Consider the following 57,671-nt stretch of genomic DNA (forward strand, 5'->3'; position numbering starts at 1 on the left):
GTAGGAGCGCACCCGGGCGCGACGGGCGTTACCGGTGAGGCCCATCGCGCCCGGGTGCGCTCCTACGAGACATGACTGCAGCGCAGCCAAAAAAAAGCCCCGGCACTGCCGGGGCTTTTCGTTCTGCGCCATGTCCGGGATCAGCGATCCGGACGATGCGGGCCCGAGTCGTTCTGCGCGAGCAGGTATTCCTTGGACTGTTCGTCCAGCTTGTCGCCCAGCATGCGGCGCACCACCACGAAGAACAGCGGAATGAAGATCACGCCGAGCACGGTGGCGAACACCATGCCGCCGATCACGCCGGTACCGATGGAGTGACGCGAGTTGGCGCCGGCACCGGTGGAGATGGCCAGCGGCAGCACGCCCAGGATGAACGCGAACGAGGTCATCAGGATCGGGCGGAAGCGCAGATGCGCCGCTTCCAGCGTCGCCTCGCGCAGCGTCTTGCCTGCCGCACGCTGCTCCACTGCGAACTCCACGATCAGGATCGCGTTCTTCGCCGCCAGGCCGATCACGGTGATCATGCCGATCTTGAAGTACAGATCGTTCGGCAGACCGCGCAGCATCGAGAAGGTGATCGCACCCAGCACGCCGATCGGCACCACCATCAGCACCGCCACCGGAATCGACCAGCTCTCGTAGAGCGCGGCCAGGCACAGGAACACCACCACCACCGACAACGCCAGCAACAGCGTGGCCGCATTACCGGCAATGATTTCCTGGTACGACATGCCGCTCCAGTCGAAACCGAAGCCCGGCGGCAGGTCGTTGTTGACGATCTCCTCCATCGCGGTCATCGCCTGGCCGGAGCTGCCGCCCGGCGCCGGGTTGCCGACGATGTTCACCGCCGAATAGCCGTTGTAGCGGTTCAGTGCCGGCGAGGCGTAGGTCCAGTCGGCCTTGACCACATTGCTCAGCGGAATCATTCCCGGCTGACCATCGGCACCGGTGGCCGTGGCGCTGGGGCTGAAGAAGCTGCGCAGCGACTCCGGGCCGGTACGGAACTGGTCGTCGGCACGGATGTTGACGCGCTTGATGCGGCCTTCGGAAAAGTAGTCGTTGATGTAGACAGGCGCCAGCATCAGCTGGATCGAGCTGTAGACGTCGCTGACGTCCAGGCCCATCGACTGCGCCTGCACACGGTCCACGTGCAACTGCAGCTGCGGCGCGTCTTCCAGGCCGTTCGGGCGTACGCCCACCATGGTGTCCTGCTTTTCCGCCGCCTTGCCCAGCACGATGTTGCGCGCCTGGGTCAAAGCTTGCTGGCCTGCGCCGGAGCGGTCCTGCAGCCACATGTCGAAGCCGCCGAACTGGCCCAGGCCCTGCACGGTGGGCAGGTTGACCACGAAGATCTGCGCGCCCTTGATGCCGTAGAAGGCGCCGTTGAGCTGCTGGATCAACTGCTCGGCAGTGACGTCACGCTCTTCCCACGGCTTGAGCCGGATGAAGCCCATGCCGACGTTTTCGCCCGAACCCAGGAAGCTGAAGCCGGCGATCTGCAGCATGCCTTCCACGGCCGGCTGCTTCTCCAGCACCGCACGCATCTGCGCGAAGGCCTCGTTGGTGCGGATCTTGGTCGCGCCCGGCGGCAGCTGCACGATGGCCACCGCAAAGCCCTGGTCTTCTTCCGGCAGGAAGCTGCCCGGCATGCGGGTGAACAGGAAGCCGCACAGCACCACCAGCACCACGAACACGATCATCCACGGCGGCGAGCGCTTGAGGGTGTGGCCGACCACGCCGACATAGCGATGCGCCAGCTTGTCGTAGTACTTGTCGAAGGTGCGGTAGATCCAGTTCTTCTTGGTCGAATGGGTCGACTTGAGGAACGCGCCGCACAGCGCCGGGGTGAAGCTCAGCGCCAGGAACGCCGAGAACCCCATCGACATGGCGATGGTCAGTGCGAACTGCTTGTAGATCGCGCCCGAAGCGCCGGGTTGCAGCGAGGAGGGGATGAACACCGCCGCCAGCACCACGGTGATGGCCACCACCGCGCCGGTGATCTGGGTCATCGCCTTCTGCGTGGCCGCCTTCGGCTCCAGGTGTTCCTCGCTCATGATGCGTTCGACGTTCTCGATCACCACGATCGCGTCGTCGACCACGATGCCGATCGCCAGCACCATCGCAAACAGCGTCAGCTGGTTGATGGTGAAGCCGATCATGTACATGCCGAAGAACGTGCCCAGCAGCGCGACCGGAATCACCAGCGTGGGAATCACGGTGGCGCGGAAGTTCTGCAGGAACAGCAGCATCACCAGGAACACCAGCACGATGGCTTCCACCAGCGTGTGGATCACTTCCTCGATGGAGATGCGCACGAAGGTGGTCGATTCGTACGGCGCAAACCAGGTCACGCCCTGCGGGAAGGTCGGCTGCAGTTCGTCGAGCTTGGCACCGACCGCCTCGGAGACGTTCAGGGCATTGGCGCCCGGCAACAGCTGGATACCGAAGGCACCGGTGGGCTTGCCGTTGTACTGGGTGTCGAAGCCGTAGTTGCTCGGCCCCACGGTGACCCGTGCGACATCCTTCAACCGCACCGTGGCGCCGTTGTTGTCGGTGCGCAGGATGATGTTCTCGAACTGGTCCGGCGAGCTGAAGCGGCCTTCGGCCGAGACCGTGGCGGTGAAGCTGATGCCTTCCGGGGTCGGGTCGGCGCCCACCGAACCGGCAGCGAACTGCACGTTCTGGTTGCGCACCGCGGTCAGCACCTGGGTGGCCGACAGGTTGTAGCCCTGCAGCTTCTCCGGGTTCAACCAGATGTTCATCGCGTACTCGGCGCCGAACTGGTTGGTGCTGCCCACGCCGGGCACGCGCGAGATCTGCTCGAGCACGCGCGAGCCGACGATGTCGTTGAGCGCGTCGCGGTTGATCGACGGATTGTCCGAGCGCAACGCGGCCACCATCAGGAAGCCGGCGTTGGCCTTGGCCACCACCACACCCTGCTGGGTGACTTCCGAGGGCAGGCGCGGCGTGGCCAGCGACACCTTGTTCTGCACCTGCACCTGCGCGATATCCGCGTCGGTGCCGGTTTCGAAGGTCAGCGTGATGGTCACGCGGCCGTTGGCGGCCGAGGACGAGTTGAAGTACAGCAGGTGGTCGATACCGGTGAGCTGCTGCTCGATGACCTGGGTCACCGCTTTTTCGGCGGTATCGGCGCTGGCGCCGGGGAAGTTGGCGGTAACGGTGACCTGCGGCGGGGCGATCGTGGGGTACGACTCGATACCCAGATTCAGGATCGAGATCACGCCCGCAAGCGAGATCAGGATCGCCACCACCCAGGCAAAGACAGGGTGTTCGATGAAAAACTTAGGCATGTCCGGGTTCCGTTACTGCTGCTTGGACTGGGAGTCGGCCGGCTGCGCCGCAGCGTCCGGCTTGGACTGTTCCTGCGCGGCCGGTGCCGCTGCATCGGCCTTGTCGGCCGCCGGTGCGGCCTGCGCGCCGCCGCCCTGGGCAGCGGCGGGAGCCGCGCCCGGTGCGCCGGGCTGGCCGCCCTGCGCCGGCTTGTTCGGATCCCACGGCACGCCCTTGGCCGGCTGGCCTTCCTTCGCCTTCTGCACGCCATCGACGATCACCTGGTCGCCCGGGGTCATGCCCGCGGTGACGATCCACTGGCCCTTCTGCTGGCCATCGACGGTGAGATTCTTGCGTGCCACCTTGCCGTCCTTGCCCAGCACCAGCGCATAGGCGCCGGTGGCATCGCGCTGCACGGCCTGCTGCGGCAGCAGATAGGCATTGTTGCGCTGGCCAAGGCTGGCCTTGAAGGTCACGAACGCGCCCGGCAGCAGCGCCTGCTCTGGATTGGGCAGGGTCGCGCGCAGCGACACCGCACCGGTGCTCGGGTCCACCGTCACCGCCGACACATCCAGCGTACCCGGGTGCGGGTACTGCGTGCCGTTGCCCAGTTCCACGTTGATGGTGGACTTGCCGTCGCCGCTGAGCTGCACGTTGCCGCTGCTCTGGGCCTGGCGCAGGGCGGCGAGCTCTTCGCTGCTCATCGCAAAGTTCACATACAGCGGGTCGATCTGGTCGACCGTGGTCAGCAGGGTCGCCTCACCCGAGCCCACCAGCGCACCTTCGGTCACGCGCTGGATGCCGGCGCGGCCGGTGATCGGCGAGGTGACGCTGGCAAAGCCGAGCTGGATGCGGGCGGACTGGACCTGGCCGCGTGCCTGCTGCACGTTGGCGCTGGAGGAGCGCTCGGTGGCTTCGGCATTGTCGATGTCAGCACGCGACACATACTGCTGCGGGGCCAGGCTGCGCGCGCGCTTGGCGGCGACCTGGGCATTGGCGTAGGTCGCCTCGGCGGCGGCCAGCTGGCCTTGCGCCTGCAGCAGCGTGGCCTTCAGCGGCGCCGGGTCGATCTCGAACAGCGGCTGGCCTTCCTTGACGTCGGTGCCTTCGGTGTACAGGCGCTTGAGCAGCACGCCGTCCACGCGCGCGCGCACGTCGGCCGAGCGGAATGCCGACAGCCGGCCGACCAGGTCGCGTTCCAGCGGCAGGGTCTGCGGCTTCATTTCCAGCACCGACACTTCCGGCGGCGGCGGCGCCTGCTGTTGTTCGGGCTTGCTGCAGGCAGCCAGCGCCAGGGTGATGGCACAGGCCAGGCCGAATGTGCGGAGCGGGGCGATCATCAGGAGGAACTCCGTTAGGGTCTTGAAGTGAGAAAGGAAAGCGGGGACAGCGAAGGCGTGGCAGCGACCGCGGCAAATGCGCGCAGGAAGGTGTCGACAGCGAATTGCGCCCACTGCTGCCTGGCGGGAAGGCCGGCGCGGTGGGGAACCTGAAAGCGTTGCCGGTCGAAATCCAGACCGACGATCATGCTCAACAGCAGTTCGGCCATACAGTGCGGATCGTCATGGCGCAGCTGGCCGGCCTGCATCGCCTGCTCGAAGCGCTGCGCCAGGCGCTGCTGCATGCCGACGACCCCGTCCTGGAAGATCTGCTGCGACTGATCGGGGAACCGGTGCGATTCGGCTTCCACCAACCGGCAGGTCTGTAACACATCCGGGCGGTTCAGGCGGTCAAGGTGGGCCAGCGCGAAGGCCAGCAGATCCTCGCGCAACTCGCCCGAGGCGGTGCCCAGCGGCACCGTGGCCAGGTGCACATGGTCCTGGAGCACATCGCGCAGCAGGTTTTCTTTACAACCGTAATAACTATAGAGCGTCTGCTTGGAGCAGCCGGCGCGCTCGGCCACCGCGTCCATGCTCAGCCGCATGCCGCGCTCGGCAAGCAGCGTATGCACAGCCGCATGGATGCGGCGATCGCAGTCCGAGCGCCGGGCAGCACGGTGGGAACGGGGGGTCATGGCGGTAGACTATACCGTCCAGTTTAGTTTTTAAACAGGCTTGACGGTCGCAGTTCTGTCTGCGCAACGCCTTGTGGCCCAAGCGCCCGGCCGGACTTTGCCGGTTGTGGCGGTCTGGCGGCTGGCCATGCAGGCGCCAATCCGGCGCCGCTGCAGGAATTACAGTCGGGTAGTGCTTTTGCGCCTCACCGAGGGAGAGCGCCCGACCAGGATTTTGCGCTATGCAGCAAGGCGTCTTCATCCGGCGCCGGTACAATTCAGGTTTTCCACCGAGCATCCCAGCGCTCTCATGACAGCCAAGAAAGCTGCTTCGAAATCGTCCACGACGTCGGTCAAACCGGTCGCCGACCATGCCGTCCCCGTGCTTGCCACCGCGCCGCAGGCGGTCACCCTGGAGCCGGTGTTTGCCGCGTTGCGCAAGCGCTACCCGGCCGCCCGCCAGTCCGAGGTGCAGCTGTTCGCCGCCGACTTCTACCGGCGCATGGAAGAGGACGAGTTCCCCAACCACCCGGCCGAACAGTGGGCGGCCCTGGCGGCGGACATGCTGGAATTTGCGCGCACGCGCAAGCCCGGCACGGTCAACGTGCGGGTGTTCAACCCGACCCTGAAGAGCCACGGTTACGAATCGCCGCACACGCTGCTGCAGATCGTCAACGACGACATGCCGTTCCTGGTGGACTCGGTGAGCATGACGCTGTCGGACCTTGGCATCGGCGTGCACGTGCTCGGCCACCCGGTGCTGCGCATCGCGCGCGACAAGGCTGGCAAGCTGAGCGCGGTGGGCGAGGGCAAGAGCGAGTCGCTGATGGTGCTGGAGATCGACCGCCAGCCCGCCGAGGACATGCTCAAGGTGGAAGCGGCGGTGCGCAAGGTGCTGGGCGAGGTGCGCGCGATCGTGCACGACTGGGCGTCGATGCGCGAAAAGATGGTGATGCTGGCTGACGACCTGGCCACCCGCCGCCTGCCGATGGACGACATCAGCCGCCACGAGGCGCAGGAGTTCCTGCGCTGGGCGGCGGCCGACCACTTCACCTTCTTCGGCTATCGCGAGTACCGCGTGGAGAAGCAGGACGGCCAGGACGTGCTGGCGCCGGTGGAAGAAACCGGCCTGGGCCTGATGCGCGGCCGCGACACCTCGCCGGCGCGCCCGGTGACCACGCTGGCGGCGCACGGCCTGAACACTTCGGCCAAGCTAAAGGACGCACTGATCCTGACCAAGACCAATGCGCGCTCGCGCGTGCATCGGGTCGGCTACATGGATTACATCGGCATCCTGGAATTCGATGCCAAGGGCCGCATCGTCGGCGAGCAGCGTTTCCTGGGCCTGTTCACCTCCAGCGCCTACAACCGCCGCCCGTGGGAAATCCCGCTGGTGCGCCAGCGCCACGAATACGTGATGAGCAAGTCCGGGCTGACCCCGAGCAGCCACAGCGGCAAGGCGTTGCGGCACATTCTCGAGACGCTGCCGCGCGAGGAGCTGTTCCAGTCCAACGAGGAAGAGCTGTATCGCACCGCGATCGGCATCCTCGGCCTGCAGGAGCGCGTGCGCAGCCGCATGTTCCTGCGCCGCGACAAGTACAGCCGCTTCATCTCCGCGCTGGTGTACATCCCGCGCGAGCGCTTCAACACCGATGTGCGGCTGCGCATCGAGGCCTTGCTCAAGGACGCGCTGCACGGCGAATACATCGATTCCAGCGTGGTGCTGGGCGAGTCGCCGCTGGCGCAGCTGCACCTGATCGTGCGGCCCAAGAGTGGCGAGGCGCTGGAATTCAACACCACCGAACTCGAGGCCCGGCTTGCGCATCTGCTGCGCAACTGGCGCGATGCCCTGCGCGAGGCGCTGGTGGCGCGGCATGGCGAGGTCAATGGCCTGCGCATGGCCGCCAACTTCGGGCGTGCGCTGCCGGCCGGCTACATCGAGGACTCGTCGATCGAATCGGCGGTGTCCGACGTCGAGCATCTGGCCGCACTGGACGGCCCGGACGATCTGCACCTGAGCCTGCAGGAGATCCGTCGCGACGACGGCGTGCGGCTGGACGCCGGCGAAGGCCTGCGCCTGAAGCTGTATCGCCAGCTCGACGACATCCCGTTGTCCGACGCGATGCCGATGATGGAGAACATGGGCCTGCGGGTGATCTCCGAGCGGCCGTACCGGCTGCAGGTCGGCGAGACGCCGGTCTACATTCAGGATTTCGAGGTCGAATCGACCTCCGGCAAGATCAACGCTGCCAATGCCGACGCCGGTTTCGGCGAAGCCTTCGAGCGGATCTGGAGCGGCGATGCCGAAAACGACGGCTTCAACCGCCTGATTCTGGCCGCCGGCCTGCACTGGCGCCAGGTCGCGCTGCTGCGTGGCTACTGCAAGTATCTGCTGCAGACCGCGGTGCCGTTCTCGCAGGCCTATGTCGAGGCGACGTTCACCCGTTACCCGCTGCTGGCGCGCCTGCTGGTGGAACTGTTCGAAGCGCGCTTCGATCCGGCCACCGGCAGCGAGACCAAGGCGCAGATCTTCGCCGGGCAGGAACGCCTGCGCGAGGAACTGTCGGTGCTGGCCGGTGACGACGAGGCCACGCTCAAGGCACTGGAGCCGGTATTGCAGGCGCGCGGAAGCGACCGCGATGCGCAGCAGGAAGCCACGCGCGCCACGCTGCTGAAGCTGATGGATCGCGTCTCCAGCCTGGACGAGGACCGCATCCTGCGCAGCTTCATCGGTGTGATCGACGCCACGCTGCGCACCAACTATTACCAGACCGACAAGAGCGGCAAGCACGGCCACTGCATCAGCTTCAAGCTGGATTCTTCGATCGTGCCGGACCTGCCCAAGCCGCGCCCGTACCGCGAGATCTTCGTCTACAGCCCGCGGGTGGAAGGCGTGCACCTGCGCTTTGGCGCGGTGGCGCGTGGCGGCCTGCGCTGGTCGGATCGGCGCGAGGATTTCCGCACCGAGGTGCTGGGCCTGGTCAAGGCGCAGATGGTCAAGAACACCGTCATCGTGCCGGTCGGGGCCAAGGGCGGTTTCTACGTCAAGCGCTCGCCGGTCGGCGGCGACCGCGATGCGATCCAGGCCGAAGGCATCGCCTGCTACAAGCTGTTCATCCAGAGCCTGCTCGACATCACCGACAACATCGTCGGCGGCAAGATCGTGCCGCCGCCGCAGGTGGTGCGTCACGACCAGGATGATCCGTACCTGGTGGTCGCGGCCGACAAGGGCACCGCCACGTTCTCCGACATCGCCAACGGGCTGGCGCTGGACCACGGCTTCTGGCTGGGCGATGCGTTCGCTTCCGGCGGTTCGGTCGGTTACGACCACAAGGGCATGGGCATCACTGCGCGCGGTGCGTGGGAGTCGGTCAAGCGCCATTTCCGCGCGATGGGGCGCGACTGCCAGAGCCAGGATTTCAGCGTGGTCGGCATCGGCGACATGTCCGGCGACGTGTTCGGCAACGGCATGCTGTTGTCGCGGCATATCCGCCTGCTGGCCGCATTCGATCACCGGCATATCTTCCTGGATCCCAATCCGGATGCCGCTGCCTCGTTCGCCGAGCGCGAGCGCCTGTTCAAGCTGCCGCGTTCCAGCTGGGCCGACTACGAGGCCAAGCTGATCAGCGCCGGCGGCGGCATCTATCCGCGCACGCTCAAATCCATCGACATCAGCGCGCCGGTGCGCGAGGTCCTGGGCTTGGAATCCAGCGTCAAGCAGCTCTCGCCCAACGAGCTGATGAACGCCATCCTCAAGGCGCCGGTGGACCTGTTCTGGAATGGCGGCATCGGCACCTACGTCAAGGCGTCCAGCGAGTCGCACGCCGATGTGGGCGACCGCGCCAACAACGGCCTGCGCGTCAACGGCGGCGAGTTGCGCTGCAAGGTGGTGGGCGAGGGCGGCAACCTGGGCCTGACCCAGCTCGGCCGCATCGAGGCCGCGCAGGCCGGGGTGCTGCTCAACACCGACTTCATCGACAACTCGGCCGGCGTGGACACCTCCGATCACGAGGTGAACATCAAGATCCTGCTCAACGACATGGTGCAGGCCAAGAAGCTCACCTACGACGCGCGCAACACATTGCTCGCGTCGATGACCGACGAGGTGGCCGACCTGGTGTTGTGGGACAACTACCGCCAGAACCAGGCGATCAGCCTGATGGAGCGGATGAGCGTCAAGCGTCTCGGCTCCAAGCAGCACTTCATCCGCACGCTGGAATTGCAGGGCCTGCTCGATCGCCAGATCGAGTTCCTGCCGTCCGATGCCGAACTGTCCGCACGCAAGGCGCGCGGACAGGGCCTGTCGCGCCCGGAGCTGTCGGTGCTGTTGTCGTACTCCAAGCTGGTGGCGTTCCAGCAGCTGCTGGAATCGGATATTCCCGAAGACCCGTATCTGTCCAAGGAATTGCAGCGCTACTTCCCGCAGCCGCTGCAGAAAAAGTACGCCGATGCGATGGAGCGTCACCGCCTCAAGCGCGAGATCATCGCCACCGCGGTGACCAACACCACCATCAACCGCATGGGCGCCACCTTCCTGATGCGCATGCAGGAAGACACCGGCCGCAGCATCGCCGAGGTCGCCAAGGCCTACACCATCAGCCGCGAGACGCTGGATGCACGCGCGCTGTGGACGCAGATCGACGCGTTGGACGGCAAGGTGCCCGAGTCGGTGCAGATCGACGCGCTGGAAGTGATCTGGCGCCTGCAGCGTTCGTTCGTGCGTTGGCTGCTGTTGCGTCCGGGCCAGATGCCGGGCATCACTGCGGCGGTGGAGCGTTACCACGGCCCGTTCAACGACATCCGTGTCGCCTCCGGTGTGCTCTCCGATACGCAGCGCCCGCAGTACGAAGGCAGCGTGCAGGAATGGCAGGAAAAGGGCCTACCGCCGCAGCTGGCGCAGCAGTTATCCGAGCTACGCTATCTGGAACCGGCCTTCGACATCATCGAAACCGCACGCACCCGCAAGCTCAAGCCGGTGGACGTGTCCAAGGTGCATTTCCGCCTGGGCGAAGCGCTGCGCCTGCCGTGGTTGTTCGAGCAGATCGACGCGCTGGAGGTCAACGGCCGCTGGCACGCGGTGGCACGTGGCGTGCTGCGCGACGAGCTGGCTGCACATCAGCGCGCGCTGGTGGCGCAGGTGCTGACCCTGCCCGGCAGCAGTGCCGAGGACAAGGTGGCCAACTGGCTGGCACGCGACGATTCCAGCCTACGCTTCACCCTGGCCATGCTCGCCGATGTGGCCGAGCAGAAGACCTTGGATTACCCGACCGTATCGGTGGCAGTGCAGCGACTCGGGCAGCTGGCGGCGCACGGGATGTAAGTGTGTGCAGCGAGGTGATGGCGGAGCGAGTGCTTCGTCATCATCCTCGCGGTAGTCAGACGGCAACCTCGTTGGCTTGCATCAAAGAGCCGTCTTTGGGCTTGATGCTGTGCACCTCAAACGACGCTTGCTGGTGAGTCGAGCGTGCGGTGCCCTCACCGCACGTGGGACACGCCGTGAATTCGTCTGTGGACGCTCCGTGGCGGCATCCATGCCGCCACGGATCACGCAATCAGCGATGACACCGCAGCAAAGATTCTGCTGGTTGCTTTATGAAAGGCATGGACACCAACCATCTCGACGGGTCCTTGTCCGCCCACCGTGGCGGGACCTTACGCGACATGGATGCCGCATAAGAGCCTAACGGGAATGTACTTGCGGCGTGTCCCGCGACGGTGGGCGGGCAAGGACCTCCAAACAAGCCGCAGATTGGGTGCCCTGCAACCGGATTGCAAATTTCCAGTTCGCATCTACAACCATGTACATGTGTTGCGCACTGTCGTTGAAACAGTACGACGGCATGGTTCGCGCTGTTCGATCTTCTTATATCGCAGCCTGGCCCACGGATATGTATCCGGCTTCTTACTTGATCTTGACGACCACCTTGCCCTTGGCGCGGCCTTGCGCCAGATACTCCAGCGCCTGCTTTGCCTGGTCGAACGCAAACACCTTGTCGATGACCGGGCGGAGACGTTCGGCTTCGAGCAGTTCGCCGATTTTGGCCAGTTGCGTGCCATTGGGGCGTACGAACAGGAACGAATAGGCGACGTTGTGCTTGTTCGCTAGACGGATGATCTTGCGGCTCATCATGGCGAAGACGAATTGCAGCACGACATTCAACCGGCGTGCGCGGGCAAAGGCGGCATCCAGCGGCCCGACCAGCGACACGATCCTGCCGCCGGGCTTGAGGATGGCGAGCGATTTTTCGATCGTATCGCCCCGCATCGTGCCAAGCGCGATGTCGTAGCCGCGCAGCACGGTCTCGAAGTCCTGTTGCTTGTAGTCGACTACCTCATCTGCGCCAAGGCTGTTCACCAGCGCGACATTGCCGGTGCTGGTGGTGGTTCCGACGGTGGCGCCGAGGTGTTTTGCCAGCTGGATTGCGATGGTGCCGATACCGCCGGAACCGGCAGGAATGAACACTTTCTGGCCGGGCTGCAGGTCGGCACGTTCCTTCAGGGCCTGCCAGGACGTGAGCGCGACCATCGGCAGCGATGCCGCCTGCACAAAATCCAGATTGGCCGGCTTCAGCGCTGCGGCGCTTTCCGGTACCGCGACATACTCGGCGATGGTGCCGCGGCCAAGATCGAACACGCTGGCAAAAATCGCATCGCCCCGCTTGAAGCGGGTGACGCGGCTGCCGACGTCGATGACGATCCCGGCCACGTCGCTGCCCAGCGTGGCGGGCAGCTCGAACTTCACCACAGGTTTGAAGATGCCGGTGGGAATCATGTTGTCGATCGGGTTCACGCCAGCGGCGTGCACCTCGACCAGCAGTTCGTCGGGCTGCAGCGTCGGGCGGGCGCGCTCGCTGAAGCCGATATCGGGAGATTTGCCATAGCGTTTGAAGGTGAGTGCTTTCATCTGGTTCGGGTCCACTGCTGTCGTTGTCTGGATGCGTGGCCGGGCACGATGCGATCCCCGGCCGCCTTCACCTTTGCGCTGGCAATTCCGTGCCTGCAGCCTGATCGCCATGAGGGCGGTTTGCATCGACGCATCCGTGCAGCAGGGTGAATGCGCGACGCCTCAGCGCAGGCCCGCAGCGCTCACCGTGGCAAGCGCTGCGGGCGGGTGCGCCGCCGGGCCGGTCAGACCGCCGGCTGATAGCGCTCGGCTGCGGTGGCCTGGCGGATGTCAGACAGCAGCCCCTGGCGCGCGCCATCCAGTGCGTCCCAACGTTCGGCCACGTGCAGCGGCGGGATGGTGACCAGTTCGCGGCGATCAAAACCAACCAGCGCGGCATCGACCAGTTCGCCCACGTCCATCAGATCGCTGAGCGTGTTGACGTCGATACCGGCACGCCCCCAGATCTCGGTGCGCGTACCGGCCGGCAGCACGGCCTGCACATACACGCCCTTAGCTCCCAGCTCCAGGTGCAGCCCCTGCGACAGGAACAGCACGAAGGCCTTGGTGGCGCCATAGACGCTCATGCCGAATTCGGGAGCGAAGCCCACCACCGAACCAAGATTGACGATCGCGCCGCTGCCAGACTGCGCAAAGCGCGGCGCAACCGCGGCAGACAGGCGCGTCAACGCGGTGACATTGAGCGCCAACAGGCGGTCGATTGCCTCGGCGTTCTGCTGCAGGATGCCGCCGGACTGCGCCATGCCGGCGTTGTTGATCAGGATGCCGATCTGCGCGTCATCGCGCAGGCGGGCTTCCACTGCGGTCAGGTCGGCGGGCTGGGTCAGGTCGGCCTGCAGCACGTCGACGTTGACGCCATGTGCAGCGTGCAGACGCGCCGCCAGCGCATCCAGACGGGCCTTGTCGCGTGCGACCAGCACCAGGTTGTGGCCGCGTTGCGCAAAGCGCTCGGCGTAGACGGCGCCGATACCGGTGGAGGCGCCAGTGATGAGGACAGCGGGAAGTGTGGACATACAGAATTCCTTGATGACAGTGGATGAAAGACGCCAGGCGAGACAGCCTCAGCCGGCGAGGGACGGGTAGTCGATATAACCTTCGGCGCCACCGCCGTAGAGCGTGGCCGGATTCAACGGCGCCAGCGCTGCGCCGGTGTGCAGACGTTCGACAAGATCGGCGTTGCTGATGAACGGGCGGCCGAAGGCCACCAGGTCGACGTTGCCTGCGCGCAACTGGGCGTTGGCCAGTTCCAGGTCGTAGCCGTTGTTGGCCAGATAGGTACGGGTGAACTTGCTGCGCAGCGCGGCATAGTCGAACGGGGCCGCGTCGCGCGGGCCGCCGGTCGCACCTTCGACCACGTGCAGGTACACGATGCCCAGCGCATCGAGTTGTTCGGCGATGTAGTCGTATTGCGGCTGCGGATCGCTGCCGGAAATGCCGCTTGCCGGCGACACCGGCGAAATGCGCACGCCGGTGCGATCGGCGCCGATCTGCTTGCTCACTGCCGCGACCACCTCCAGCAACAGGCGCGCGCGGTTTTCGATCGAGCCGCCGTAGGCATCGGTGCGCTGGTTGGCGCCGTCCTTGATGAACTGCTCCAGCAGGTAGCCGTTGGCGCCGTGGATTTCGACGCCATCGAAGCCGGCGGCAATCGCATTGGCCGCTGCCTGGCGGAAGTCGTCGACGATGCCCGGCAGTTCGTGCAGCTCAAGCGCGCGTGGTTCGGAGACATCGGCAAAGCCGTTGTTGACGAACACCTTGGTCGCCGCGCGGATCGCCGACGGCGCGACCGGTGCGGCGCCGCCCGGCTGCAGGTCGACATGCGACACCCGGCCCACATGCCACAGCTGCACGAAGATGCGCCCGCCCTGGGCATGCACGGCGTCGGTGACTGCTCGCCAGCCGGCGATCTGCTCGGGCGTGTACAGGCCAGGGGTGTCCTGATAGCCCTGGGCCTGGGGCGAGATCTGGGTGGCCTCGGTGATCAGCAGGCCGGCCGAGGCGCGCTGGGCGTAATAGGTGGCCGCCAGTGCGCTCGGCACCAGGCCGGCGCCCGCACGGTTGCGGGTCAGCGGAGCCATCACGATGCGGTTGGCCAGGGTCAGCGCGCCCAGTGCATAGGGTTCGAACAGCGAAGGGTGGGTCATTGGCGGTACTCGGAATCAGTGGTTGACAAAGATTACGATCAAAATCTAAAGTGTCAACACTTTGATGACGAATGACATCAAAGTAAGCTGCCGCTCTCCCCAGTCCCGCACAAGCACGGAGTGTCCCAACGATGAAAGTGACCAAGGCACAGGCGCAGGCAAACCGGGCGCACGTCGTCGAGACCGCCTCGGTGCTGTTTCGCGAGCGCGGTTACGAAGGGATCGGCATCGCCGATCTGATGGCCGCTGCAGGGTTCACCCACGGCGGCTTCTACAAGCAGTTCCGCTCCAAGGCGGATCTAATGGCCGAATCGGCGGCCTGTGGCCTGGCCAACATCGCCGCGCAGACCGAGCACGTGGACAAGGCAGATTTCGTGAACTTCTATCTGTCGCGCGGACATCGCGACAGCCTTGCCACCGGCTGCACGATGGCTGCGCTGGGCGCCGATGCCGCGCGCCAGCCGGAGGAAGTGCGCGAGGCGTTCGCCGCCGGGGTCGAAAACCTGTTGGCCTCGCTCGACCGCAGCGGCGCTGCGCCCGGCACCGCCGAGGCAGCAGCGGAGCGCGCCAGCAACCTGGACATGATGGCGCACGCCATCGGCGCCATCGTGCTGTCGCGGTCGTGCCCGAACGATTCGCCACTGGCCGACGAAATCATCGCGGTGTGTCGCGACCAGATCCTGTCGTCGTTGCAGGCATCCAACTAACCGACAGGCGTGCATCCGCCACACACGTGGCCGAGGTTTCACCGGTAGAACTGCGTTTTTAGCCAAGCCATCGCATCCCAGTCGCGGCGTGATCGTCAACCGACTGCCGCCCTGTCACTCACTGCACTCAAGGAATTCCAATGACAAGCAAACCCCCTGTTGCGCTGGTGACCGGCGCCTCCTCCGGTATCGGCGAAGCAACTGCCAACGCGTTGGCTGCCGCCGGTTATACGGTGTACGGCACCAGCCGTCGCGGCGCGCAGTCCGGGCAGCGCGCCTTTACGCTGCTGGCGCTGGATGTGACCAGCGATGAATCGGTCGACGCCGCGATCCAGGAGCTGCTGCGACGGGAAGGGCGCATCGACCTGCTGGTCAATAACGCCGGTTTCGGTGTGTCTCCCGCCGCTGCGGAGGAAAGCTCGATCGAGCAGGCCAAGGCCATCCTCGACACCAACTTCCTCGGTGTCGTGCGCATGACGCGCGCAGTGGTGCCGCACATGCGGCGCCAGGGTAGTGGCCGCATCATCAACATCGGCTCGATCATCGGGCTGGTGCCCACGCCGTATGCGGCGCTGTACGCGGCCAGCAAGCACGCGGTGGAGGGTTACTCCGAAGCGGTGGACCACGAGCTGCGCAGCTACGGAATCCGGGTCACGGTAATCGAGCCGGCCTACACCAAAACCCAGTTCGAGGCGAACACTCTCGCCCCGGATGCGCCGCTGGAAAACTACCGTCAGGTGCGTACCCAGGTCGGCCAAGTGGTGGCGCAGGCAATGGCAAGCGCGGACGAGCCCTCCGTCGTGGCCGACGTGGTGGTGAAGGCGGCGCGCGCGCAGCAGCCCAAGGTGCGCTACACCGCGGGCAAGATCGCCGGACAGCTGCAGTTCCTGCGGCGGTTTGCGCCGGCTGGCGTGTTCCAGGCGCTGATTCGCAAGAACCTGCAGCTCGATGCGAAGACGCCACCCGAGACGACGACGCCATCCCACGCCGGATAAGCCCGGCCGACAAACCACTGCAAGTGCCGGTCCTGGCGGTGAGCGCAACAGGTTTCAGCTGCGCCGCGCCGGGTTGCACCGCTGCACAAACGAGCTGCAGCGACTGCAGTGTGCATGCCGTTATCGATGCGTCGGTGGTGACGCGGTCGCGCGCGGCCTTGACCCCAACAGGAGAAGGCAATGACCTTCGATGCAGTGCTTGCCGCTCAGACCAGCGAGCCGGTGGTTACCAGGCTGGCCCGGTTCAACGAAGACGCGTTGATGCCGGGCGAGGTGAGGGTTGCTGTCGAGAATTCGACCGGCAACTGCCACCACGCGATGGCGGTGGCGGTGGCGGTGAGCAGAGCCGGCCCGATCATTCGCAATCTTCCGCTGATTCCTGGCGTCGATCTTGCCGGTGTGGTCCAAGCGTCCCGCGATGCCGGCATTGCAGTTGCAGACCGGTTGCTGGTCGATGGCCGGGGATTGCATCAGCCCCACTCTGGCCGCGACGCGCGGAAGGTGCAGGGGCGGATGGTCGTGGAGATGAACGCATGAGCGCGCTGACTGCATCGCGCGCATTTCGCTACCTGGCCACGCTGTCGGCGTTGTCGTTCTTGGCGTTGGGCGCTGCCTGGCTGCTGGCGCCTGCGGCCATGCTGGCCAATTTGGGCGTGGCCTTCGACAGCGACGCGCTGGGCGTGCTCGGCCGACGCGCCGCACCGCTGTATGCGGCCATCGGCGTCATGCTGCTGCTGGTGCGAACGGCGCCACCGTCGCCAGGGCGCCGTGCCGTGGTTGCGGGCTTCGTCACCGCGTGCCTGTTGCTGGCAGTGCTGGGCGTGGCGGAGTGGGTGGCCGGGCATGTCAACGCCGGCATCTTCGCGGCAGTCGCGATCGAGATCGGCTTTTCGCTGGCGTTCCTGCTGGTGGCGCGTGCCGAGGCCGCGTCGCGGCAAAACGACAAGGCGCGATGATGGCAGGCATGGCGGCGCCTGTGAGGTGCTGTCATGCGAGTTGGCGGACATGACACGTTGCAAGACTGGTCAACCAAGCGGTGCGAGCAATTGGCAATTGATGTGGGTGTCGCATGGAAACCGCAGTCGCCGGGGCGGTGCACGCCGATTCCAGTCACGGCTATGTAGCTGCGCCGGCTACGCAGCCCTGCGGTCAGCCGCTCGAAGCCCGGTGCCCGCTCATTTCCTGCCCGGCATCCTTGTCGAAACGCACATGCCACCAGGTGGCGCTGAGCGAAATCAGGCTGACCACGCAGAACGCCAGCGAAAAATCGCGTTGCGCAGGCTGGGTGTGATCGCCGGCCAGCATCGCCAGCTTGAGGATCATTGCGCCGGCGCATACGCCGACCGAGAGCATCAGTTGCTGCAAGGTGGTGTACAGGCTGCTGGCGCGGCTCATGCGCGATGCGGGCACATTTTCGTAGGCGATAGTGTTGTAGGCGGCGAACTGGAACGACATGAAGGCGCCGCAGCACAGCAGCAGGCCGAACATCAGCGCCGGCGGCCAGTCGGGCCGGAACAACGCACACACCATGTAGCCCAGGCTGGCGAGCACACCGTTGCCGATCAGGCTGTTGCGATAGCCGAAGCGGCGCAGCAACTGCGGGGTGATGCTGCGCATCAGCAGTGCACCGAGCGCGGTGGCCAGGATCAGGCGCCCGCTGTGTGCAGCACTCATGCCGAAGCCGATCTGGAACAGCAGCGGCAGCAGGAATGGATGCGCGCCCTGGGTAATGCGCATCAGCGCACCGCCGATCACCGACAAGCGGAACGAATCGATCCGCAGCAGGCTCAGGTCCAGCAGCGGAGCGGGGTGGTGGCGTGCATGCCACAGATATCCCAGCGCAGCGCTGCCGCCGATGGCCAGCAGCCAGCTCGCGGTACCGATGCCGTCCTGCTGGCTGACCATTTCCAGGCCGAACAGCAGGCAGCCCAACGCGGTGCCGCACAGCACGAAACCGCGCAGGTCGAAACGTGCCAGCGCCGATTCGGTGGGAATTTCCGGAATGAAACGGCGCACCAGCAAAAAGCCGGCAATGCCGATCGGCACGTTGATGTAGAAGATCCAGCGCCAGTCCAGATACGAGACGAAAAATCCACCCAGCGGCGGGCCCAGCATCGGGCCGATGAAGGCCGGCACCAGCGTCCAGGCCATGGCCGACACCAGGTGACGGCGCTCCACCGTGCGCAGCAGGATCAGCCGGCCGAGCGGGGCCATCATCGCGCCGCCGGCGCCTTGCAGTACGCGCGCGGCGACCATGGTGGGCAGGCTGTCAGCCAGCGAACACAGGATCGAGCCGCCGACGAACACCCAGATCGATGCGCCGAACACGCGGCGCAGGCCGAAGCGGTCGGCGATCGCGCCGCTGGCCGGGATCAGCACCGCCAGCGCCAGCAGGTAGCTGGTCATGGCGATGCTCATCGCCGGCGCGGCAACGCCGAAATCGCGCGCCAGGGTCGGCAGCGCGGTCGCCAGCACGGTGGCGTCCATCTGCTCCATGAAGATGGCGCAGGCCAGGATCAGCGAGATGATGCGGTAATCGGGATAACGCGGCGGCGTGACGCCGGCCTCGGACACGCTGGAGGACATCGGACTCTCGGTTGCGGGGCCGCATCGGTGGCGCGCAGATGGCGATCGGACCGGCCCGCGTCGCACGGTGTTGTGCGGCGCAACATGGCTATTGTCCGCCCGTGCGAAGCGGTGTTCAAGCACGCGCCAGGCAACACTGCGTACGCATCACAGGGCCGATAACACCACCAGCCCACCTGAGAGAGCCGTACGCCCCGAAAGACGGGCGCGAATGCCTTGTGCCAACTCACCCGATCGGCCCAGAAACTGATCAGCCCGTCCCGCCCTCGCGCTCCCCGCTCCCCGATTCCCCAATCCCGATTCCCCAATCCCCGCTCTTCAGGTCCCCGGCGCCGCGCTATCCCAGGCATCCATGATCTGCAGGACCTGCGGCAACGCCTCGCGAAATTGCTGCACCAGGCGCGGTTCCAGCTGCTTGCCTGCCATGCTGTCGAGCTTGCGCATCGCATCGTCCACCGTCCACGGCGCCTTGTAGGCGCGCCGCCCGCACAGCGCGTCGAACACGTCGGCCACCGCCACGATGCGCGCCGATTCGGGAATGGCCTCGCCGGCCAGGCCGTTGGGATAGCCGCTGCCGTCCCAGCATTCGTGGTGATGCAGCGCGATTTCCGCAGCCAGCTGAAACACCGGCCCGCGGCCGTGCCGCAGCAGGTCGTGGCCGACCTGCGGGTGCTGGCGCACCACGGTGCGTTCGTGTTCGTCCAATGCACCGGGCTTGTGCAGGATGTTGCCGGGCACCGCGATCTTGCCGGCGTCGTGCAGGGGCGCGGCATCTTGCAGCAGCTGCGCCCGTTGCGCCGGCCAGCCGACCTGCTCGGCCAGCACCTGCGCATAGGCGGCCATGCGCCAGATATGCGCGCCGGTGTCGGCATCCTGGCCTTGCCCGGCGGTCCCGAGCAAATGGATCGCATCGCGATAGTGCTGCGCCAGGCGCGCGCTTTCGGCCAGCTTCAACTGGGTGGCGATGCGCGCCTTGAGCAGGGCGGGCGAGTAGGGCTTGCTGACGTAATCGGCCGCGCCCGCTTCCAGTCCGGTACGTTCGTCGTGCTCGCTGCTGCGCGAGGTCACGAACAGGATCGGGATGGCCGTGCTGGCGGGCTGCTGCTTGAGCGTGCGCGCCACCGCATAGCCGTCTATGTCGGGCAGCTCGACATCCAGCAGGATCAACGCCGGCGTGTGGCGGAGCACCGCCTCCAGCGCTTCGCCGCCGGACTTGGCGAACACCAGCGGAAAATCGTCGCGCAACAGCTGGCGCAGGGTGGCCAGGTTGCTGGATTCATCGTCGACACACAGCAGGGGACGATGCGACATGGGGGCTCCTTGCCAGCCGGCGTGGTGAGCGGTCAGCGCAGGTGAGTGGCTTGCCAGTCGCGCAAGGTGGCCTCGGCGCGACGGAAGTCGAAATCTTCCACCGCACGCTGCAGTGCTTCCTGCAGGTTGCGCGGCAGATGCGGCGCGCAGATCAGCAGCGCGTGGTCGATCATGTCGGCATCGTCGCTGCCCAGGGCCGCTTCCAGGATCTGCACGCTGTCCGCGTCCAGCGCGGCATCGTCATCGCCTGCTTCCGCGTCGCTGTCGCCGTGTTGCAGGAAGGTATGGATCGCCGCGGCGGTACGCTGCATGGTGTCCTTGAGTGCGAGCAGTGCCGAGGTGATGTCGTGGCCCTGCTCGACGCGGGTTTCCAGGTCGCTGGCGGCACCGGCCAGGGCCGGCAACGCCAGCGACCCGGCGGCGCCGCGCAGCTTGTGCGCCAGCGCACCGATCGCCGGCAGCTCGTTGCGGCGCAGATGCTCGGCTGCGGCCTCGGCCGGGTCGGGGTTGTCGCGCAGCAGTTTGAGCAGATAGCGCTCGTACGGTTCGCGCTCGCGCCACAGGCTGCGTGCACGCGCCGCATCCAGCACCTCCGGGTCGGCGTGTTCCCACTCGGGGCCGCCCTGCACAGCGGCCTCGTGCGGCAGCGACGGGATGCGCCGTACACCCGGCTGCAGGAAGTGGCGGATGGCGGTGACCAGTTCCTCCACATTGAACGGCTTGGCGATGAAACCGTTCATGCCCGCTTCCAGCGCTTTCTCCTGTTGTGGGCGAAAGGCGCCGGCAGTCAGCGCGATCACCGGCAGGCTGGCCAGCGCGGGGATCTGCCGCAGCCGCCGCGTGGCTTCATAGCCATCGACCACCGGCATCTGCACGTCCATCAACACCAGCTGGAACAGCTCCGGCGCACGCCGCAGCGTGTTGATGGCCTGTTCGCCGTCGTGGGCGACCGTGACCATGGCGCCTTCGCCTTCGAGAATGCGCTGCGCCACTTCGCAGTTGATTTCGCTGTCGTCCACCAGCAGCAGATGCGCGCCTTCCAGCCGACGCGCCACGAAGGTGGGCGCCACCGGCCGCGCGCCGGGGCGTTCGTGGACCAGTTGCTCCACCAGCCGGTGCAGCGCCGCGCTGGTCACCGGCTTGGTCATCACCGCATCCAGGTCCTGTTGCTCGGGATGCTGCTCCAGCAGCCGGCGCTCGTAGGCGGTGACCATGACGATCACCGGATGCGGGCCGGGCACGGCGCGTGCGCGGATCTGCCGCGCGATCGCCACACCGTCGATATCGGGCATGCGCCAGTCGAGCAGGAAGATGTCGTAGGGCTCGCTGGCCTGCTCGATCGCCTGCAGGGCGGCCTGGCCGCTGGCGACCGCATCCACGCGCCAGCCGAGTTCGCTGGCGATGCGCACCAGGTTGTTGAGCGCCGCATCGTGGTCGTCGGCGATCAACACCCGCGGCATCGCTTCCGGCGGCAGCGCCGGCAGGTCGCGCTGCGCCAGCGGCGGGGCGGATTTTTCCAGCGTCACCACGAAATAGAACTCGCTGCCGCGGCCGGGCACGCTTTCCACCTCCAGCTCGCCGCCCATCAATTCGATCAGGCGCCGGCTGATGGTCAGGCCCAGGCCGCTGCCGCCGTAGCGCCGGCTGGTGGAGGTGTCGGCCTGCAGGAACGGCGAGAAGATCAGGCTCTGCTTTTCCTTGGAAATGCCGATGCCGGTGTCGCGCACCGAGAACAGCAGCTTGAGCTTGTTCGGATCGCCGCTGGGGAAGCGCCGCACCGACAGCACCACTTCGCCCTGCTCGGTGAACTTGATCGCGTTGCCGACCAGGTTGACCAGCACCTGGTTGATGCGCAGCGCATCGCCGAGCAACCAGCGGCAGTCGCGCGGCAGTGGCTCGACGATCATCTCCACCGGTTTGGTGCTGAGCGAGGAACGCATCAGGTCGGCGATGTTGTCGAACAGTTGATTGAGGTCGAACGGTGCGCGTTCCAGATCGATGCGCCCGGCCTCGATCTTGGAGAAGTCCAGGATGTCGTTGATGATCTCCAGCAGCGAGCGCGCGGAGCGGTCGATCTTGGTCACCATGTCCTGTGCCGCACTGGGCAGTTCGCTGCGCTGGAGCAGGTACAGCATGCCCAGGATCGCGTTCATCGGGGTGCGGATCTCGTGGCTCATGTTGGCCAGGAAATCGGACTTGGACTGGTTGGCGCTCTTGGCCGCATCCATCGCCAGGCGCAGTTGTTTCTCGTGCAGTTTCTGCTCGGTCAGGTCCACCGCCATGCCCAGGTAACCGATCACCTGGTCGTTATCGTCGCGCAGGGTGCTCAGGGTCAGCAGCACCGGCAGGCGGCGGCCTTCGTGGCTGACGTAGGTCCATTCGCTGGTGTCGCTGCGGCCCAGGCTGGTCAGCGCGGCGATTGCCTCCAGCGTATGCGCCACCGGGGCGCCGGTCTGCTCGGACAGCAGGTGCGCGCGCTCCTGCAGTTCCTCCTGCTCGATGAACTGGCCGGCCTTGCGGCGGCCGATCACCTCGTCGGCGTTGTAGCCCAGCAGTTTTTCCGCGGCGCGATTAAACAGCGTGACAAAGCCGCCGGAGTCGGTGGCGATGATGGCAAAGCCGGCGTGTGCCAGGATCGCCCGGTGCAGCGCGGAGAACTTCATCAATTCGCTGGTGCGTTCGGCGACCTGGTGTTCGAGCGATGCATTCAGGTCGACGATGCGCTGATGCGAACGCACCCGCTCGGAGATGTCGCGGAAGAAGTGCGAGTGCCCGCTCAGGGTGGCATCGCGTTCGATAATCGGGGCCTTGCTGGCCAGCACATGGACCAGATGCCCATCGCGATGGCGCATGCTCAGCGCGGCCGAGGTATCGACCGAATGGTGCTCGTCGGCGTGCTCGATGTCGGGGATCGCATATGGCTGCGGCGACAGCAGCATCGTCAGGTTCTGGCCGATCGCCTCGTCCGCGCTGTAGCCGAACATCGCTTCGGCAGCGGGATTCCAGTGGGTGATGTGTCCGTCCGGGGTTTCGGCAACGATGGCCTCGCTGGAATGGCTGACCAGTGCCGCCAGCTCCATCTGTTTGCGCAGCACTTCCTCGCGCCGCAGGCCGTTGCTGAAATACAGCACCAGCAATGCCGCCAGCAGCACCGACACGCCCAGCACCAGGCCGCCGGTCAGCCATGGCGAGGTCTGGTTGAGCGAGGCCAGGAAGCTGGCGGTGGGGTGGGCGGTGATGATCCAGGTGCGGCCGTAGATCTGCAGCTGCTGGATCACCGGCGGGCGACGCGCGCTGTCGCTGGACGGCGTGCCGCTGCGAAAGAAGTTGTGGGTGGGCTCGCTGCGGTCGGACAGATCCAGCGCCACGTCGTCACGCTCGCCCAGGGTGCTTTCCACCATCTGTTCGACGCTGAAGGGCGCGTAGACCCAGCCGCTGGTCGCGGCCATGCGCTGTTGCGGCGTCTGCAGCGGCATGCCCTCGCGATAGACCGCCAGCAGCACCAGGAATCCGCTCTCGCTGGGAATGCGATAACCGGACAGCGAGATCGGCGAGGTCATGATCGGCACGCCGCTGCGTGCGGCCTGCAGTGCCGCCGCGCGGCGACGCGGATCGGAGGCGATGTCCAGACCGATCGGACGGTTGCCCGAGGACTCCGGTTCGAAATACAGCACGATGTAACGCTCGCCGTCCCAGGGCGCCAGCGGCCGGCGCTTGATGTCCGGTGCACCGTCCGCGCGCGCGGCCTGCAGGAAGGCCTCTTCGTCGGCGGGCGCGACGCGATGGATGTAGCCGTAACCCAGTACGCCGGGGAACTCGCGCGTGTAATCGCGCGAGCGGCTGTACAAGGTGAAGCGGTCGCGACTGATGACATCCTTGCCGGCGCCGATCAAGGCACCGCGTGCGCCGCGCAACCCGTGTTCGAAGGTATACATGCGCTCGCTGATGTTGCGTGTCAGCGTGCGCACGACATAGTTGAAACGCTGCTCGCGCTCGAGCTCGTTATGTCGCTGTAGCGACAGGCCGGCGAGAATGGCGGCAATCAGACCTGTGGCGAGAATCAGCAGGGCACCGATCGATGCGCGGCGCCCGTATTTTCTGCGCAGATCCCAGCGGCCATTCGGCATTTCTGTTCCTTTGCCTTGCCTGTTGCGTGCCCGGTGTGCTGGCCGACGGCGAGGCCGGTCTCGTGGTGGCGCCTGACGATCATCAGAACCCGTGCAAACTCCCCGGCGTCCGCACGTGCTTCCGGTGGGCGATCAACGTCATTGCCAATGCATCAGAACGCCAGCCAGATCGATAATGCGTGAAGGGCAAGCCCGATCAGTCCGCCCACCAACGTTCCATTAAACCGAATGTATTGCAGATCGCGTCCGACACCCAATTCCAATTGTTCGACGAGGTGACGTTCGTCCCAACTTTTCATCGTCGACGCGATATGGTCGGTCACCGATGCGCGCAGACGCGTGGTGAGTTTGTCCGCGGCCTGCAACATGTGCTGGTTGAGCGCTTCGCGCAGCGAGGGATCCTGCGACAAGGCCTGGCCGAGCGATTGCATGGAGCGCTCCATGTGCGCGGCCATCGACGATTCTTCACGCGCCAGGTCGTTGCGCAGTGCATCGCGGATCTCGCCCCACAGGCCTTGCACGTAGTCCTGCAAGGCCGGATGTTCGATCACGCGTTGCTTGAGCTCCTCCACGCGCTCGGCCATTGCCGGCTCGTCGCGCAGGCGCGCGATGTAGCGTTGCAGCCACGCTTCGTAGTCGAGCCTGATCGGGTGCTCGGGGGTCTTGAGGATGTCCTGCAACTCCTCGATCGCCGCCCGCGCCATGCGGTCGGCCAGGCTGTCGCCGATCTCCTCGATCGGCTTGACCCAGTTCACCGTGCCGACCAGCTTGGGCCACTCGCGCCGCGCGTAACGCACGATCAAGGCCGAGGCACGCGTCTTGACCTGCTCCTGATCCAGCCACTCGCCCAGGCGCAGCAGCACCTCGTCCAGCAATTTCTGATGCCGGCCGTCGGTGGTGAGCAGTGCCATCACATCGCCGACGGTGGCGGCTGCATTCCATTTGCGCAGACGGTCGACCACGAAGCGCTGGATCGCGCGGCGCACCGCGGCCTCGTCCAGCAGTTCCAGCGCCTGCAGCATCCAGCTGCGCGCCATTTGCGCGAGCATGCGCGCCTGTTCGGGTTTGGCCAGCCATTCGCCGAGGCGGCTGGCGGGGTCGAACACGCGCAGTTTGTCCATCAACGCCTCGGGGGCGAGGAACTGGTCGCGCACGAATACCGCCAGGCCGTCGGCCAGACGGTCCTTGCCGCGCGGCAGGATGGCGGTGTGCGGAATCGGCAGGCCCATCGGCCGCCGGAACAAGGCCACTACCGCGAACCAGTCGGCCAGTGCGCCGACCGTGGCCGCTTCGCAGAAGGCCGAGACCCAGGCCCAGACGCCTTGTTCGCCCATCAGGTGGCTGACGACGAAGCCGGCGAACATGGCCAGCAGCAGGGCCACCGCCAACAGCTTCATGCGCTGCAGCTGGGCACGACGGGGATCGACGGGGCGGGGAATGCTGACGCTTGGTTCCATCTGCGCAGTGTACCCAGTCGCCGGAGCACGGCATGTCCACGGCCGGGCGTGACGGCGCGGTAGGAGCGCGCCTGAGCGCGACGGCGTTACCGGGAACGCCATGTCGCGCCCGGGTGCGCTCCTACGGGTGTTTGCGGCGATCGCGGTAGTAGCCGATCGGTTTGTAGGAGCGCGCCTGAGCGCGATGGCGTTACTGGGAACGCCATGTCGCGCCCGGGTGCGCTCCTACGGGTGGTTGCAGCAATCGCGGTACTAGCCGATCGGTTTGTAGGAGCGCGCCTGAGCGCGATGGGGTTACCGGGAATGCCATGTCGCGCCCGGGTGCGCTCCTACGGGTGGTTGCAGCGATCGCGGTAGTAGCCGATCGGTTTGTAGGAGCGCGCCTGAGCGCGATGGGGTTACCGGGCAGGCCATGTCGCGCCCGGGTGCGCTCCTACGGGTGGTTGCGGCGATCGCGGTAGCGGCTGACCGCTCCTGTAGGAGCGCGCCTGAGCGCGATGGGGTTACTGGGAACGCCATGTCGCGCCCGGGTGCGCTCCTACGGTGATGCACCGTCCGGCACTTAGCCGCGCAGGCGCTCCAGCTGTGATTGCAGCGCGGTCACCTTGGCCTGCAGCGCGGCGTTTTCGTTTTCCAGTTCGGTGACACGGCGTTGCAGGGCTTTCATGTCGCGGCGTTCGGCTTCGCCGCCTTCGGCCTCGTCGGGCTTGGGTTTGCGCTTGGCGTCGCGTACGCGCTTGGCAGCCTGTTTGAGCTCGGCCTTGCCGGCCTGCGCGGCGGCGCGCTGTTCGTCCTCGGACAAGGTGGCCACGGCAGCGGCGGCGCTGATCGAAATCTCGCCGGCCTTGACCGCCTGCACCACTTCCGGGGCGGCCTGCTTGTGGATGCGCTCGATCATCACCACCTGGTTGTTGCTCAGGCGGGCCTCGCGCGCCAGCTCGGCGCGGCTGACCAGGGTGGAGGTCTCTTCCCACGGCGGGCTGTCGTTGTCCGTGGCCGCCGGCGTGGCGTCGTGGTCGACGCCGGTGGCCGGCTGCTCAATGTCGGCAACCGCCGGCGCTTCGGCAGCGGCGTCGGCGTCGCGCTGGCTGCGCTGGCGCGCGGCCAGGATCTCGCGCTTGCGCAGTGCCAGCACGCCACGCTGGAAGTCCGACACGCTGCGCCGGCCCAGGTGCTGCTCGATCATCCACAGCTGCACGTCCTGCATCGACTGGAAGCGCGGGTTCTGCACGGTCTGGAACGGCAGGTCGTGCTTCTGGCAGATGCCGTAGCGGTTGTGGCCATCCACCAGCACATCGCCCCACAGCACCAGCGCATCGCGGCAGCCTTCGGCCAGCAGGCTGCGCTCCAGCGCCTCGTGCTCGTCGGGCGTCAGCGGGTCGATGTAGGCCTTGAGTTCTTCTTTGACAACGATGTTCATGCGGCAACTGCGGGGAAGTGCGGGGCCGGCATTGTAGTGAGCCTGCCCCGGCTTTGCGCGCTTGACCGCGCCGCGTGCGGGCGTTACGCGCGGGCGCCTGTGCCCTGGTCGTCAGGCGGTGCTGCGCAGGATCCTGCCCAGCGTTTCGACCATCTGCCCGATCTGCTCGGGGGTGACGATCAGCGGTGGTGACAGCGCGATGACATCGCCGGTGACGCGCACCAGCAGGCTGCCGTCGTGGAAGCAGCGTTCGAACACCTCGTAGCCGCGTGCGCCGGGCGCGCCGTCGCGTGGCGCCAGCTCGATCGCGCCGATCAGGCCGATGTTGCGGATGTCGATGACGTGCGGCAGCCCGCGCAAGCTGTGCAGCGCGTCTTCCCATTGCGGGCCCAGCGTGATCGCGCGGTCGAACAGGTGTTCTTCGGCGTAGGTGTCCAGCGCGGCGATGGCCGCGGCGCAGGCCAGCGGATGGCCGGAATAGGTGTAGCCGTGGAAGAGCTCGATCGCATTCTGCGGCCCCTGCATGAAGGCCGCGTGGATCGCATCGGCCACTAGGACCGCGCCCATTGGCACGCTACCGCTGGTCAGCCCCTTGGCGGCGGTGATCAGGTCCGGCGTGACGCCGAAGCGTTGCGCCGCGAACGCCTCGCCGACCCGTCCGAAGCCGGTGATGACCTCGTCGAACACCAGCACGATGCCGTGGCGGTCGCAGATGGCGCGCAGCCGCTGCAGATAGCCTTCCGGCGGCAGGATCACCCCGGCCGAGCCGGACACCGGCTCGACGAAGACCGCCGCAATGGTCGAGGCGTCGTGCAGGGTGATCAGGCGTTCCAGATCGTCGGCCAGCTCGGCGCCGTGCGCCGGCAGCCCGCGCGCGTAGGCATTGCGTTGCAGATCCAGCGTATGCCGCAGATGGTCGGTGCCGGCCAGCAGGGGGCCGAACCATTTGCGGTTGTTGGGCAGCCCGCCGATCGACATGCCGCCGAAGCCGACCCCGTGATAGGCCTTCTCGCGGCCGATGAAGCGGGTACGCTGGCCCTCGCCGCGCAGGCGGTGGTAGGCCAGCACGATCTTCATCGCACTATCGACCGCCTCCGAGCCGGAGTTGGTGAAGAACACATGGCCCAGGCCGGGCGGTGCGATCGCGGCCAGCCGCTGCGCCAGCACGAACGGCAGCGGTGAACCCATCTGGAAGGTCGGGGCGAAATCCAGCGTGCCGGCCTGCTCACGGATCGCCGCCACGATGCGTTCGCGGGCGTGGCCGGCATTGCAGCACCACAGCCCGGCGGTGCCGTCCAGGATCTGGCGGCCGTCGACATCGCGGTAGTACATGCCGGCAGCGGAGGCCAGCAGGCGCGGGCGCGCCTTGAACTGGCGGTTGGCGGTGAACGGCATCCAGAACGCGTCCAGGTGCGCCGGTGCCTGCAGCGCGTGCGCGCCATCGCGCGGAGGGTGGTCGTGCATGGCGGACTCCGTCGCTGGAAAGCGTCCGACTGTACGGCCACCGCGCCTCGGCCGTCACCCCGGCCGAGCGCGACGGCGAGCACGATTTGCGGACCCGCATGCGCCGATCCGCATGGACTAGTCAATTAGTCGCAACGTCGGCCGCTAAGCTGTGGGAACGCCTTGTGGCGCAGGCCATGACGGGTTTTTGACTGGCTGCGGGGCGTGCCGAAGCATTGCAAAGATTCAACGATCGCCGATGATGCGCCAGACGAGTGCCAGTTGGGCCTGGTAGTCGCCGCTGCCCTTATCGCAACACGTCAATCGATCGCAGCCATCAATCGTTTTCGGAACCACTGACACCGCCTGCATGCAGCCATCCTGTTGGGCGCTCCGGACACACTTCATCGCACTTTTTTAGGGGAACGGGAATGACACAAGGGTCCACCGTGGCGAGCGCCAACGGCTCAGACGCCGGCCTGCTGTCCAAGGAGCGCATCGTTGCGCGTCCGGGCTTCAATCGTTGGTTGGTACCGCCGGCGGCACTGGCGATCCACCTGTGTATCGGCATGGCCTATGGCTTCAGCGTGTTCTGGTTGCCGCTGTCCAAGGCGCTGGGCATCACCGAGGCGATCGCGTGCCCGGCCGACATGGGCCTGTTCGCGCGCATGGTCGCCACCACCTGCGACTGGAAGATCAGCGAGTTGCAGTGGATGTACACGCTGTTCTTCGTGCTGCTGGGCTGCTCGGCGGCGATCTGGGGCGGCTGGCTGGAACGTGCCGGCCCGCGCAAGGCCGGTGTGGTCTCGGCGCTGTGCTGGTGCGGTGGCCTGGTGATTTCGGCAGCCGGCATCCACTTCCATCAGATCTGGATGCTGTGGCTGGGCTCGGGCGTGATCGGCGGGATTGGCCTTGGCCTGGGTTACATCTCGCCGGTGTCGACGCTGATCAAGTGGTTCCCGGACCGCCGCGGCATGGCGACCGGCATGGCGATCATGGGCTTCGGTGGCGGCGCGATGATCGGCAGCCCGCTGGCCGATGCGCTGATGCGCCACTTCGCCACGCCGACCTCGGTGGGCGTACTGGAAACCTTCCTGGTGATGGCGGCGCTGTACTTCGTCTTCATGATGGCTGGCGCGTTCGGGTACCGCGTGCCGCCGAGCGGCTGGACCCCCGCCGGCTGGACCGCGCCGGTGGCCAGCAACAACGCCATGATCACTGCCAACCACGTGCACGTGAGCAAGGTCTGGGGCATCCCGCAGTTCTGGCTGCTGTGGGGCGTTCTGTGCCTGAACGTGTCGGCCGGCATCGGCGTGATCGGCATGTCCTCGCCGATGCTGCAGGAAGTGTTCGGCGGCCGGTTGATCGGGGTGGACGTCGGCTTCGGCAGCCTGGACACGGCGCAGCTGGCCAGCATCGCGGCCATCGCGGCCGGCTTCACCGGCCTGCTCAGCCTGTTCAACATCGGCGGGCGCTTCTTCTGGGCCAGCATGTCCGACAAGCTCGGCCGCAAGAACACCTACACGCTGTTCTTCGTGCTGGGCATCTGCCTGTACGCGGCTGCGCCGTCGGCCGGCGGTGTGGGCGGCATCGCGCTGTTTGCGGGCATCTTCTGCATCATCCTGTCGATGTACGGCGGCGGCTTTGCCACCATCCCGGCATATCTGGCCGACCTGTTCGGCACCCAGATGGTCGGCGCCATCCACGGCCGCCTGCTGACCGCCTGGGCCACCGCCGGCATCCTCGGTCCGGTGGTGGTCGGCTACATGCGCGAGTACCAGCTGGCCCACGGCAGCCCGCCGTCACAGGTCTACAACACCACCATGTACATCCTCGCCGGCATGTTGGTGCTCGGTCTGATCTGCAACCTGTTGGTGCGCCCGGTGGCCGCGCGTCATTTCATGACGCCGGAAGAATTGGCGCGCGAGAAGCAGCTGGCGCACGAGAAGGTGGACCGCAGCGGCAAGGCGGTGCTGCCGCCGGAGCAGATGGCGCGCATCGGGCATGGCGGTAATCCCGCCCTGGTCGCGCTGGCCTGGCTGGCGGTGGGCGTGCCGATGTCCTGGGGCATTTGGGTCACGCTGCAGAAAGCCTTCGTGCTGTTTCATTGAGATGAGATGACACTTCCGTCTTCCCGTTCCGTGCGCGCCGGCAGTGTGGTGCGCACGGTTGTCCGCCACCGCGGCGGCCGTAACGCCACGGTGCAGGACATGGTGGCGGCCGAAATGCCGGTCGCCTTCCACTACAACGGCGTGCCGTTCGCGGTGATGATGGCCACGCCGGAAGACCTGGAAGATTTCGCATTCGGGTTCTCGCTGAGCGAGGGCATCGTCGACCAGCCGCAGGATCTGCGGGTGGTGGCGGTGGAGACGTTTCTGGAAGGCGCCTCGCTGCAGATCGAGATCCCGCCCGAACGTGCCGCCGCGCTGGACCGGCGACGGCGCAATCTGGATGGCCGCAGCGGTTGCGGGGTGTGCGGCAACGAATCGATCGAGGCAGTGCTGCGTGTGCCGCCGGCGCTGCAGTCGTCATTGCAGATAGATGCGCAGGCATTGGCGCGTGCGCTGGAAGCGCTGCATGCGCAGCAGCCGATCGCCGCGCAGACCGGCGCGGTGCATGCCGCCGGTTGGGCCGATGCGCACGGTGTGGTGCGCTACGTGCGCGAAGACGTCGGCCGGCATAACGCGCTCGACAAGTTGATCGGTGCGCTGGCGCGGGAGCGCGTCGATGCATCGCAAGGGTTTGCGGTGGTGACCAGCCGCGCCAGTTACGAAATGGCCATGAAAGCCGCGCAGGCCCGGATCCCGCTGCTCGCAGCGATTTCGGCGCCGACCGCGCTGGCGATCAGCCTGGCCGACAGTGCGGGACTGACCCTGATCGGGTTTGCCCGCGATCACGATTGTGTCGTTTACAGCCATCCGCAGCGCCTAAATCTGGGCGTTGGCGTGGGAGAGCCCGCATGAGCAAGAAGACCATCCAGCAATACGACAATCCCGCCGGCGGCTGGGGCGCATTGCGCTCGGTTGCCAAGCATCTGATGGAACAGGACATCGCGGTGCAGGGCGCCAAGACGCTGCTGCACGCCAACCAGCCGGACGGTTTCGACTGCCCCGGCTGCGCCTGGCCCGACCGCGATCACACCTCCACCTTTGAGTTTTGCGAGAACGGCGCCAAGGCCGTCGCGGCAGAGTCCACGGCGCGCCGCGCCGGGCCGGAGCTGTTCGCCTCGCACAGCGTCAGCCTGCTGTCGCAGTACAGCGACTACTGGCTGGAAGGGCAGGGCCGGCTGACCCAGCCGATGCGTTACGACGCGGCCACCGACCACTACGTGCCGGTGAGCTGGGACGAGGCGTTTGCGCAGATCGCCGGGCACCTCAACGGGCTGGCATCGCCGGACGAGGCGATCTTCTACACCTCCGGGCGCACCAGCAACGAAGCGGCCTTCCTGTATCAGTTGTTCGTGCGCGAGTTCGGCACCAACAACTTCCCCGACTGCTCCAACATGTGCCACGAGCCCTCCGGCACCGCGCTGCGCTCACAGATCGGCGTGGGCAAGGGCACGGTGTCGCTGCACGATTTCGAACTGGCCGATGCGATCTTCATCTTCGGCCAGAATCCGGGCACCAATCACCCGCGCATGCTGGGCGAGTTGCGTCAGGCCTCCAAGCGCGGCGCGGCGATTGCGGCATTCAATCCGTTGCGCGAGCGCGGGCTGGAGAAGTTCGCCGACCCGCAGGACAAGCTGGAGATGCTGCACAACGGCTCCACCCGCATCGCCTCGGATTATTTCCAGCTCAAGATCGGCGGCGATCTAGCCGCGGTCAAGGGCATCATCAAGCATGTGCTGGAGCGCGACGCACAAGCCCAGCGCGACGGCACGCCACGCCTGCTGGATCTGGAATTCATCGACGCCCACACCGCCAACTTCGACGCTTTCGCTGCCGAGGTGCATGGCGAATCCTGGGACACCATCGTCGAGGAGTCCGGGCTGGACGAGGTGGCGCTGCGCAAGGCCGGCGAACTCTATCTCAATGCCGAGCGCGTGATCGCCTGCTGGGGCATGGGCATCACCCAGCACAAGCATTCGGTGGCCACCATCCACATGATCACCAACCTGCTGTTGCTGCGCGGCCATCTGGGCCGGCCGGGCGCGGGCGTGTGCCCGGTGCGCGGACACAGCAACGTGCAGGGCGACCGCACGATGATGATCTACGAAAAACCGCCGGCCGCGTTTCTGGACAAGTTGCAGACGCTGTTCGGGTTCGCGCCACCGCGCGAAGACGGTTTCGACACTGTCGGTGCGATCGAGGCGATGCTGGACGGGCGCGGCAAGGTGTTCTTCGCGATGGGCGGCAACTTCGCTGCCGCCACGCCGGATACCGACGCCACCCATCGCGCGCTGCGCAACTGCGAACTCACCGTGCATGTCACCACCAAGCTCAATCGCAGCCACCTGGTGCATGGGCGCGATGCGCTGATCTTGCCATGCCTGGGCCGTACCGAAATCGACATCCAGGACGCTGGCTCGCAAGGCGTGACGGTGGAAGATTCGATGAGCATGGTGCACCTGTCGGCCGGCATCAATCCGCCGGCCTCGCCGGAGCTGTTGTCCGAGCCGGCGATCGTGGCGCGGCTGGCCGAGGCGACGCTGGGTACGCGCAGCGCGATCCGCTGGCGTTGGCTGGTGGGCGACTACGACCGCATTCGCGACCTGATTGCCCAGGTGTTCCCCGATTTTGCCGACTTCAATCAGCGCGTGCGGGTGCCGGGCGGCTTCCGCCTGTCCAACACCGCGCGCGATCGCCAGTGGGTGACGCCCGAGAAGCGCGCGGTGTTCAAGCCGCACGCGGTGCCGACCGACAACCCGATCCATCGCGCACGCCGCAGCCACACCGAGCAGATGGTGTTTACGCTGGCCACCACGCGCTCGCACGATCAATACAACACCACCATCTACGGGCTGGACGATCGCTACCGCGGCGTGTTCGGCGAGCGTCGCGTGCTCTTCATCAATGGCGCGGATATCGCCGCGTTGAACATGAAGGCCGGTGACTGGGTGGACCTGGAGAGCCTGTGCGAGGACGGCGTGCATCGCGAGGCGCGCCGCTTCCTGCTGGTGGACTACAACATTCCGCGCGGCTGCCTGGCGGCGTATTACCCGGAAACCAACGCGCTGGTGCCGCTGTCCAGCTTCGCCGACGAAGCGCGCACGCCCACTTCCAAGTCGATTCCGGTGATCGTGCTGCCGCACCGCGCCGAAACCGCCGATGCAGCGCCACGCGACATCGGAGCGGTGCTTGTCCGCTGATCCGCAGCTCACCGCGCTGCTGCTTGCCGCGTTGGCCGACACGCCCGAGGGCGTGTCGCTGGCGCGCCTGTGCAAGCAACTGGGCGTGCGCATGAGCGTGCTGCTGCGCACCCTGGCGTGGCTGGGCAGTGCCAGCCTGTATGGTCAACCCGGTCCAGGCTGGATCCAGCTGGAAGACCGCGGCGAGCGCCAATTTGCAGTGCTGACGGATCTCGGGCTGGCAGCGCATGCGCAACGTGCAATGACGCAAACGCAGCCGTGCGACTGAGTAACTTGCTGGTTCTTCCCGGCTGAGGAGAGCAGGAGACTGAAGCCTCTTCACTTGTACGGGAAGCTCGATCAGACGCAACCTGATCCGAACAACGCAGGCTACGCTTTGCTTGCAACCAAACACACCGACCATCTTGACTGGTCCTTGTCCGCTCACCGTCGCGGGACCTTACGCGGCATGGATGCCGCGTAAGAGCCTACATGGACGTACTTGCGGCGTGTCCTGCGATGGTGGGCGGGCAAGGGCCCCGCAGCAAAGTCGCAGACCCGACGCTCTGCAAGCGATCTATCAGCACTATCCGACCACTCCAAGACCCACCGAGCTCTTCAATCGTGGCGCCGTTATGGATGCAGTCTAAGACTTGGGTCAAAAGCCTGGTTGATCGAGCGCGCGGTGCCCTCACCGCTTGCGGGACACGCCGTGAATCCATCCGTGGAGGCTCCTCGGCGGCATCCATGCCGCCGAGGGTCCCACAACCGGCAAGGACACCGCACCAGAGAGTTGGTCGGCTGCTTTCCTCAAAGCTTATTTCTCGGCTTGCGGTGGGAAGATGAGACGTTTGTAAGTCGCGTGTTGAAAGCCTGCCGGTTGCTCGGCCTGCGTCGGGAGCTGATCGGGCGCAAGGTGATACGAACAACGCGCATCACGCACTGCTCTTAACTGCGCACACCGACCATCTTGACTGGTCCTTGTCCGCTTACCGTCGCGGGCTCTTACGCGGCATGGATGCCGCGTAAGAGCCTACAAGGATGTACTTGCGGCGTGTCCTGCGATGGTGGGCGGGCAAGGGCCCTGCAACAAGGCCACAGAGCAGTCGCTCTAACAAGCATCTATCAACACTGCCCGGCGACTCCAACGCAACCGAGATTCCGAAAGACATCAGGCTGCCACTGCCCGAAAGGCAGGCAGTCACGGCTGTAACCTTTCGTGAGCAGGTTGGTCTGCGCAAACCGTTGCTGCAATCTGCCAGAATCGGCTGACTTGTCTTGTCTGGATGCCGATCAACGATGACTGCTGCTGCGCCGCTTGCTGCTCCCATCAATTCGCCCGCGCGCGTGCTGTTCGCCAGTCTGATCGGCACCACCATCGAGTTCTTCGATTTCTATATCTACGCCACCGCTGCGGTGCTGGTGTTCCCGACGCTGTTTTTTCCGGCGGGCGATGGCAGTGCGGCGATGCTGCAGTCGCTGGCGACGTTTGCGGTGGCCTTTATCGCGCGGCCGGTGGGCTCTGCAGTGTTCGGCCATTTCGGCGACCGGATCGGGCGCAAGGCCACGTTGGTGGCGGCGCTGCTGACGATGGGCCTGTCCACCGTGGCGATCGGCTTGCTGCCCAGTTACGCGCAGATCGGCGTGTTCGCACCTGCGTTGCTGGCGCTGTGCCGCTTTGGCCAGGGTCTGGGCCTGGGGGGCGAGTGGGGCGGGGCCGTGCTGCTTGCCACCGAAAATGCACCGCCCGGCAAGCGCGTGTGGTACGGCATGTTTCCGCAGCTGGGTGCGCCGCTGGGCTTTCTGCTGTCCACTGGCACCTTTCTCGGCATGGGCGCGGTGCTCGACGATGCGCAGTTCATGCAATGGGGCTGGCGGGTGCCGTTTCTGGCCAGCGCATTGCTGGTGCTGACCGGCCTGTGGGTGCGCCTGAGCATCACCGAGACGCCGGACTTCCAGAAGGCCCTGGACCGCAAGACGCGCGTGCGCCTGCCGCTGGGGACGGTGATCTCGCAGCACTGGCCGGCGCTGATCATCGGCACGCTGGGCGCATTCGCCACCTTCGTGCTGTTCTATCTGATGACCGTGTTCGCGCTGGGCTACGGGACCAAGACCCTGGGCTACGACAAGGAGCAATTCCTGCTGTTGCAGATGGCCGGGATCGTGTTTTTCGCGATCGGCATCCCGCTGTCGGCCAGGTTCGGCGACCGGCATGGCGCGCCGCTGGCGATGATGCTGGCCAGTGTGGCGATCATCGCGTTCGGGTTGGCGTTCGCGCCGCTGTTCCAGGCCAATCACCCGTTGCAGGTGCTCGCGTTCCTTGCACTGGGCTTCTTCTTCATGGGCCTGACCTACGGCCCCTGCGGCACGCTGCTGGCCGAGCTGTATCCCACCGAGGTGCGCTACACCGGAGCCTCGCTGTCGTTCAACCTGGCCAGCATCCTGGGGGCGGCACCGGCGCCGTACGTGGCCACGCAACTGGCCGCACGCTATGGCGTGCAGGCGGTCGGGCAGTATCTGGGCGCCGCGGCGGTGTTGAGCCTGCTGGCGTTGATCGTGGCCCGCAGATCGCGTCGCCCGGTTGGCGTTTGAAGGCGTACGCGAGTCGGCGTCATCGTTGAGGCAGGTCCCGCCCAGGTGCACTTCTCCGAAGCTGGCTGCTTCTGCGCGAAATGAAGTCTTCGGGCCAATGGTCTAGGTATTGCGTACATTGCTGCACCGTGGTGCTGGCGATGCTGGCCTGCCGATCCTCGGGAACGCGCTTGCTCGATGCGGCATGACCGGCACCGCCCTGTTGCGCGCGAGCACGCGCCTGCGCCGGAGCGATTGCTAGCGGAACAGACGCTTGAGTGTGCGTCCCAGCCAGTTGCCGTGTTGGTGGCTGCGCGCGAACTGGTCCAGATGTGCGATCACCTGCGGCGCATAGGCCTGGTCGTCGCCGCGGATATGGTTGAACAACCAGCGCGAAAGCATGCTGCGGAGTTCGTCGCAGACGTCTTCGCCGGCCTGGAACCGCAGCCGGTACTCGCCGACACGTTTGCCGAAGACCTCGTGCACGCGCTTGTGCGCCAGGCTGAAGGGGTAGCCGGCTTCCTCCATCAGTTCTTCCTCGAAGGCAAAGTGCGACAGCGTGTAGTCGATCAATTCGTCGATCACCTCGGCCACTGCCAGGCGTTGCAGGCTGGCGTGCGCGGCATGCAACTGATTGATCATTTCCACGATGCGCCGGTGTTGGTGATCGATGACCTCGATCCCGGTGTTGAGGTCGTCCTGCCAGACCAGCAAAGCCATCGTTCGCCCTTGTTCCATACGATGAGGGCACGATAGGCGCGCGTGGTCGCCAATGCGTTGATCTGGATCAAATCCGGCTACGGCAAGCGGGCGGCGTGCATGCTGCGTAGCGATTCTGTGTGCCGGCGATACCGCCGGGTCGGGCGCGCCGCCGGCCGTGCGGCGCACGAGCCTGCCCCCGCTCAGCTGGCCAGACGCACCTGGTTGCGGCCGCCGGCCTTGGCCAGATAGAGGTACTTGTCCGCCTCGCCCAGCAGATGGTGCAGCGACTGGCCGTCTTCGGTGGCGATGCATACGCCGATGCTCACCGTCATGCTGAGGGTTTCGTCGCCGATCCGCACGCGCAGTGCGCTGATGCGTTCGCGCAGGGTTTCGAAGTAGCTGGTGGCGTTGGCGGCATCCAGCCCCGGTACCAGCAGGCAGAATTCTTCGCCGCCGAAACGCGCTACCAGATCCTGCGGCCGCGCATGACTGGAGACCGACGCGGCCACCGCGCGTAGCGCCTGGTCGCCGGCTTCGTGGCCCCAGGTGTCGTTGATGTGCTTGAAGTGGTCGATGTCCAGCATCGCCGCGGTGACCGTCTGCTCCTGCGACAGCAGGGTGGGGATCACCCGCTGGCTTTGTTCCAGGAAATAGCGCCGGTTGGGCAGGCCGGTGAGGAAGTCGCGGGTGGCCAGGTCCTGCAGCGTGCCGATCAGTTCCAACTGGTCCACGTTCTGTGACACGCGGCAGAAGAACTCTTCGCGCGAGAACGGCTTGCGCAGGAAATCGTTGGCACCGTTCTTGAGGAAACGCGGGATCAGCGACGAGTCGCTGTTGCCGGAGATGCCGATCACCGCGACCTTGTCGCGCGAACGGATCGCACGCAGCCGGCGGGTGAATTCCACCCCTTCCATGCCGGGCATTTCCTGGTCGACGATGGTCAGGCGGATGCCGGGGTCGCGCTCGATCGCCTGCAGGCCGGCCGCACCGTCGGCCGCCAGCACCACGCGGTAGCCGTACATCGACAGCAACGCGGCCGCATAGGTCCGTGCGGACAGGGAATCGTCCACCACCAGCGCGGCGATGCGGCGATTGCGTTCCAGGCGTTGCACCAGCCAGGCCAGATATTCGATGCTGCCGGGCGCGTTCTTGAGCACGTAGTCGATGATCTGCTGCTGCAGCACGCGCTGGCGCAGATCCTCGTCGTAGACGCCGCTGACCACCACAGTGGGCAGCTTGCGCGAGAGGAAGAATTCCACGACCTTGTCGCGGTCGCCATCCACCAATACCAGGCCGGTCAGGACCAGAAACCAGCCGTCTTCTTCGTCCAGTACACGGGCCGCTTCTGCCAGCGTCGACACGACCGTGACCGGCAGCTCCACACGTTGCTCGATGGCCTCGCGCAGCATGCTGGTGAAAGTGCGCGAGTTCTCCACCAGCAACACGCGTTGCGGCAGGACTGCGCTTTCACTATTGCGATGTAGGGTACCTGGGGACATCGGCTGGCCGTGCGGATCGAACCGTCATACCAGCTAACGGCCCTGCTCGCCAAAACTTGAGCGCCGCGTCTCAAAGTGCCCAAGACGGCGCCCTGTTCACCACAACGCATCGCGCAGCCGGTACCAACTCATCGCCGCCACCAGCAGCGGCGTGCGCAGCAGGCGCCCCCCGGGGAAGGGCCGATGCGGAATGCGTGCGAACACGTCCAGCCGTCGGCTCTGGCCGGCGATGGCCTCGGCGATGACCTGGCCGGCCAGGCCGGTGGCGGCGACGCCATGCCCGGAGAATCCCTGGGCGAAATACACGTTGCGCCCTAGCCGGCCCCAGTGCGGGGCGCGGTTGCGCGAGATGTCCACGTAGCCGCCCCACAGCGTTTGCAGCGGCACGTCGCGCAGTTGCGGGAAGACCGTGTGCATGCGCCGGGTCATCAACCGATCCAGGCCGTGCGGCGGGTGCGAGGAGTAGCTGGCGCGTCCGCCGAACAGCAGCCGGTGGTCGGCGCTGAGCCGGTAGTAGTCCAGCGCCCAGTTGGTGTCGGCGACCGCCATGTCGTTGGCGATCAGCGCACGCGCGCGGGCCTGGCCCAGCGGCGGCGTCGCACCGACATAGGTGCCCACCGGCATGATGTGGCGCTCCAGCGCTGTGGAAATGCCCTGCAGCAGGGCATTGCCGGCGATCACGCCGAACTCGGCGCTGACGCTGCCCTGGTCGGTCTGCATGGTCACGCGCGCGCCGTGCTCCAGCCGGGAGACCGGCGAAGCCTCGTGGATGCGCACGCCGGCCGCCAGCGCTGCGCGCGCCAGGCCCAGCGCATAGGCCAGCGGATGCAGATGGCCGCTGGCCGGGTCGAACATCGCGCCCAGGTAGAGTGGGCTGTCCAGCACCTGCCGCGTACGCGCGCGGTCCCACCATTCCAGCGGGTAGTCGTAGCGCTCGGCCATGCGCATGATGCCGTGCTGCAAGGCCTGCACCTGGCGCGGCTTCAGCGGCACGTGGGCGTGGCCGTCGCGCCAGTCGCAGGCGATGGCGTGGCGTTCGATGCGTGCGCGCAGCAGGCGCATGCCGTCGCGCGAGAAGTCGAACAGCCGCCGCGCGTCGGCATCGCCGACCAGTGCTTCCAGGGTTTCCTGCTCGCAGCCGTAGCCGACGATGGCCTGGCCGCCGTTGCGCCCGGAGGCGCCCCAGCCGATGCGCCTGGCCTCCAGCACGATGACCTTGTAGCCGGCCTCGGCCAGGGCGAGCGCGGCGGTGAGGCCGGTGTAGCCGGCGCCGAGGATGCAGACATCGGCACGTTGCACGCCTTGCAGGCACGGCTGCTCCGGCAAGACCGGCGTGCTGCGGGCGTACCAGCTGTCGGGATAGCCGTTACCCGGCGGATCGGCAGGCGGCAGCGATGTGGCCGGGCCGTCCATCAGACGATCCGCAGGTACCGGGCGTAATCCAGATCCGGCACCTGCGCCTGGTAGTCGAGCAGTTCGCGCTGTTTCTGCTGGCCAAATACGTGCTGGAACTGGCTGCCGAACTGCGCGCCGACAAAGTCGCTGGCGCCGAATGCATCCACCGCGGCTTGCCAGGTGCGCGGCCGAAAGACCGCTTGCGCATAGGCATTGCCGGTGACTGGCGCGCTGGGCTCGCCGGGATGTTGCAGGCCGTCCAGCATGGCGGCGAGCACGGCGGCGGCGGCTAGGTACGGGTTGGCATCGGCGCCGGCGATGCGATGCTCGATGCGGGTGTTGCGTGCATCGCTATGCGGGATGCGCAGCGCCACGGTGCGGTTGTTGAAGCCCCAGCTCGCATCCAGCGGCACGAAGGCATTGCTGACGAACCTGCGGTAACTGTTGGCGTGCGGCGCGAACATCAGCAGCGAGGCATCGGCGTGCCGCTGCAGGCCGGCGATGGCATGGCGCAGGCAGTCGGCGGGTACATCGACGTTGCCGGCAAACACGTTGTGCCCGTCGACGTCGAGCAGGCTCACGTGCAGGTGCAGGCCGCTGCCGGCCTGGCCGGGAAACGGCTTGGCCATGAAGCTGGCGAGCTTGCCCTGCTGTTGCGCAATCGCCTTGATGGTGCGCTTGAGCAGGATCGCCTCGTCGCAGGCGGCCACCGCATCGGCGCGATGCTGCAGGTTGATTTCGAACTGGCCGGGTGCGTACTCGGCCACGGCGGTGTCGGCCGGGATGCCTTGCTGGCGACAGGCGTCAGTCACCGCGTCGGTGAAGGTGCGCTGGTCGTCCAGGTCCTGCAAGGAATACACCTGGGTGCTGTCGCTGCGTGCACCGGTCTGCGGGTCGCGTGGCGTCTGCGGGCGTCCCTGCGCATCGGGCACCGCATCGAACAGGTAGAACTCCAGTTCCACCGCAATGACCGGGGTCAGGCCGAGCGCAGCAAAACCGTGCAGCACGCGCTGCAAGACCGCGCGCGGCGCGACCTCGAACACGCTGCCGTCCGGCTGATGCATCGCCAGCAGCAGCTGCGCCATCGGCCGCGGTGCCCACGGCACCGGGCGCAGCGAGCCGGCAATCGGCCGGCAGATGCGATCGGCATCGCCGATGGCGTAGCCCAGCCCGGTTTCCTCGACGGTATTGCCGGTGATGTCGGTGGCGATCAGCGACATCGGCAGGCACACGCCATCGCGATAGACCTTGCTAATGACCTCGGCTGTCACACGTTTGCCACGCAGCACGCCGTTGGTGTCGGGCAGCAGCAGGTCGACCGCTTCGCAGCCATCGATCCGCGCCAGCGTGGCGGCATCGGCGGCGGGCAAGCACGCGACGGAGTTCTCGGAAACCATGGGGCACCACCTGCAAGGTCGCCGCTCAGACTAGCAAAGCGCATGTGATCGTTCGCAACTGTGCGCGTGTGGAACCCTGGCAATGCAGGTGGCCGCACGGTAAGTTCGCAGGCATCGGCAACGCACCCGATCAACCCGGGGCGACCACGCGCTGACAAGTCGTCGCAGTCAGAGCGATGCAGGTGATGCGCAAGCCGCCAGCTGCGCGCCACCTGTGCCCTGTACAGTGCCAGCGCCTGCCTGGTGGCGAGCGCAGACGTGATGCAGCCGCGTTCAACCGGGAGATCCGCATGGCTGTCGTTCCACTGGTCGGGTTGCCGACCGATCGCATCCAGCAAGGGCCGCATCCGTTTCTGGCCACCGGCGAGAAGTACATCCGCGCGGTGGTGGACGCAGCCGGAGCCATGCCGGTGCTGTTGCCGAGCCTGCAGCCCACGCTGGATGCGGGCGCGTGGCTGGATCGCCTGGATGGCCTGTTGCTGACCGGTGCGGTGAGCAATGTCGAGCCGCATCACTACAGCGACGAGCCGAGCTGGGAGGGCAATCCGCACGACCCGGCGCGCGATGCCACCAGCCTGGGACTGATTCCGCAGGCACTGGCGCGTGGCCTGCCGGTGCTGGCGATCTGCCGCGGGCTGCAGGAGGTCAACGTGGCGCTGGGCGGGCGCCTGCATCAACGCGTGCATGACGTGCCTGGCCTGCTTGATCACCGCGAAGATCGCGCCATGCCGCTGGACACGCAGTACGGCCCGGCGCATCCGGTGCAGCTGCATCCCGGCGGCCTGCTGGCCGGCATGAGCGGCAGCGCGCAGGTCGCGGTGAACTCGCTGCACGGGCAGGGCATTGCACGCCTGGCCGACGGCCTGCTGATCGAGGCGACCGCGCCGGATGGCCTGATCGAAGCCTTTCGCGGCCCCGGGCCGGGCTTTCTGCTCGCGGTGCAGTGGCATCCGGAGTGGCGTGTCACACAGCATCCGTTCTACCGTGCCATCTTCCAGGCCTTCGGCGAGGCCTGTCGCCAATACGCCGCTCGACGCGGTCAGTGAGGTTGCATGTCGATCCGCACCCGTTCGCGCACATCCACGCCCAAGCAGCCCGAGAGCGCGCTGCGCCGCTGGCTCAAGGACCGCCACATCACCGAGGTCGAGTGCCTGGTGCCGGACATCACCGGCAACGCACGCGGCAAGATCATTCCGGCGGACAAGTTTTCGCACGACTACGGCACCCGGCTGCCGGAAGGCATCTTCGCGACCACCGTCACCGGCGATTTCCCGGACGATTACTACGAGCTGACCTCGCCATCGGATTCGGACATGCATCTGCGCCCGGACGCGTCCACCGTGCGCATGGTGCCGTGGGCGGCCGATCCCACCGCGCAGGTCATCCACGATTGCTACACCAAGGACGGCCAGCCGCATGAGCTTGCCCCGCGCAATGTGCTGCGGCGCGTGCTGGACGCCTATGCCGAAGCCAAGCTGCAACCGGTGGTGGCGCCGGAGCTGGAATTCTTCCTGGTGCAGAAGAACACCGACCCGGACTTTCCGTTGTTGCCGCCGGCCGGGCGCTCGGGTCGGCCGGAGACCGCGCGGCAGTCGTATTCGATCGATGCGGTCAACGAGTTCGACCCCATCCTGGACCTGATGTACGACTATTGCGATGCGATGGAACTGGATGTGGATACGCTGATCCACGAATCCGGCGCCGCGCAGCTGGAGGTCAACTTCACCCACGCCGATGCACTCTCGCGCGCCGATCAGGTGTTCCTGTTCAAGCGCACGATGCGCGAAGCGGCGTTGCGGCATGGCGTGTATGCGACGTTTCTGGCCAAGCCGATGGAGACCGAGCCGGGCAGTGCGATGCATATCCATCAGAGCCTGCTGCATGCCGGCACCGGCAAGAACGTGTTCAGCGGCAAACGCGAAGGCGGCTTCAGCGACACCTTTGCGCACTATCTTGGTGGCCTGCAGAAATACATTCCGATGGCGATGGGGCTGCTGGCGCCCAACGTCAATTCCTACCGGCGGCTGATGTTCGGCGAGGTGTCGCCGAGCAATGTGCTGTGGGGTTTCGACAATCGCACCTGCGGGCTGCGGGTGCCGATCGATGTGCCGCAGAACATGCAGGTGGAAAGCCGCTTTGCCGGCTCCGACGCCAATCCGTATCTGGCGATGGCGGCGACCCTGGCCTGCGGGTTGCTCGGCATCCGCGAGAAGCTCGAACCGACCGCGCCGATCAGCAGCAACGGCAAGGAGCAGGGCTACGATCTGCCGCGCTCGCTGGGCGAGGCGCTGGACGGACTGGAGGGCTGCGAGGCCTTGCAGGAGATGCTGGGGCGGCGCTTCGTGCGCGCCTACATCTCGGTCAAGCGCAAGGAGTACGAGACGTTCTTCCGCGTGATCAGTTCGTGGGAGCGGGAGTTCCTGTTGTTGAATGTGTGAGGCGTCTGCGCTCGGCGCAGCGTGCCGCGCCGCTCCCTTCTCCCCTCGGGAGAAGGTGCCCGAAGGGCGGATGAGGGCAGGTCGTCTGGCCATGGTCCAGACCCAGGTGCATTGCAGGCGTCCGATGCGTTTTGCGCCAGCTGCCTTTCGTAACGCCACTGCGTTCGCGCCACTGGCGTGAGCCACCTTCCGGAGCAAGCCGTGCACCCCACTGTGTTGGAAACCTTGCAGCAACTCGATGCCGCCCATCACCTGCATCCGTTCAACGACAACGCGGCATTGGCCGAAAAGGGCACGCGCATCCTGACCCGTGGCGAGGGCGTGTATGTCTGGGACGCGCAGGGCAACAAGTTGCTGGATGCGTTCGGCGGCTTGTGGTGCGTGAACGTCGGCTACGGGCGCAAGGAGCTGGCACAGGCGGCGGCGCGGCAGATGGAACAGCTGGCGTACTACAACAGCTTCTTCCAGTGCACCACCGAGCCCACCATCCATCTGGCCGCCAAGCTGGCGGAGCTGACGCCGGGCGATCTGAACAATGCGTTCTTCGCCAATTCGGGGTCGGAAGCCAACGACACCATCCTGCGGCTGGTGCGGCATTTCTGGGCGGTGCAGGGGCAGCCGGAAAAACGCATCTTCATCGGCCGCCACGACGGCTATCACGGCACCACCATGGCCGGCGCCAGCCTGGGCGGCATGCGCGGCATGCACAGGCAGGGTGGCCTGCCGATTCCGGATATTCACCACATCGCACCGCCGTATCACTTCGGCGACGGCGGGGAGATGGATCCAGAGGAGTATGGCTTGCTGGCGGCCAAGCGCCTGGAAGACAAGATTCTGCAACTCGGCCCAGAGAACGTGGCGGCCTTCATCGGCGAGCCGATCATGGGTGCGATCGGGGTGTACATCCCGCCGCGCAGCTACTGGCCGGAAATCGAGCGCATCTGCAAGCGCTACGACGTGCTGCTGGTGGCCGACGAGGTGATCTGCGGGTTCGGGCGTACCGGTGCCTGGTTCGGTGCGGATTATTTCGGCTTCCAGCCCGACGTGATGACGCTGGCCAAGGGCATCACCTCCGGCTATATCCCGTTGGCGGCGGCGATGTTCAACGATCGCGTGGCCGGTGTGCTCAAGGCGCAGGGCGGCGAGCTCGCGCACGGCGGCACCTATGCGGGGCATCCGGTCTGCGCGGCGGTGGCGCTGGAGAACCTGCGCCTGCTGCAGGACGAAGGCATCGTGGACACCGCGCGTACCCGGATCGCACCGTACCTGGCGCAACGCTGGGCCGAGCTGGGCGAGCACCGGCTGGTCGGGGAGGCGCGTATCGCCGGCCTGGTCGGGGCACTGGAACTGGTGCCGGACAAACGCCGGCGTGGGGTCTATTTCCCCGAACGCGGTCGGGTCGGTGCGCTGTGCCGCGATTTCGCGCTGCGGCGCGGGCTGATCCTGCGTGCCACCTACGATGCGATGCTGCTGTCGCCTCCGTTGATCATCACCTGCGAACAGGTCGATGAGCTGTTCGACAAGGCCTGGGCGGCGCTGGACGATACTGCGCAGGCGCTAGGCATCGGTGCGGCCTAAGCCGGCCGGCGCACGTCAAGCTTTGCCGGTCGCGCACACCCGCCAGGGCGGCCGGCAGAGGCGCTTGCGGCACCGGCCGCGCCGGCCAGCGGGTCCGCACGGTTGATTTCCGCCACGCCGCGCTGTGCAAACACAACCACCATGGGTAGGCTGGCCCTTCGACCGGCCGCATCCCGGCCCGCCCTGATCGCGCTGCCCTGGAGACCCGCATGACGCTGCGACTGCTCGCCCTGACGCTGTCCACCACCTTGCTGGCCGCCTGCGGTGGCAGCAATGCACCCGGCGGTGCCGAGGCGCGGGCCAAGGTGCTCAACGTCTACAACTACTCGGACTACATCGCCGAAGACACCATTCCCGCGTTCGAGAAGAGCACCGGCATCAAGGTCACCTACGACGTGTTCGACAGCGACGAGATGGTGGAAACCAAGCTGCTCGCCGGTGGCAGCGATTACGACGTGGTGGTGCCCACGCTGAACTTCTTCGGCCGGCAGATCCAGGCCGGCGTGTTCCTGCCGCTGGACAAGGCCAAGATCCCCAATCTGGCCAATCTGGACCCGGACATCATGCGGCGCATTGCCGCGCAGGACCCGGGCAATGCCTATGGCGTGCCGTACATGATCGGCACCACCGGCATCGGCTACAACGTGGACAAGCTCAAGGCGATCTTCGGCAACACCGAGGTCGCCAACAGCTGGGACCTGGTGTTCAAGCCGGAAAACCTGTCCAGGTTGAAGGACTGTGGCGTGACCCTGCTGGACACGCCCTCGGACCTGATTCCGATCGCGCTCAATTATCTGGGCCTGGATCCGCACAGCAGCGTGCCGGCGGAGATCGAGCAGGCTGCCGCGCTGATCAAGACGATCCGCCCGTACGTGCAGAACTTTCATTCCAGCCAGTACGTGAGCTCGCTGGCCAACGGCAACACCTGCCTGGCGGTGGGCTGGTCGGGCGACATCATCCAGGCGCGCGACCGCGCGGTGGAAGCCGGCAACGGCATCAAGGTGGCCTATGCGATCCCCAGGGAAGGCGCGCCGCAGTGGTTCGACATGCTGGCCATTCCCAAGGACGCCAAGCACCCCGAAAACGCCTACGCCTTCATCAATTATCTGTTGAAGCCGGACGTGGCCGCGGCCAATAGCAACTTCATCCACTACGCCAACCCGGTGCGCACCGCCACGCCGCTGGTGGACGCGGCGATCCGCAACGACCCCACCATCTACCCGCCGCCGGAGGTGACCGCCAAGATGTTCACCTATGCGATCAATCCGCCGGAGGTGGACCGGCTGTATACGCGGCTGTGGACCGAGATCAAGACCGGTCGCTGACCGTCGCAGTCGCTCTTCCAGTTTTGTAAGAGCGCTTGCCAGGCGTGCGCCTGCAAGTCCTAGCGCGCGCTGACTGCGGTCGTCACGCAATCTGTACCGGGCGGTTCAAATAATTGTATGGTTGCGCCGCCTTCGCCGGACCGCTGATGCGGTACGTCGTCGCGCGCGCCTCGCCCACGACACAGGACGCCTCACCTTGAGCAACCACGACCAGCAGTCCAACGACGGCCAGCCTTCGGGCACGGATGCGCAAGGCACCGGCGCGCACAACGAGCAGGAGCCGCCCAAGCCCTCGCCGTTGAAGAACCCAAAGGTCAAATGGACGCTGATCGTGGTCGGGGTGCTGGTGGTGGTGCTGCTGGTGATCTGGCTGGCCTATTACCTGATCAAGGGCCGCTACATGCAGGACACCAATAATGCCTACCTGCAGGCCGACTCGGTGGCCGTGGCGCCGCGGGTCAGCGGCTACGTGACCAAGGTGATGGTGGGCGACAACCAGATCGTGGAAGCCGGCCAGCCGCTGCTGCAGATCGACGACCGCACCTACCAGGCGACCCTGCAGCAGGCCGAAGCCGCGATCGCCGCGCGCCAGGCCGATATCGCCGCGGCCACCGCCAACGTGTCCGGGCAGGAGTCAGCGCTGGTGCAGGCGCGTAGCCAGGTCACCTCGGCAGCGGCAAGCCTGAGCTTCGCCCAGGCCGAAGTGAAGCGCTTCGCCCCGTTGGCCGCCTCCGGCGCCGACACCCACGAGCACCAGGAAAGCCTGCAGCACGAGCTGCAACGTGCACGCGCCCAGTACCAGGCCGCGCAGGCGCAGGCCAAGGGCGCGCAGAGCCAGATCCTGGCCAGCAACGCGCAGCTGGAGCAGGCCCAGGCCGGCCTCAAGCAGGCCAGCGCCGATGCCGACCAGGCCCGCGTGGCGGTGGAAGACACCTTGCTGACCAGCCGCATCCACGGCCGCGTCGGCGACAAGACCGTGCAGGTCGGCCAGTTCCTCGGGGCCGGCACCCGCACCATGACCATCGTGCCGCAGGAATCGCTGTATCTGATCGCCAATTTCAAGGAAACCCAGGTCGGCCTGATGCGTCCTGGCCAGCCGGCCGAGATCGAGGTCGATGCCTTGTCGGGCGTCAAGCTGCACGGCAAGGTCGAGAGCCTGTCGCCGGGCACCGGCTCGCAGTTCGCGTTGCTGCCGCCGGAAAATGCCACCGGCAACTTCACCAAGGTGGTGCAGCGCGTGCCGGTGCGCATCCGCGTGCTGGCCGGCGACGAGGCGCGCAAGGTGCTGGTGCCGGGCATGTCGGTCGAGGTCACCGTAGACACGCGCTCGGCCAAGGACGCCAAGCAACGGGCCGAGGAGGAATCCGATCGCGTGCAGGCGCAGGAGCGCGCGCGATGAATGCAACGGCAGCCACCGGCCCGCGTGCCGGCGGCAGCGCGCAACGCGAGAAGGCCGAGCCGGGCGCCTGGCTGGCGGTGCTGGCCGGCACCATCGGCTCGTTCATGGCGACGCTGGACATCTCCATCGTCAACGCGGCGCTGCCCACCATCCAGGGCGAGGTCGGCGCCAGCGGCACCGAAGGCACCTGGATCTCCACCGCGTACCTGGTTGCCGAGATCATCATGATCCCGCTGACCGGCTGGTTCGTGCGCACGCTGGGCCTGCGCAACTTCCTGCTGATCTGCGCACTGATGTTCACCGCGTTTTCGGTGGTGTGCGGGCTGTCGACCTCGTTGACGATGATGATCATCGGCCGCGTGGGGCAGGGCCTGGCCGGTGGTGCGCTGATTCCGACCGCGCTGACCATCGTTGCGACGCGGCTACCGCCGAGCCAACAAACGATGGGCACCGCGCTGTTCGGCATGACCGTGATCATGGGACCGGTGATCGGCCCGCTGCTCGGCGGCTGGCTCACCGAGAACGTCAGCTGGCACTACGCCTTCTTCATCAACGTGCCGATCTGCGTCGGCCTGGTGGCCTTGCTGCTGCTTGGCCTCAAGCATGAAAAAGGCGACTGGGCTGGCCTGCTCAATGCCGACTGGCTGGGCATCTACGGCCTGACCGCCGGCCTGGGCGGGCTCACCGTGGTGCTGGAAGAGGGCCAGCGCGAGCGCTGGTTCGAATCCAGCGAGATCAATGCGCTGAGCGTGATCGCGCTGAGCGGATTCGCTGCACTGGTCGTGGGCCAGTTTCGCAAGCGGCCGCCGGTGATCCACCTGTCGCTGCTGCTGCATCGCAGTTTCGGCGCGGTGTTCGTCATGATCATGGCGGTGGGCATGATCCTGTTCGGCGTCATGTACATGATTCCGCAGTTCTTGGCGGTGATCTCCGGCTACAACACCGAGCAGGCCGGCTACGTGCTGCTGCTGTCAGGCCTGCCGACCGTGCTGTTGATGCCGATGATGCCCAAGCTGCTGGAGGTGGTGGACGTGCGCATCCTGGTGATCGCCGGGCTGATCTGCTTTGCCGCGGCCTGCTTCGCCAATCTGTCGCTGACCGCCGACACCGTGGGCATGCATTTTGTCGCCGGCCAGTTGCTGCAGGGCTGCGGCCTGGCGCTGGCGATGATGTCGTTGAACCAGGCGGCCATTTCGTCTGTGCCGCCCGAGCTGGCCGGCGATGCGTCGGGCCTGTTCAACGCCGGCCGCAACCTGGGCGGCTCGGTGGGGCTTGCGCTGATCTCCACCTTCCAGGAGCGCCGCATGACCTTCCATACCGAAACCATCGGCAGCGCGATCACCGCCAATTCCTCGCGCGCGCAGGACTTTCTTTCCGGGCTGACTGCGCAGATGCAGGGCAGTGCCGGTGGCGAGGCGGCCATTCGCTCGGTCGCGCAGCTGGCGCGCCTGGTGCAGCAGCAGGCCCTGGTGATGACGTATAGCGATCTGTTCTGGATCTTCGGCGTGATCGTGGTCTGCACGATTCCGCTGGCCTTTTTGCTCAAGCCGTTACCCAAGGGGGCGCACCTTGCAATGCACTGATTCCATGCGCCTGATCCGCATGCCCCTGGCTGCGGCGTTGAGCGTGGTCCTGCTCGGCGGTTGCATGCTTGGCCCCAACTACACCAAGCCCCCGGCAGTGGCCGACACGGCGGTGCAGGCGCCGGCCCTGCATCGCGCCGCTGGCGCCGACGTGGTCGCTGCCGCGCCATTGAATCATTGGTGGGAGCAGCTGCAGGACCCGACCCTCACCCAACTGGTCACCCAGGCCCTGGCCGACAGTCCCAACCTGCGTGCGGCGCAGGCGCGGCTGCGTGCCAACCGTGCACTGGCCAGCCAGCGCCGTGCCGAACGTCTGCCCAAGCTCAACGCCAGCGCGGTGTATGCGTATGCCGAGCCGCCGCAGACCATCGTCGATACCTTGGGCGGCCTGCAGAATGGCCAGAACGGCCAGCCACCGGCACAGGGTAGCGAGGCGCTGGACCTGGAAAAGACCCAGATCTACAGCGCCGGTTTCGACGCCAGCTGGGAACTGGATTTCTTCGGCCGCCGCCGTCGCGCCGCCGAAGGCGCGCTGGCACAGGCGCAGGCCTCGGAAGCCGAGCTGGCCGATGCGCAGGTGCAGCTGGCAGCCGAAGTGGGGCAGGTATACCTCAACTACCGCGGCTTGCAGGCGCGGCTGGCGATCGCCGATGCGAACCTGGACAAGATCGGGCAGACCCTGCGCCTGACCCAGCAGCGCCGCGAGCGTGGCGCTGCGTCGGACCTGCAGGTCGAACAGATCGCCACGCAAGTGCAGCAGCAACAGGCGCAGCGCCTGCCGTTGGAGATGCAATCGCAGGAAGCGCTGGACCAGCTGGCGCTGATGGTGGGGCGCGAGCCCGGCGCGCTGGACGCGCAGTTGAGCGCGCCGCAGCCGTTGCCGATGCTGCCCACCCAGGTGCGCGTGGACGATGCCGGCGCCCTGATCCGCCGCCGCCCCGATGTGCGCAAGGCCGAGCGCGAACTGGCTGCCTCCAGCGCGCAGATCGGCGAGGCGTTGAACGGGTATTTTCCGCAGGTGAGCCTGCTGGGCGGCCTGAGCTGGGTGGCCGGCTCGCCCAGCGATTTCAATTCCGATGCCTTGACCACGCTGGCGGTGCCGATGCTGCGCTGGTCGATCTTCGACTTCGGCCGCACCAAGGCACAGGTTGAGCAGGCGCGTGCCGGCAACGCCGGGCGCGAGGCGGCGTACGAGGGCGCGGTGCTGGCTGCGTTGCAGGATGCCAATTCGGCATTGGCGCGCTTCGGCTCGGCGCGCAAGCAGCTGGTGGTGGCGCGGCAGGCCGAAGCCTCGGCCACGCGTTCGGCCGGCTTGATGCAGCAACGGCGCGATGCCGGTGCCACCTCGTCGATCGATCTGCTCGACGTGCAGCGCCAGCAGCTGTCCGCGCAGGACGCCGCCGCGCAGGCACAGGTGCAGTTGCTGGTGAACTACGTCGCGCTGCAGAAGAGCCTGGGTCTGGGCTGGAGCGCGCCGGTGCCGGAGCCACGCTGATCGATAGCCGTCGCGGCGGGCGTCGGCGCTTTGTTCGCGCTAGGGTGTCGCTCTGTCTTCGCAGACACCGTGTTGCTGCAGCGCCCGCGCCGGCAGGCGGTCACCCGATGTAGCAGGTCGTCGTCGGCTCGCTGCAGACGAAACGCTTGGGCGCAAACGGACGATCGCTGATGTCGCACCAAGCACTGGCGGCGCCGGCGTCCTGAGGTGCACAGTCGTCGCCGGGCCACGCTTCGCAATCGAGAGGATCCATGGCAGTTACCGAGGCCGCAGTGGCGCCGCTTTCCCCTGGCGACAACGCCTATCTGAGCATCAACGAGGTCCGCAAGGAATTCGATGGCGTCGTCGCGGTCGATGATGTCAGCCTGCAGATCCGCAAGGGCGAGATCTTCGCGCTGCTGGGCGGCTCGGGCAGCGGCAAGTCCACCCTGCTGCGCTGCCTGGCCGGCTTCGAGCGGCCGACCAAAGGCCGCATCGTGCTCGATGGTCAGCCGATCGACGGGTTGCCGCCGTACGAGCGCCCGATCAACATGATGTTCCAGTCGTATGCGCTGTTTCCGCACATGAGCGTGGAACAGAACATCGCCTTTGGGCTGAAGCAGGAGGCGCTTTCCAAGCCGGCGATCGCGGCGCGCGTGGGCGAAATGCTGGAGCTGGTGCAGCTTGGCAACCTGGCCAGGCGCAAGCCGCATCAATTGTCCGGCGGGCAGCAGCAACGCGTGGCGTTGGCGCGCTCCCTGGCCAAGCGGCCCAAGCTGCTGCTGCTGGACGAACCGATGGGCGCGCTGGACAAGAAGCTGCGCGCGCAGATGCAGCTGGAACTGGTCAACATCATCGAGACCTCTGGCGTCACCTGCGTCATGGTCACCCATGATCAGGAAGAGGCCATGAGCATGGCCACCCGCATCGCGTTGATGGACCAGGGCTGGATCCAGCAGGTCGGCACCCCGGACGAAATCTATGAGCAACCGGCCAACCGGTTCGCTGCCGACTTCATCGGCTCGGTCAATCTGATCGACGCGGTGATCGTCGAGGACAAACCCGACTACGTCGGCCTGAAGGCGCCGGCCTTCGACGCCAATATCCGGATCGGCCACGGCATCACCGGTTTCGAAGGGCAGGCGGTGGCGTTCGCGCTGCGCCCGGAAAAACTCCTCATCGGCAAGGACGAGCCGGCCCAGGCCTGCAACAAGGCGCAGGGCGTGATCGAGGACATCGCCTATTTCGGCAGCCATTCGGTCTATCACGTGCGCCTGCCTGGCGGTTTCAAGCTGATGGCCAACTTTGCCAACCGTCAGCGTTGGGCCAGCGAAGCGCTGACCTGGGGCGACACCGTCTGGCTGAGCTGGGGCGAGGACGACGGCGTGGTACTTACTGCATGAGGCGCCTGATCCGCGCATTGCCGGGCGCGCGCTGGGGTGTGATCGCCGCACCGTATCTGTGGCTGCTGGTGTTCTTTGCGATCCCGTTCCTGATCGTGCTGAAGATCTCCTTCGCCGAGCGTGCCACCGCGATGCCGCCGTACACGCCGCTGTTCGCCGTTGCGGCCGATGGGGCGGTGAGCCTCAAGCTGCATCTGGGCAATTATCTGGTCATGCTGCGCGACAGCCAATACGTGGCGGCGTATGCGAGTTCGATCAGGATCGCCGCGCTGTCGACCGTGTTTGCGCTGTTGATCGGCTACCCGATGGCCTATGTCATTGCGCGTCTGCCACTGGCCACGCGCAATGTGGCGATGATGCTGGTGGTGCTGCCGTCGTGGACCTCGTTCCTGATCCGCGTCTACGCCTGGATCGGCATCCTCGACGGCAACGGCCTGCTCAATCAGGCGCTGCTGGCGCTGGGAGTGATCCGCCAGCCCTTGCAGTTGCTGTACACGCCGCTCGCCGCCTACATCGGCATCGTGTATTGCTATCTGCCGTTCATGGTGTTGCCGTTGTACGCCAATCTGGTCAAGCACGACCAGCGATTGCTCGAAGCCGCCTACGATCTGGGCGCGCGGCCGTGGCAGGCCTTCGTGCGCATCACCTTGCCGCTGTCGCGCAACGGCATCGTGGCCGGCTGCATGCTGGTGATGATCCCGGCGGTGGGCGAATTCGTGATTCCGGAAATGCTGGGCGGGCCGGACACCTTGATGATCGGCCGCGTGCTGTGGGGCGAGTTCTTCAATAATCGCGACTGGCCGGTGGCCGCGGCGGTGGCTACGGTGATGTTGCTGCTGTTGCTGGTGCCGATCGTGCTGTTCCACCGTTATCAGCAGCGCGAGCTGGAAGGGCGGCTGACATGATGCGCGCCTCTCCCGGCACGCGCCTGCTGGGCGCTGGCGTGCTCGCGCTGGGCTTCGGCTTTCTGTATCTGCCGATCCTGTTGCTGATGGTCTACTCGTTCAACGCCTCGCGGCTGGCGATGGTGTGGGGTGGCTTTTCCACGCGTTGGTACGGCGAATTGCTGCGCGATCGCCAGTTGCTGGAGGCGGCCTGGGTCAGCCTGCAAGTCGCGTTCTGGACCGCCTGTGCATCGACGGTGCTGGGGACGATGGCGGCGCTGGCGATGGTGCGCATGCGGCGTTTTCCCGGCAAGACCCTGTTCGGTGCATTGATCACCGCACCGCTGGTGATGCCGGAAGTGATCATCGGCCTGTCGATCCTGTTGTTGCTGGTTTCGATGGGCGGTGTACTCGGGATCGCACCGCGTGGCGCGGTGGCAATCTGGGCGGCGCATGTCACCTTCACCGTCTCGTTCGTCACGGTGGTGATTTCCTCGCGCCTGCAGGAACTGGATCGCTCGCTGGAAGAGGCGGCGATGGATCTGGGCGCGACACCGCTGAAGGTGTTCTTCCTGATCACCTTGCCGATCATCGCTCCGGCATTGGTATCGGGCTGGCTGCTCGCGTTCACGCTGTCGCTGGACGACGTGGTGATCGCCAGCTTTCTGGCCGGGCCCAGTTCGACCACCTTGCCGATCAAGGTGTTTGCGTCGGTGCGGCTGGGCATCAGCCCCAAGATCAACGCACTTGCCACGCTGATGGTGCTGGCGGTGTCGATCGCCGCAGTGATCGGCTGGTGGCTGCTGGCGCGCAGCGAAAAACGGCGTCAGCGCGATGCGCAACTGGCGCTGCAAGCTGCTTCCTGAGCAGGCACCAACATGGGTGTGGCGAATGCATCGCCACCAGCGGCGGCCAGACGGCTGCGAACGCCGACGCCACCGACATCCACGATGGCTGCACGCCGATTGCGGACGCCTGATGCGGCCACCGGACGCCGGGCACGGCAGTTGGTTGGGCCGCTGTTACCTGGCCGGAGGCGTGTACCCGCTATCCCAGGGCTGCGGCTTGGTCAGGTAGCACTGATACTCGGCGCTGATGTCGTAGCCCTGTTGCTCGACCTTGGGTTGTTCGTCGGCGCGATCCTTGTCCCTGTTCTTGCCGTTCTTGTCGCCGTCGTCCTTGGATTTTTGCTTGCTCGGATAGATCGTGACCATGTTCGGCGACGAGTGCGCGGTGACAAATTGGCGGATGGCAGTATCCGAGCAGGCACGCAGTGCCTCTTCCTCGCAGGGTTGGCTGGGATTGGGCAGCGTGTTGGTGCAGCTCACGGTGACAAATCCGTTCGGGCCGGGACGCGGGCCGTGCAGCATGTCCTGCAGGACGGCGCATCCCGGCAGGCAGGCGCCGATGCCAAGTACAACTAGAACAATGAGATCCCGGCGCATCGTGGTGGTCTTCCGTGAATGGATGAAGCTGCCAAGTGCCGAATGCTAGAGCATTTTTGTGCGGTGGGACGGTCGGGACAGGGCAGGGACGCTTTCGTTCGCGTGGCTGGGAGCGTTGTTCCGGTTGCCAGTGATCCGCGAGCGGTGCGATGGAGGTGCGGCATTGCGTCGCGGCGTGGGTAAACACAGCGTTGCAGCGATTTGCCGCGGTTGTGACGCGGCTGCAACTTGCCGACGACTAGCATGGCGGGCCTGTAACAGGAGACCGTCATGTCCTACGACACCGTCAACCCGGCCAATGGCCAGGTCGAACATACCCAGCACACCCTGGACGCCGCCGCCATCGAGGCGCGTCTGGCTGCTTCCGCCAAGGCATTTCCGCAGTGGGCGGCGCTGCCGCTGGCCGAGCGCGGCGCGCTGCTGCGCCGGGTCGGCGAAGAGCTGACCCTGCGGCGCGACGACCTGCAGCGCATCATGACCGCCGAGATGGGCAAGCTGCGCCACGAGGCGCTGGCCGAGGTGGACAAGTGCGCGCAGGGCTGCGCCTATTACGCCGAACATGCAGCCGACTACCTGGCGCCGCGCGATATCCCGACCGAGGCGCAGTCCAGCTATGTGCGCTACGAGCCACTGGGCTGCGTGTTTGCGGTGATGCCATGGAATTTTCCGTTGTGGCAGGCGTTCCGTTTCCTCGCCCCGGGTCTGATGGCCGGTAATGTCGCGCTGCTCAAGCACGCCAGCAATGTGCCGCGCTGCGCCGATGCGATGAAGGAGGTGCTGGATGCCGCCGGTATTCCGCCCGGCGTGTTCGATGTGCTGCATATCGACAATGACCAGGCTGCAGACGTGTTGCGTGACGATCGCATTGCCGCAGTGACGCTGACCGGCAGCGAGCGCGCCGGACGTTCGCTGGCTGCAAATGCGGGCGATCAGTTGAAGAAGTGCGTGATGGAACTCGGCGGCAGCGATGCGTTCGTGGTGCTGGAGGACGCCGACCTGGAGCACACCGTCGCCTCCGCCGTGCAGTCGCGGTTCGATAACAGCGGGCAGACCTGCATCGCCGCCAAGCGCTTCATTGTGGTGGACGCCATCGCCGATCGCTTCATCGAACGCTTCGTTGCCGCTGCCTCCCAGCGCGTGCTCGGCGACCCGCAGCAGGAGGGCACCACGCTGGCGCCCATGGCCCGCGCGGATCTGCGCGACGAGCTGCACAAGCAGGTGCAACACAGCGTGGAAAAGGGTGCCAAGGTGCTGCTGGGCGGCGAACCGGTACCCGGTTCGCATGCAGGCTATCCGGCCACCATCCTCGATCATGTCGCCCCGGGCATGCCGGCCTACGAGGAGGAGTTTTTCGGCCCGGTTGCATCGGTCATTCGCGTGCAGGATGAAGCAGAAGCAGTACGCGTGGCCAACGACACCAGCTTTGGCCTGGGCGGCAGCGTGTGGACCTCCGATGCCAAGCGCGGCGAGCGCGTCGCGCAGCAATTGCAGTGCGGCGCGGCGTTCGTCAATTCGGTGGTCAAGAGCGACGTGCGGCTACCGTTCGGCGGCATCAAGCGCTCGGGCTTCGGCCGCGAGCTGGCCGAGCACGGCATCCACGAGTTCATGAACATCAAGACGATCTATGTGGCTTGAGTGCGGGGATTGGGGATTCGGGATTGGGGATTCGTAAAAGCAGGCAGCCTTCCTTCTCCCTCTGGGTGAAGGTGCCCGAAGGGCGGATGAGGATACGTGCAGCAAGCGAGCAGAAGTCACTCGTCCTGCTCCAACCAATCCCCAATCCCCACTCCCAAATCCCAGCCGCAAAGCGGCCTAAAGCCACCGCGCTCGCTTGAACAGGCGATACAGCACCAGGCACGAGGCGACCACGCCGGCTACCAGCAGCGGGTAGGCATAAGGTTTGTCGAGTTCTGGCATGTGGGTGAAATTCATGCCGTACCAGCTGGTGATCAGGGTGGGCGCGGCCAGCAGGGCGGCCCAGGCGCCCAGGCGTTTGACGGTTTCGCCCTGGGCCAGCGTCACCATCGACAGGTTGACGCTCAGCGCGGTGCCCAACATTTCGCGCAAGGTGTCGATGGCGTCGTTGATGCGCACGGCATGGTCGAGTACGTCGCGCAGGTAGATGCCGACCTCGTCGTGGATCAGCGAGCCGGGGTTGCGCTTGAGGTGCGAGAGCACGTCCTGCAATGGCGCCACGACCAACCGCATCTTGTTGAGTTCGCGCTTGAGCTCGTACAGGCGCACCACGGTTTCGCGCTTGTAGTTGTCGGCGAAGATGTCCTTTTCCAGGCCTTCCAGCGTGTCGCGGAACTCGTCCATGATCGGAAGGTAGTTGTCGACCACGAAGTCGAGCACGCCATACAGGCAGAACGAGGCGCCCATGCGCAGCATCGCCGGTTCGCGTTCAACCCGGTGCCGCACCGGCGTGTACGACAGCGATGCGCCATGGCGCACCGTCAACAGAAAGCGCGCGCCCAGAAACGCGTGCGTCTCGCCATAGCGGATGCGCTCGTTGACCAGTTGTGCGGTGTTGACCACCACGAACAAGGAGTTGCCGTAGCTCTCGGCCTTGGGACGTTGGTGCGCCTTGAGCGCATCCTCGATGGCCAGATCGTGCAGGCCGAACTCATCCTGCAGTTTGTGCAGCACCGATTCCTGCGGCTCGTACAGGCCGACCCAGACAAAGCCATCCGGGCGCTGCAGCACGTCGCTGATCTGTTCCAGGCTGATGTCGTGGCGCTCGCCCTGGCCGTCGTAATAGGCGCAGGTGATGACGCAGGAGGGGTTGTCCGGATGGCGGCCGTGGTGGTTCATGGGCGCATCCTGGATCAGCGCGTGCGGACGGACAAGTCACGCCGCCGCAACGCGATGGCGAGCGCGGCATGGATCGGCAACAGCAACAGCACCCACTGC

At 66.2% G+C, this 57,671-nt stretch carries 40 protein-coding genes (1 of these 40 running past the window's edge); 21 read left to right on the forward strand and 19 right to left on the reverse strand.

Annotated elements, in window-relative coordinates; all coding sequences use genetic code 11:
- Nucleotides 1–140: 140 nt before the first annotated feature.
- The 3 genes from ABQ137_RS16170 to ABQ137_RS16180 are packed head-to-tail and all read right to left on the reverse strand — an operon-like array spanning nucleotide 141 to nucleotide 5,305.
- A complete protein-coding gene (locus ABQ137_RS16170) occupies nucleotides 141–3,311 on the reverse strand; it encodes a multidrug efflux RND transporter permease subunit (protein ID WP_065031636.1) in 3,171 nt (1,056 codons plus the stop codon).
- 12 nt (nucleotides 3,312–3,323) lie between these two features.
- On the reverse strand, nucleotides 3,324–4,631 hold the full coding sequence (locus tag ABQ137_RS16175) for an efflux RND transporter periplasmic adaptor subunit (RefSeq protein ID WP_039522021.1): 1,308 nt from the start codon (nucleotides 4,629–4,631) through the stop codon (nucleotides 3,324–3,326).
- A 14-nt stretch (nucleotides 4,632–4,645) separates the two neighbouring features.
- Nucleotides 4,646–5,305: a TetR/AcrR family transcriptional regulator gene (locus tag ABQ137_RS16180; protein WP_024940186.1), complete on the reverse strand. Its 660-nt coding sequence runs from the start codon at nucleotides 5,303–5,305 to the stop codon at nucleotides 4,646–4,648.
- A 289-nt stretch (nucleotides 5,306–5,594) separates the two neighbouring features.
- Here ABQ137_RS16180 and ABQ137_RS16185 point away from each other — a divergent pair, with 289 nt between their 5' ends.
- The gene (locus ABQ137_RS16185) at nucleotides 5,595–10,604 is read left to right on the forward strand and encodes an NAD-glutamate dehydrogenase (RefSeq protein ID WP_349783177.1); all 5,010 of its coding nucleotides are present in this window, start codon (nucleotides 5,595–5,597) and stop codon (nucleotides 10,602–10,604) included.
- Nucleotides 10,605–11,186: 582 nt separating this feature from the next.
- Here the strand turns inward: ABQ137_RS16185 and ABQ137_RS16190 are convergent.
- The 3 genes from ABQ137_RS16190 to ABQ137_RS16200 form a co-directional block, all read right to left on the reverse strand.
- Nucleotides 11,187–12,314 carry an NADP-dependent oxidoreductase gene (locus tag ABQ137_RS16190; RefSeq protein WP_260400494.1) on the reverse strand — a complete coding sequence of 376 codons (1,128 nt, stop codon included), beginning with the start codon at nucleotides 12,312–12,314 and terminating at the stop codon, nucleotides 11,187–11,189.
- Between the two features lie 98 nt (nucleotides 12,315–12,412).
- On the reverse strand, nucleotides 12,413–13,201 hold the full coding sequence (locus ABQ137_RS16195) for an SDR family NAD(P)-dependent oxidoreductase (protein ID WP_184518750.1): 789 nt from the start codon (nucleotides 13,199–13,201) through the stop codon (nucleotides 12,413–12,415).
- A gap of 48 nt (nucleotides 13,202–13,249) precedes the next feature.
- On the reverse strand, nucleotides 13,250–14,332 hold the full coding sequence (locus tag ABQ137_RS16200) for an alkene reductase (protein ID WP_184518754.1): 1,083 nt from the start codon (nucleotides 14,330–14,332) through the stop codon (nucleotides 13,250–13,252).
- A 131-nt stretch (nucleotides 14,333–14,463) separates the two neighbouring features.
- Between ABQ137_RS16200 and ABQ137_RS16205 the strand changes: the two genes are divergently transcribed.
- The 4 genes from ABQ137_RS16205 to ABQ137_RS16220 all read left to right on the forward strand — a co-directional run bounded on the left by ABQ137_RS16205 (nucleotide 14,464) and on the right by ABQ137_RS16220 (nucleotide 16,990).
- On the forward strand, nucleotides 14,464–15,039 hold the full coding sequence (locus ABQ137_RS16205; RefSeq protein WP_016904436.1) for a TetR/AcrR family transcriptional regulator: 576 nt from the start codon (nucleotides 14,464–14,466) through the stop codon (nucleotides 15,037–15,039).
- A gap of 140 nt (nucleotides 15,040–15,179) precedes the next feature.
- Nucleotides 15,180–16,034 (forward strand): oxidoreductase, encoded by an 855-nt coding sequence (locus ABQ137_RS16210; RefSeq protein ID WP_022559377.1) that lies wholly within the window; start codon nucleotides 15,180–15,182, stop codon nucleotides 16,032–16,034.
- A gap of 180 nt (nucleotides 16,035–16,214) precedes the next feature.
- Entirely contained in the window at nucleotides 16,215–16,571 is a 357-nt protein-coding gene (locus ABQ137_RS16215; protein ID WP_349783178.1) for an MDR/zinc-dependent alcohol dehydrogenase-like family protein, read from the forward strand.
- Nucleotides 16,568–16,990: a hypothetical protein gene (locus ABQ137_RS16220; protein ID WP_184518761.1), complete on the forward strand. Its 423-nt coding sequence runs from the start codon at nucleotides 16,568–16,570 to the stop codon at nucleotides 16,988–16,990. Before ABQ137_RS16215 ends, ABQ137_RS16220 begins: the two co-directional genes overlap by 4 nt.
- Nucleotides 16,991–17,183: 193 nt before the next feature.
- Here the strand turns inward: ABQ137_RS16220 and ABQ137_RS16225 are convergent, their stop codons facing one another.
- From ABQ137_RS16225 to aptA, 6 genes are all read right to left on the reverse strand, one after another.
- On the reverse strand, nucleotides 17,184–18,620 hold the full coding sequence (locus ABQ137_RS16225) for a DHA2 family efflux MFS transporter permease subunit (protein WP_349783179.1): 1,437 nt from the start codon (nucleotides 18,618–18,620) through the stop codon (nucleotides 17,184–17,186).
- A 318-nt stretch (nucleotides 18,621–18,938) separates the two neighbouring features.
- A complete protein-coding gene (locus tag ABQ137_RS16230) occupies nucleotides 18,939–19,931 on the reverse strand; it encodes an HD-GYP domain-containing protein (protein ID WP_184609311.1) in 993 nt (330 codons plus the stop codon).
- A 32-nt stretch (nucleotides 19,932–19,963) separates the two neighbouring features.
- Nucleotides 19,964–24,058: a CHASE domain-containing hybrid sensor histidine kinase/response regulator gene (locus ABQ137_RS16235; protein WP_184518768.1), complete on the reverse strand. Its 4,095-nt coding sequence runs from the start codon at nucleotides 24,056–24,058 to the stop codon at nucleotides 19,964–19,966.
- A 152-nt stretch (nucleotides 24,059–24,210) separates the two neighbouring features.
- On the reverse strand, nucleotides 24,211–25,515 hold the full coding sequence (locus tag ABQ137_RS16240; RefSeq protein ID WP_184518771.1) for a DUF445 domain-containing protein: 1,305 nt from the start codon (nucleotides 25,513–25,515) through the stop codon (nucleotides 24,211–24,213).
- Between the two features lie 562 nt (nucleotides 25,516–26,077).
- Nucleotides 26,078–26,935 carry a plasmid replication/partition related protein gene (locus tag ABQ137_RS16245; protein WP_184518774.1) on the reverse strand — a complete coding sequence of 286 codons (858 nt, stop codon included), beginning with the start codon at nucleotides 26,933–26,935 and terminating at the stop codon, nucleotides 26,078–26,080.
- 111 nt (nucleotides 26,936–27,046) lie between these two features.
- Nucleotides 27,047–28,399 carry an omega-aminotransferase AptA gene (gene aptA, locus ABQ137_RS16250; protein WP_349783180.1) on the reverse strand — a complete coding sequence of 451 codons (1,353 nt, stop codon included), beginning with the start codon at nucleotides 28,397–28,399 and terminating at the stop codon, nucleotides 27,047–27,049.
- A 410-nt stretch (nucleotides 28,400–28,809) separates the two neighbouring features.
- Here aptA and ABQ137_RS16255 point away from each other — a divergent pair, with 410 nt between their 5' ends.
- From ABQ137_RS16255 to ABQ137_RS16275, 5 genes are all read left to right on the forward strand, one after another.
- The gene (locus ABQ137_RS16255; protein ID WP_349783181.1) at nucleotides 28,810–30,489 is read left to right on the forward strand and encodes an OFA family MFS transporter; all 1,680 of its coding nucleotides are present in this window, start codon (nucleotides 28,810–28,812) and stop codon (nucleotides 30,487–30,489) included.
- 6 nt (nucleotides 30,490–30,495) lie between these two features.
- The gene (fdhD, locus tag ABQ137_RS16260) at nucleotides 30,496–31,341 is read left to right on the forward strand and encodes a formate dehydrogenase accessory sulfurtransferase FdhD (protein ID WP_047125189.1); all 846 of its coding nucleotides are present in this window, start codon (nucleotides 30,496–30,498) and stop codon (nucleotides 31,339–31,341) included.
- The gene (locus tag ABQ137_RS16265; RefSeq protein WP_184518781.1) at nucleotides 31,338–33,686 is read left to right on the forward strand and encodes an FdhF/YdeP family oxidoreductase; all 2,349 of its coding nucleotides are present in this window, start codon (nucleotides 31,338–31,340) and stop codon (nucleotides 33,684–33,686) included. Before fdhD ends, ABQ137_RS16265 begins: the two co-directional genes overlap by 4 nt.
- On the forward strand, nucleotides 33,676–33,954 hold the full coding sequence (locus tag ABQ137_RS16270; protein ID WP_349783182.1) for a hypothetical protein: 279 nt from the start codon (nucleotides 33,676–33,678) through the stop codon (nucleotides 33,952–33,954). The genes ABQ137_RS16265 and ABQ137_RS16270 overlap by 11 nt, the downstream gene beginning before the upstream one ends.
- A 1,010-nt stretch (nucleotides 33,955–34,964) precedes the next feature.
- Complete coding sequence (locus tag ABQ137_RS16275) at nucleotides 34,965–36,257, forward strand: MFS transporter (RefSeq protein WP_184456154.1); 1,293 nt, start codon at nucleotides 34,965–34,967, stop codon at nucleotides 36,255–36,257.
- A gap of 237 nt (nucleotides 36,258–36,494) precedes the next feature.
- On the opposite strand, the gene ABQ137_RS16280 is transcribed toward ABQ137_RS16275, so the two are convergent.
- The 4 genes from ABQ137_RS16280 to ABQ137_RS16295 all read right to left on the reverse strand — a co-directional run bounded on the left by ABQ137_RS16280 (nucleotide 36,495) and on the right by ABQ137_RS16295 (nucleotide 41,229).
- A complete protein-coding gene (locus ABQ137_RS16280) occupies nucleotides 36,495–36,956 on the reverse strand; it encodes a bacteriohemerythrin (protein WP_039526813.1) in 462 nt (153 codons plus the stop codon).
- Between the two features lie 182 nt (nucleotides 36,957–37,138).
- Nucleotides 37,139–38,437: a diguanylate cyclase gene (locus ABQ137_RS16285; protein ID WP_039512053.1), complete on the reverse strand. Its 1,299-nt coding sequence runs from the start codon at nucleotides 38,435–38,437 to the stop codon at nucleotides 37,139–37,141.
- Between the two features lie 96 nt (nucleotides 38,438–38,533).
- Entirely contained in the window at nucleotides 38,534–39,850 is a 1,317-nt protein-coding gene (locus ABQ137_RS16290) for an NAD(P)/FAD-dependent oxidoreductase (protein ID WP_184518784.1), read from the reverse strand.
- On the reverse strand, nucleotides 39,850–41,229 hold the full coding sequence (locus ABQ137_RS16295) for a glutamine synthetase family protein (RefSeq protein WP_184518786.1): 1,380 nt from the start codon (nucleotides 41,227–41,229) through the stop codon (nucleotides 39,850–39,852). The genes ABQ137_RS16290 and ABQ137_RS16295 overlap by 1 nt, the downstream gene beginning before the upstream one ends.
- A gap of 290 nt (nucleotides 41,230–41,519) precedes the next feature.
- Between ABQ137_RS16295 and ABQ137_RS16300 the strand changes: the two genes are divergently transcribed.
- The 10 genes from ABQ137_RS16300 to ABQ137_RS16345 all read left to right on the forward strand — a co-directional run bounded on the left by ABQ137_RS16300 (nucleotide 41,520) and on the right by ABQ137_RS16345 (nucleotide 54,179).
- Nucleotides 41,520–42,275, forward strand: a complete 756-nt coding sequence (locus ABQ137_RS16300) for a gamma-glutamyl-gamma-aminobutyrate hydrolase family protein (RefSeq protein ID WP_349783183.1) — start codon at nucleotides 41,520–41,522, stop codon at nucleotides 42,273–42,275.
- 6 nt (nucleotides 42,276–42,281) lie between these two features.
- Entirely contained in the window at nucleotides 42,282–43,667 is a 1,386-nt protein-coding gene (locus ABQ137_RS16305; protein WP_349783184.1) for a glutamine synthetase family protein, read from the forward strand.
- 201 nt (nucleotides 43,668–43,868) lie between these two features.
- The gene (locus ABQ137_RS16310) at nucleotides 43,869–45,245 is read left to right on the forward strand and encodes an aspartate aminotransferase family protein (protein ID WP_349783185.1); all 1,377 of its coding nucleotides are present in this window, start codon (nucleotides 43,869–43,871) and stop codon (nucleotides 45,243–45,245) included.
- A gap of 209 nt (nucleotides 45,246–45,454) precedes the next feature.
- The gene (locus ABQ137_RS16315; protein WP_349783186.1) at nucleotides 45,455–46,570 is read left to right on the forward strand and encodes a polyamine ABC transporter substrate-binding protein; all 1,116 of its coding nucleotides are present in this window, start codon (nucleotides 45,455–45,457) and stop codon (nucleotides 46,568–46,570) included.
- A gap of 196 nt (nucleotides 46,571–46,766) precedes the next feature.
- Complete coding sequence (locus tag ABQ137_RS16320) at nucleotides 46,767–47,969, forward strand: HlyD family secretion protein (RefSeq protein WP_016901634.1); 1,203 nt, start codon at nucleotides 46,767–46,769, stop codon at nucleotides 47,967–47,969.
- Nucleotides 47,966–49,552 (forward strand): MDR family MFS transporter, encoded by a 1,587-nt coding sequence (locus ABQ137_RS16325; RefSeq protein WP_024940507.1) that lies wholly within the window; start codon nucleotides 47,966–47,968, stop codon nucleotides 49,550–49,552. Before ABQ137_RS16320 ends, ABQ137_RS16325 begins: the two co-directional genes overlap by 4 nt.
- A gap of 4 nt (nucleotides 49,553–49,556) precedes the next feature.
- Nucleotides 49,557–51,047, forward strand: coding sequence for an efflux transporter outer membrane subunit (locus ABQ137_RS16330; RefSeq protein ID WP_039526823.1), 1,491 nt, complete (start codon nucleotides 49,557–49,559; stop codon nucleotides 51,045–51,047).
- A gap of 251 nt (nucleotides 51,048–51,298) precedes the next feature.
- Nucleotides 51,299–52,429, forward strand: a complete 1,131-nt coding sequence (locus ABQ137_RS16335) for an ABC transporter ATP-binding protein (RefSeq protein ID WP_184518801.1) — start codon at nucleotides 51,299–51,301, stop codon at nucleotides 52,427–52,429.
- Nucleotides 52,426–53,334 (forward strand): ABC transporter permease subunit, encoded by a 909-nt coding sequence (locus ABQ137_RS16340; protein ID WP_024940504.1) that lies wholly within the window; start codon nucleotides 52,426–52,428, stop codon nucleotides 53,332–53,334. The genes ABQ137_RS16335 and ABQ137_RS16340 overlap by 4 nt, the downstream gene beginning before the upstream one ends.
- On the forward strand, nucleotides 53,331–54,179 hold the full coding sequence (locus ABQ137_RS16345; RefSeq protein WP_349783187.1) for an ABC transporter permease subunit: 849 nt from the start codon (nucleotides 53,331–53,333) through the stop codon (nucleotides 54,177–54,179). Before ABQ137_RS16340 ends, ABQ137_RS16345 begins: the two co-directional genes overlap by 4 nt.
- A 156-nt stretch (nucleotides 54,180–54,335) precedes the next feature.
- On the opposite strand, the gene ABQ137_RS16350 is transcribed toward ABQ137_RS16345, so the two are convergent.
- Nucleotides 54,336–54,758, reverse strand: a complete 423-nt coding sequence (locus ABQ137_RS16350; RefSeq protein WP_046343096.1) for a hypothetical protein — start codon at nucleotides 54,756–54,758, stop codon at nucleotides 54,336–54,338.
- 270 nt (nucleotides 54,759–55,028) lie between these two features.
- Between ABQ137_RS16350 and ABQ137_RS16355 the strand changes: the two genes are divergently transcribed.
- Nucleotides 55,029–56,393: an NAD-dependent succinate-semialdehyde dehydrogenase gene (locus tag ABQ137_RS16355; RefSeq protein ID WP_349783188.1), complete on the forward strand. Its 1,365-nt coding sequence runs from the start codon at nucleotides 55,029–55,031 to the stop codon at nucleotides 56,391–56,393.
- A 177-nt stretch (nucleotides 56,394–56,570) separates the two neighbouring features.
- Here ABQ137_RS16355 and ABQ137_RS16360 read toward each other — a convergent pair whose 3' ends face one another.
- Nucleotides 56,571–57,572, reverse strand: a complete 1,002-nt coding sequence (locus ABQ137_RS16360) for a magnesium and cobalt transport protein CorA (protein ID WP_016901627.1) — start codon at nucleotides 57,570–57,572, stop codon at nucleotides 56,571–56,573.
- A 14-nt stretch (nucleotides 57,573–57,586) separates the two neighbouring features.
- Nucleotides 57,587–57,671, reverse strand: partial view of a lipoprotein N-acyltransferase Lnb domain-containing protein gene (locus ABQ137_RS16365; protein WP_503021229.1) — the 3' end only. It continues 1,187 nt past the right edge of the window; 85 of the gene's 1,272 nt are visible here — the last part of the coding sequence; its start codon lies beyond the right edge, outside the window; it ends in the stop codon at nucleotides 57,587–57,589.

Source organism: Xanthomonas sp. WHRI 8393 (assembly GCF_040203315.1).
GTDB lineage: Bacteria > Pseudomonadota > Gammaproteobacteria > Xanthomonadales > Xanthomonadaceae > Xanthomonas > Xanthomonas arboricola.

What these genes read in the sequence shown, in the direction of transcription:
- ABQ137_RS16170 (WP_065031636.1), bottom strand. Translation starts at nt 3,311, where the DNA reads ATGCCTAAGTTTTTCATCGAACACCCTGTCTTTGCCTGGGTGGTGGCG.
- ABQ137_RS16175 (WP_039522021.1), bottom strand. Translation starts at nt 4,631, where the DNA reads ATGATCGCCCCGCTCCGCACATTCGGCCTGGCCTGTGCCATCACCCTG.
- ABQ137_RS16180 (WP_024940186.1), bottom strand. Translation starts at nt 5,305, where the DNA reads ATGACCCCCCGTTCCCACCGTGCTGCCCGGCGCTCGGACTGCGATCGC.
- ABQ137_RS16185 (WP_349783177.1), top strand. Translation starts at nt 5,595, where the DNA reads ATGACAGCCAAGAAAGCTGCTTCGAAATCGTCCACGACGTCGGTCAAA.
- ABQ137_RS16190 (WP_260400494.1), bottom strand. Translation starts at nt 12,314, where the DNA reads ATGCAAACCGCCCTCATGGCGATCAGGCTGCAGGCACGGAATTGCCAG.
- ABQ137_RS16195 (WP_184518750.1), bottom strand. Translation starts at nt 13,201, where the DNA reads ATGTCCACACTTCCCGCTGTCCTCATCACTGGCGCCTCCACCGGTATC.
- ABQ137_RS16200 (WP_184518754.1), bottom strand. Translation starts at nt 14,332, where the DNA reads ATGACCCACCCTTCGCTGTTCGAACCCTATGCACTGGGCGCGCTGACC.
- ABQ137_RS16205 (WP_016904436.1), top strand. Translation starts at nt 14,464, where the DNA reads ATGAAAGTGACCAAGGCACAGGCGCAGGCAAACCGGGCGCACGTCGTC.
- ABQ137_RS16210 (WP_022559377.1), top strand. Translation starts at nt 15,180, where the DNA reads ATGACAAGCAAACCCCCTGTTGCGCTGGTGACCGGCGCCTCCTCCGGT.
- ABQ137_RS16215 (WP_349783178.1), top strand. Translation starts at nt 16,215, where the DNA reads ATGACCTTCGATGCAGTGCTTGCCGCTCAGACCAGCGAGCCGGTGGTT.
- ABQ137_RS16220 (WP_184518761.1), top strand. Translation starts at nt 16,568, where the DNA reads ATGAGCGCGCTGACTGCATCGCGCGCATTTCGCTACCTGGCCACGCTG.
- ABQ137_RS16225 (WP_349783179.1), bottom strand. Translation starts at nt 18,620, where the DNA reads ATGTCCTCCAGCGTGTCCGAGGCCGGCGTCACGCCGCCGCGTTATCCC.
- ABQ137_RS16230 (WP_184609311.1), bottom strand. Translation starts at nt 19,931, where the DNA reads ATGTCGCATCGTCCCCTGCTGTGTGTCGACGATGAATCCAGCAACCTG.
- ABQ137_RS16235 (WP_184518768.1), bottom strand. Translation starts at nt 24,058, where the DNA reads ATGCCGAATGGCCGCTGGGATCTGCGCAGAAAATACGGGCGCCGCGCA.
- ABQ137_RS16240 (WP_184518771.1), bottom strand. Translation starts at nt 25,515, where the DNA reads ATGGAACCAAGCGTCAGCATTCCCCGCCCCGTCGATCCCCGTCGTGCC.
- ABQ137_RS16245 (WP_184518774.1), bottom strand. Translation starts at nt 26,935, where the DNA reads ATGAACATCGTTGTCAAAGAAGAACTCAAGGCCTACATCGACCCGCTG.
- aptA (WP_349783180.1), bottom strand. Translation starts at nt 28,399, where the DNA reads ATGCACGACCACCCTCCGCGCGATGGCGCGCACGCGCTGCAGGCACCG.
- ABQ137_RS16255 (WP_349783181.1), top strand. Translation starts at nt 28,810, where the DNA reads ATGACACAAGGGTCCACCGTGGCGAGCGCCAACGGCTCAGACGCCGGC.
- fdhD (WP_047125189.1), top strand. Translation starts at nt 30,496, where the DNA reads ATGACACTTCCGTCTTCCCGTTCCGTGCGCGCCGGCAGTGTGGTGCGC.
- ABQ137_RS16265 (WP_184518781.1), top strand. Translation starts at nt 31,338, where the DNA reads ATGAGCAAGAAGACCATCCAGCAATACGACAATCCCGCCGGCGGCTGG.
- ABQ137_RS16275 (WP_184456154.1), top strand. Translation starts at nt 34,965, where the DNA reads ATGACTGCTGCTGCGCCGCTTGCTGCTCCCATCAATTCGCCCGCGCGC.
- ABQ137_RS16280 (WP_039526813.1), bottom strand. Translation starts at nt 36,956, where the DNA reads ATGGCTTTGCTGGTCTGGCAGGACGACCTCAACACCGGGATCGAGGTC.
- ABQ137_RS16285 (WP_039512053.1), bottom strand. Translation starts at nt 38,437, where the DNA reads ATGTCCCCAGGTACCCTACATCGCAATAGTGAAAGCGCAGTCCTGCCG.
- ABQ137_RS16290 (WP_184518784.1), bottom strand. Translation starts at nt 39,850, where the DNA reads ATGGACGGCCCGGCCACATCGCTGCCGCCTGCCGATCCGCCGGGTAAC.
- ABQ137_RS16295 (WP_184518786.1), bottom strand. Translation starts at nt 41,229, where the DNA reads ATGGTTTCCGAGAACTCCGTCGCGTGCTTGCCCGCCGCCGATGCCGCC.
- ABQ137_RS16300 (WP_349783183.1), top strand. Translation starts at nt 41,520, where the DNA reads ATGGCTGTCGTTCCACTGGTCGGGTTGCCGACCGATCGCATCCAGCAA.
- ABQ137_RS16305 (WP_349783184.1), top strand. Translation starts at nt 42,282, where the DNA reads ATGTCGATCCGCACCCGTTCGCGCACATCCACGCCCAAGCAGCCCGAG.
- ABQ137_RS16315 (WP_349783186.1), top strand. Translation starts at nt 45,455, where the DNA reads ATGACGCTGCGACTGCTCGCCCTGACGCTGTCCACCACCTTGCTGGCC.
- ABQ137_RS16325 (WP_024940507.1), top strand. Translation starts at nt 47,966, where the DNA reads ATGAATGCAACGGCAGCCACCGGCCCGCGTGCCGGCGGCAGCGCGCAA.
- ABQ137_RS16330 (WP_039526823.1), top strand. Translation starts at nt 49,557, where the DNA reads ATGCGCCTGATCCGCATGCCCCTGGCTGCGGCGTTGAGCGTGGTCCTG.
- ABQ137_RS16335 (WP_184518801.1), top strand. Translation starts at nt 51,299, where the DNA reads ATGGCAGTTACCGAGGCCGCAGTGGCGCCGCTTTCCCCTGGCGACAAC.
- ABQ137_RS16340 (WP_024940504.1), top strand. Translation starts at nt 52,426, where the DNA reads ATGAGGCGCCTGATCCGCGCATTGCCGGGCGCGCGCTGGGGTGTGATC.
- ABQ137_RS16345 (WP_349783187.1), top strand. Translation starts at nt 53,331, where the DNA reads ATGATGCGCGCCTCTCCCGGCACGCGCCTGCTGGGCGCTGGCGTGCTC.
- ABQ137_RS16350 (WP_046343096.1), bottom strand. Translation starts at nt 54,758, where the DNA reads ATGCGCCGGGATCTCATTGTTCTAGTTGTACTTGGCATCGGCGCCTGC.
- ABQ137_RS16355 (WP_349783188.1), top strand. Translation starts at nt 55,029, where the DNA reads ATGTCCTACGACACCGTCAACCCGGCCAATGGCCAGGTCGAACATACC.
- ABQ137_RS16360 (WP_016901627.1), bottom strand. Translation starts at nt 57,572, where the DNA reads ATGAACCACCACGGCCGCCATCCGGACAACCCCTCCTGCGTCATCACC.